Here is a 57671-nt window from a genome sequence, read left to right as displayed (position 1 = left end):
TATCAGGTACGCTCCCTGCTCTATGATCTAAATCCGGCACCTGCGTATGGAAAAGGTAACTGGAATGCTCTAAAAGATGAAGTAGAGGATTCCGCTGATCTCATCTTTTTCCATCCACCCTACCATAATATGATCCAGTATTCCGGAAATATCTGGGGAACCCCTCACCCGGACGACCTATCCCGCTGTGAAAACTATTCGGATTTTCTTGAAAAACTAAATCACTGTATCCGGAAATTTTTCCTGGCACTTCGGAAAGGTGGGAGGCTTGCCATACTGGTAGGCGATATGCGGCTCCATGGTAAGTTCTATAGTATGCAGAATGATTTAATGCGGATGGGTAATTTTGAATCCTTTCTGGTAAAGGGCCAGTTTAATTGTGTTTCTGACAATCGGACGTACAAAAAGCCTTTCATTCCCATTGTGACAGAATATGCTCTGTTGCTGAAAAAAACAGATTCTTTCATTATCCCCTTCAGCATCCGGCAAGAAGGTGTGTTTTCTGTACAAAATACAGATATTCTTGCACTGACTTGGCATCATCTAATCCGGATGACAATGGAGAGTATTGGAGGAAGAGGGGCTTTAAAAGACCTGTACGATTTATTAAAGGAACACCCAAAAGCGAAAAAGAATCCGCATTATCAGGAACGTATCCGTGCCACCTTATATGAACACCCAGACGAATATATACCTGTATCGAAAGGATATTTTCGTTTGAGTTACCCTGTTACATAAAAACGAGCCATGAAAAACAGATTTTCTATGACGCTACAAAAGGAGTGTGAACACTATGACAAATCGAAAGCACCATGTGAAAGATAAACAAATAACGACACTCTCAGGATGGTTTCATTCTTCGCTACGGGTTGGGGAACGTGCTATTATTTCTGGAGTCAATGGTTTCTCTATTCTGACATCTCCTATCCTAACGATTTTGGAAGTATCAAATGACAGTATCGTTTTCGAAACAGAAAATACCATTTACCATTTGGTTCATACACCAGAGACCGTATCGGAAGTGATGTGTGCTTGAATAACATATATGAATTGGGAAGCAGGCTTTGTGAATTGCTTTCAACTTTGAAGAAAAACCGAGAATACGTTCCACTTGAAATTTTACAAACACAGTATCGGATTCCTTATGAAAGCCTAAAAAAGCAAATTGGTGATACAGCAACAGCTTTTGTAAAAGAAATTACATTATCAAAGCTTATGATAAATCCAGATGTATCTCTGGAAGAGCAGATTTCTGTTATCCAACAGGCAATTACAACATCCGGGATGCTCAAAGAAATGAGCTATACCTTATCAAAACTGTATGATGTGGAACTACTGCACAGGCAGGCATTAAAATTAAGGACATATATTGAAGATGCTCTATATCCATATATTGCCCTTCAGGATTGCCTTGTCGTTGATATGGAACGTATAGAGGATACGCCAATTATCTACAATACAATTACCCAAAAGGTTTATGAGAATGGGCAATGGAGTAAACAGGATTTGGATCTGCATGGGAAACTATTAATCTATGTAAAATCTAGTCCTCCTATGCCTGCAGCAACAGAACAAATAAACAATGGATTCTAAATTCAAAAATTTTTATGTCAAGAAGGGAAACTTTTATGGGTTTCCCTTCTTATGAAAATAATTTCAGTTGTTCATATTCTGCTGTCCGATTCAACAGTATGGGCTTCTTAGCAAGAATAAATTCTACCGCTGCATCCTCCATAATCCAATCTTCCAGTTCTTGTCGTTCCAAAAGCAATGGCATCCGTTCATGCACTGGTGCTACGGAAGCATTTGCCTGCGTAGTCAGAATTACAAAACGATTTTGACCATTATAGATTTGATAACACCCTGCCATAAATAATGTGGCATCCTGCTTTGGACTTTGAAAAGTATATTTTTCTTTGTTTTTACTCCATTCGTAAAAGTGATGGGCAGGAATCACACATCTTCGATGCAGCACACTGTCCCGAAAGGTCTTCTTGTCCAGTATCGCCTCTGCCCTTGCATTGATAAGCAGTCCCTTTCCCTGGAACCCCGGAAAGCCCCACTGCATCTGCCTCGCAGCCACTTCCTTACACTCCTTTGTAAGAATGACTGCAGATTCAGACGGGTGGATGTCCTGTCCATGCTCTATCTTTAAACGCTGGTCCAGTTTCCTTACAATCTTTTCAATTTCCCGTGAAGTTTCATCATCCACATAATATCTTCCGCACATTTTCTGTCCTCCTTTTTCCTATTTTACTTCATCCCTGGTATCTTATACAACCAGTTTCCATGCACAATCCTCCGGACAAAAGAGAAGCACAAAATTGATTTGTTTTCCCAAAAGTACCGCCTGACATCTATACTTCCAGTTCAAAATTCCCGCATACCACTGCTTTTCTACAGTCAGAACCTGGATATGATTGATTTGAATAATCTCTTCATCCTCCCCTTTTACCTTCAGCATCAATGGCAGAGATTTTCCGGTAGCTGTGAACCAGCACTGGACTGCCACCTCATGATAGGTTCCGGATAAAGGCTCCTGCTCTGTATGCTCTGTATTTATTCCGATTCCAAATGCCACCTTTCCTTCCCCCTTCCCGCTATTCTGTCTTTAATTTCTCATAGTCCACAGAACGTTTTTCCCGTGAAATGCCACCACTCATGTGATCAATACACCCACCTAAAAAAGCCGCACGTATTACCGAATCATTCCCATACCGTTTTCTGATCTGATCTATCGTTTCATCCATTTTTTCCAGTTTCTCATAATCATTCGTATCAAACAGATTTAGTTGTCTCATATTCACCTGATCCTTGATGCGGCTGGTATGGATTCCCAGATGCCGGATGGGTGTCCCATCCCAGAGCTGGTCAAATAACTGGCAAGCACACTGATGAATCTCTATCGTAATATTGGTTGCATTCTGAAGCGTCATCTGGTGACTGGCATAACTGAGATCATAATTCTTGATCCCTACTGCAATCACTTCTGCCCTGACTCCTGCTCCACGAAGTCTGCTTCCTACTGTCTCTGCCAAAGCCAACAGCACCAATTTTGCTGTAGATGCATCTGTCACATCAAAAGGAATCGTTGTAGAATTGCCGTATCCCTTATTAGCAGGCGGGGCCGACTGGACTACAGACACATCAATCCCATTTGCAACCCCCCAGACAACTTCCCCATGTTTCTTCAAATGTTGTTTTAAGTAACTCGGATCACTCTTTGCCAAATCTCCTATGGTCCGAATTCCCAACTTGAAAAGTGTCTTTGTTGTTGCCCGTCCTACAAAAAACAAGTCGCTTACCGGCAATGGCCACATCTTTTTCTGTAACTCAGACTTCCATAGTGTGTGCACTCTGTCGGGCTTCTGAAAATCACTTGCCATCTTAGCTAACAGTTTATTCTCTGAAATACCGATATTCACTGTAAATCCAAGCCGTTCCTTAATCTGTCTCCGCATCTTCTCCGCCGCTTCCACTGGTGTCCCCCAAAGCAATTCCGTTCCAGTCATATCTACAAACGCCTCATCTATCGAGTATTGTTCCACTGTGGGAGAATACTCTTGCAAAATTCCCATAAAAGCTTTGGAACACCTCTCATACAATCCATAATTCGGAGGCACTAAGATAAGATTTGGACATTTCTGTTTTGCTTCCAAGATTGATTCACCTGTCTGTATCCGATATTTCTTTGCTGGAATGGATTTTGCCAAAATGATTCCATGACGCATCGCCATATCCCCACCTACCGCTGACACCTGTTCTCTTAAATCGCCTTTCCATCCCAAATGATGCAGCCGATATACCGCTTCCCAGGACAAAAAGGCAGAATTTACATCTATATGAAAAATCACTTTTTCCAAACTCACGTTCCCCTCCTTTATATCTCATTATATAGAACATACGTTCTGAAATCAAGAGATAATATTTTCCATATTCAAGCCATATTCATGCATCCTCTATATATAGTAATTTTCTTCTCATGATAAACAATATATAGTGCTTTTATATTGACACATACTACATATAGTGTTACACTTACTATGTAATTATTATTTGTGTCATCCGGAAAGGATATACGCACGCAGTTTAGGTTTGTAAAAGTGTCAGAAGTATACCACGCTACCAGCAGGGACTTCTGGCTTTTTTATTTTGCAGGAAACTGCACGCATTAGAGAATGAACATCCGTGTCATTCTCTTTTTTTATGCCTGAACGCAAAGAAAGGAGGAAGAAAAACCGGAACAAATAAAAATTACAACTATACCATAGAAAAGGAGACAAGAATAAAATGAACCACTCTAATGAATTATCAAACGTGGAAAAAATCAAACAACTGGTGGACTATCTGAATTTACAGCGTAACGCTTATTATAATGAGAACAGTCCGAATATCAGTGATGCGGAATATGACCGAATCTTCGATGAATTAGTGGAATTAGAAAAGCAGACAGGCTTTGTCTTATCCAATTCACCGACACAAACCGTAGGTTATACTCCCATCAGTGAACTTCCCAAAGTAAAGCATCCGGTCCCTTTGCTCTCTTTAGATAAGACAAAGCAGGTACAGGACTTGATAAGTTTTGCCGGTAAGCAGCCAGTTCTGTTTATGCTGAAGTTGGACGGATTAACGACTAAATTAGTCTACGAAAATGGAACACTTGTAGAGGCTTCCACGCGTGGAGATGGGGAGATCGGAGAAATTATCACCCACAACATACCTGCATACGTGGATGTTCCTCTTTCAATCCCTTATCAGGAAAGACTGGTAATTGTAGGCGAATCCTTTATTCCTACCAATGACTTTGAACGTTTAAAAGAAACATTGCGGGATGGAAAAGGAGAACCTTATAAAAACGGACGTAACCTGGCCGCCGGCTCTGTACGAAGTCTTGATCCGGCAAATTGTGCGGGGCGCTGCCTGCACTTTATGCCATTTAATGTCCTAGAAGGTCTAGACGATTCTTCCTTTCCATTTCCAGACAGCAGAGCTATGAAGGTTTCCAGTCTATTTGACTATGGCTTTCAGCCTTGTCCTTATATTGCTACTGACCAGCCCTTGAACACGGCTCTTATAAATCAGTATATTGAAAAACTGACTGCACTAGCAGATAACAAACATCTGCCTATTGACGGAATTGTAATGATTTTCGACAGTCTGGACTATTCCCAAAAATGCGGGCGTACCGGACATCATTATAAAGATGGACTGGCTTTTAAGTTTGAAGATGAAACTTACGAAACCACTCTTCGCAATATAGAATGGACACCCACCCGTTTCGGAGAAATTGCACCTGTGGGAGTTTTTGACTCTGTGGAAATTGACGGATGCTCTGTTTCCAGAGCAACCCTTCACAATCTGACCTTTATCAAAGAATTAGAATTGGTGCCAGGTTGTAGAATTTCTGTATCGAAACGTAATATGATCATTCCTCATATTGAAGAAAATCTGGAACGTGGTCATTACGTAGATGCAGTTCCCCCAGTATGTCCATGCTGTGGTTCTCAGACTCGTATCTATCAAAGAAAAGGAAATGATGGGCGTCTCATTGAAACAGTGCATTGTGACAATCCCAACTGTGATAGCCAGATCCGAAAACGCTTTACACATTTCGTTGGAAAAAAAGCAATGAACATCGAGGGACTCTCCGAAACTACCTTGGAAAAATTCCTGACTTTGGGTTATCTCCAGACATTTCCGGATATTTACCATCTAAATGAACATCAGGAAGAAATCTTACAGTTGGAAGGTTTCGGTAAAAAATCCTTTGAAAGATTATGGAATTCCATTACTTCCAGCCGTAATACTACCTTTGTCCGATTCCTGGTTTCCATGGATATTCCTATGGTCGGACGAACCAAAAGCAGGATTTTGGATACAGTATTCCACGGCAGTCTGCAGGAATTTTTTGACGCTGCCTCTGGTGACTATGATTTCACCCAGTTAGATGACTTTGGTGATACTCTGAATCAGAATATCCATGACTGGTTCTCTGATGAAAACAATCTAATTCTCTGGCACGAACTCCAAAAAGAACTTATATTTGAAGAAAGAAAGGAAATGAACACTATGATGAAAGAAAATGTATTTACAGGATGTACTATCGTTGCAACAGGAAAACTTGCTCATTTTACAAGGGATGAAATCAACTCCAAGATCATTGAGCTTGGAGCAAAAGCCGGCAGTTCTGTCACAAAAAAGACAGATTATCTGATTTGTGGGGAAAAAGCCGGAAGTAAATTGACAAAAGCTCAGGCTCTCGGTATTAAGATATTGTCTGAAGATGAGTTTCTTGAGATGATTGCGTAAGGAGAACTCTATGAGTATCATTACATCCGTTTTTCATATCTATGGATTTCTTATTACAGAAGAGGCTGCTAATCTTATCCTTCGATATACAGAGAAAGTTTTTCCTGATTTATACAAAGAGTTCTCTGATCCAGAACCACTCTTAGCCTTTCAGGAATATCTTTGTGAGAAACTTGATGGCTGTCGTTATGGCACTGCCGAGTCTATGACGGTATGGAGGATCAAAGATCGGGAAGAACTGGACTTAAATCCAGGAGAAGAATTTTATATCATTGAACTTAAAAATTCTTCCCACTTATTTTCACAGACGTATTCTTCTTATACGGAAGTTATCCAAGAAATTCAAGAAACGTTTGGTGAATTACTTCCTCCGGATTTTCCATTAGATGATTTTCTTGTGGAAATCATGGGTGAAGTCTGGGGATAGTGAAATGGGGTGACGCCCCATTTCAAACATCTTTTGCAACTTTACATTTATAATTATTTTACCGTTGGAAAGCACCTTCTTTTTTGATATAATGAAAGCAAATGGAGGGATAACGTATTATGAGTATTCAATCAGATATAGAGATGCTATCAATTGAAGCACTGGAATATTATGCTAAAAAGCACCAACTATCGGAAGACGATGCCTTTAATATTTTCTACAAACATCAAGTATTTGAAAAAATACTGGTACAACACGAAACGTTGCACCAATTAGATATTCATGATACTTTTCAATACGTAGAAGATATTATAGAAGAAGATACGCCCACGCTTGTTCTTTTCCATGGCTCCAATATTGCATTTGATAAAATCGATTTGAACAAATCACATAACCGTCGTGATTTTGGTCGTGGATTTTATTGCACAGTTCTCGAACAGCAGGCAAATGAATGGGCGAACCGCCTGTACTTGCGTACTCATACTGGCGGCAAATATGTGTATCGGTATATCTTCCAACAATCCGAGGAACTAAAAATCAAACATTTTGCCACCTTGGACAAGGAATGGTTGGAGTTTGTCAAACTCAACCGTACTGTCGGCGATATCCAGCATCACTATGATGTTGTAATTGGACCTGTTGCGGATGATAATACCATGGAAACTGTACAACTTTATTTGTCCGATATCTTGAGCGTGGATGAAGCGGTTACAAGGCTTCGGTATAATAAGGTTAATAATCAGGTTTCCTTTCACACCCCACTTGCTCTTGAACATCTGATATTGGAATCTCGAAAGGATGTGTAAAACATGGAAGGTAAATATTTTTTTAACGGGAAAGATATTTCAATGAATCTGTATATTCAGATCCGGGATGTTGTCGATATTATTATGGAAAAGAGCCATCTTTCCTTTCCGGATGCCATGGGCAAATTTTATCACTCAAAAACTTACAAAGCCCTGCAAAATACAGAAAATACTCTTTGGGCGGAATCTGCTGGCTATATTGCAGACCGCTATTACGAAGAACAAGAAGAAGCACAAATAAGCAAATGACAAACGAAAAAATATGTTTAAGAAGGAACTGCTTGCCATAAGCGGTTCCTTTTTTGTATAAGAAAGAAGGGATTACATGTTTATTAATACCTATTCGAATCATTACCAGCAAACAATTGACCACTTTCATGGAGCATACGCTTTTCTTAGTAACTTCTATCCTTCCCGGATATATTACCGGGGCTACTGGTATGCAAATAATGAGGCTGCTTTCCAGGCACAAAAGACCCTTTCACCTAAAGAACAGCTTCAATTTACCAAATTAAGGAATCCAAAAGATGCCAAAAAACTGGGAAGAGAAGTACAGCTCCGTTCAGACTGGGAACGTGTAAAGCTTATGTACATGTATGAAATTTGTATGTGCAAATTCATGCAGAATCCTACCCTATGTAAAGCATTACTTGCTACTGGGAATTGTCACCTTGTTGAAGGAAACAACTGGGGAGATTATTTTTGGGGTTCTGTAAATGGTCATGGCGAAAATCATTTAGGTGAAATTCTTATGGACATACGTGCAAAGCTTCAATTTGAACGTTAAAATAATCATTTACCCATTTTGCACTGTATGAACTGCAAATATTTTGCTATAATGAAAGATAGATTTTAAAGAAAGGATTTGTGCTTATGTATCTGAAGCGTTTTGTCTATGACCGCCTTCTGGATTGGAAAAATGAAGGAGGGCATAGTACCCTGGAAGTCGGCGGAGCCCGTCAGGTTGGAAAAACCTACCTGATACAAAAATTCGCTGACGAAAACTACAAACACAAAATTTATATTAACCTGTTTGAATTAAGCGGCAGACAGTTTATGGAATGTTATAAACAGGCAACAGCTTGGACACCCGGAACAAAACGGCAGGAGCATCCTCTCCATGATGCCTTCCAGTTGTATGAACCGGACTTTATTGATTCTGAAGATACCGTCATTATTATTGACGAAATCCAGGAATCTTCCGAGATTTATAACCGTATCCGGGAGTTTACTCGTCATTTTAAAGCCCATTTTATCATCACAGGAAGCTATCTTGGGCGGATTTATGATCCAGAATTTCGTTATTCCAGCGGAGATGTCACAAAGCTTACTATCTACACACTTTCTTTTGAGGAATTTTTGATGGCCTATGACCAAATCCTGTATGAAGATTATAAAAAAATACCTTTTGTTCCTTCTAGGTCAGAGGTCTATGATCGCTTAAAGGAAACCTATGAGCTGTACTGCCAGATTGGTGGCTATCCCAAAGTGGTCGAAAACTATCTGGAGAACCGGAACATCGTAAAAGCTCAAGGCGAACTCGTAAAAATCATTGATACCTTCACCAATGAATCCATTCGCTATTTTACGGATATTTTGGATACCAAAGTGTTTACCCATATTTTCTTTTCCATCTGCCGTATTTTAAATCGTGAAAAGAAAGGATTTTCAGAAGACAGCATTAGCGAAGAATTGCAAAAACTGGTAACCAAAGACTACTCCAGCAATATTTCAAAGGCTACCTGCAACCGTGCTATTAGCTGGCTGTACTTTTCCGGAATCATTGGATTCTGTGCAAAAATAACAGAAATGGATATTCTGGATTTTAAGTCCGCAAGCCGCTGCTATTTCATGGATATGGGACTGGCAAACTATTATCTGACACGTACCGGAACCGATTCCCGTGTACTTGCAGGCACATTAAATGAAAATTATGTCTATATCAATCTGAAGAAACGCCAGGATTTTCCACAGGAAATTTCCTTTGAAACCCCTGCTTTTGCTACTTACCGTGGCGGAGAAATTGATTTTGTGGCACAAAGCCTATCTTCTTCCACCCGATATTTGATAGAAGTCAAAGCTGGAAAAGGTACTGCTTCCACTGCCCAGAAAGCCCTGGCACAAGGAAAAGCAGATAAGCTTCTTTATTTAAAAGGAGCAACCAAAGGTGGTATAGACGGTAAAACAGAAACACTGCCTATTTATTTACTGGAACAATACAAATTTAATTAAGTTTATGTTTACGAAGAGACTACTTTCCAAGTGGTCTCTTTTTTATTTAGGAGGACAATAATATGAATTCAATAAAAGAATTAAAAGAACAATTAGGATATGAAGAAATCGGTCTCGATGATATATTTGTATTTCATTGTACTCAATGCGGAAAATGTTGCATCCACCGGGAGGATATTCTCTTGTCCCCGAAAGATTTATTTCATATAGCGAAGAAATTAAAAATCACACCAGAAGTTGCCTTGGCACAATATTGTGAAACTTATCTTGGACGTAATTCTCATATCCCTGTAGTACGCTTAAAACCACAAGGAAGTGTCAAACGCTGCCCGTTATTAAAAAATCAAAAATGTTTGGTACACGATGTAAAACCCGCAGTCTGTTCTATGTTTCCGATTGGCCGGTACCTTGCCCTTCCCTCCGATGGTATTTTTCCGGAAAATCCGGAAGAATTGTCTGTTGGATACGTCTTTAATGATCCGGAGTGTGGAGATAGATCAGAAACACATACCGTTCGGGAATGGTTTCATAAATTTAACATTCCACTAAAAGATGACTATTTCTTTGCATGGACGAAAACGAAAGCAACACTTAGCAAACATCTACGCTTTCTAGAAGGACGTCTATCTGAAAAGACCATGGTTTCAATATGGAATGCTACATTGATAACTCTGTACCTAAACTATGAGGTTACAGAAGATTTTCAAACACAATTTCAGAAAAACTCAGATATGCTCCTATCCTTAATTGAAAAACTGAGAACTGCTGACGCTCCTATGCCTAAGAAAATATAAACATATAGAAATACTTCGAGCCGTCCAAATTTGACGGCTCTTTTCATGTCATTATGACACTCTTTACATTTCTACTGTTTCTTCATACAACAATTTATTCAACACATATTTTCGACCAGCTTATTGTAGCATTTTCTTGAAGCTCAAATTCATATTTTCGTATATCACCTTTCTTTCTTAATTCTTTCAATTAAGCTATTTCTTTCCATTTTATGTAAGAATATATTAGGGATTATCACACACAAAAAAGACATAATACATATAATACATAAAAGTCCTTCAAATGGATATTGAAAAACAAAATATTCTATGTTTTGTTTTAAAATATAAACTACTATTCCCATAACTATACTTCCTATAATCAATAATAGCCCAAGAACACCTCCTACGTATATTATCCCCTCATATATAAGCATTTTCCTAAGCATACCTTGTGTCATGCCGATACTCCGCATAATGGAAAACTCACGCTGCCTAATAATTATATTTGTAGATGTAGTACTGAAATAATTTAGCAGTCCCATAAATATTAAAATGCCACTAATAGTATACATGATTATCTGACTTGTTCTAATATACAAAGACTGTTTTGCAATTTCATCACTATTACACTTTATCACATACAAAAGTTGATTTTCGTTGCCTGTAGTAGATTGAAACTTGAGATTTGCCTCTTGAACCCATGCTTTTAATTTCTGTTTACAAATAGCCTCTTTATTTGCTTTTACATTAATCTGTACTTCCAAGTTTCTAACTGTTAAAACATCCTTTAATTTGCTGAAAGTTTTATCTGAAACAATCAGATAAACTTTATCATTTCCTCTCCATGATAAATCCAAAGTTGGACAATCTGACTGTGAAATGTTTATATATCCACAATTTCTAAGTTTAACTGCGGACATTTCCTGCATTGCTGTTCCAACGGGCACCAAATCATACAGTTCTATTATTTTTCCAATACATTCCGTTTCTATATCTTCGTATGTTTGTGGTATTAAATTTTCATGTAATATTAACACGCCACCTTTCTCGTTAAATGTTTTTTGATCAACTGGTATATTATTCTCCTCTACATATTTCACTAACTTTTTCATACTTTTATCGTCTAATGTTTGCATTACAGGTAATGAATCATGCTCTACAATTTTTAAGCTATCTGTTTCTGCTGCATTTTTTATAATAGGCAGAAAACCTTGTACTATTTTCAGATTCTCAGTATAAGAAGTAAGCGTATTTTTGATATCCACGATATTATCATCTGTTATTAATTCCACCTCATCTTTTCCATTTTCCACTAAATACGTTACAGTATCCATTGGCACTTCAATAGTAAAATCTGGATTCTTCTGTAATCTATTCATTTGATTTGTCCCCTTGGTGACCACAATCCCTAATAGCCCTATTTCACAACCAAATGCCAAAAATATTATAATGAACATAAATTTTTTCTTATAACGTAATATGTTACGAAAAGCCATTCCAAAAATAATTCCAGTTCTTTTTATAATGAACATTTTCCCAAACTGATAATCTGATTGTTGTTCTCCCACTACTTCCTCATATTTTGCAGCCTCTATAGGAGTAATCATAGTCAATTTATATACTGCCAAAAGAGTTGCCCCAAATAGAGTTATAGCAACTAAAACAAGGACCACGATATATGCACTTAAATTAAATAATTTTAATTGACTATTTGCTTTATACTCCCCTAAATAAAGATTTTTAACCACATTGTTTAAAACACAATATTGTAGAACTATGCTGATTATTACACCACATAAGCAACTTTTCAAATAAATATCCCCTATTTGCATACATACTAATTTTTTTATCTGTCTATTAGTTGCACCTATTGTACGCAATAATCCATACTGTTTAATATCACTTCCCAGTGATATATATACAACATTATAAATCACTAAAAACAAACAAAAAAACACAGCCAAGACAAACATATACGCAAGCAAATAATTTCCAACCGTCCCTTCAATTGCTCTGTATTCTGCAGAATCATAGCTTATAATTCTTTGCTTATCATTGAGATTAATATCATTTTTTAATCTATTCTCTACTTGTCTTCCGCTTAGTCCCCAATCTTTTACATCAACCCATAATCGACATGGATATTGTGAAATACCAGCCTGTTTTATTCTATTCTTGCAAATATATGCGATTGAACTATCGGATAATTCATTATTATAACTATCATAATATCCAGATAAAACAAATTCTTGTTTACCTGTCATTTTTGTCGTGAAAATATCATTCCAATAAAAGTCTAACGTAATCTTCATTCCTATTTTGGGACTGCTAATCCCCAAATAGTCCAAAGTTTTTTTTGACATCATTATTTCATCAGTTTGTTCCGGATAATTGCCATAGAAATGTACAAAAGTAGGCTTTACCATATCTTCGTAAGCTGTTTCATCTAAAACAACACATTTGCTATATGAATACCTACCATTCATCAACCTTCCGCTCTCTTTTTCCTCTCCTACACTATTCACATAGGAAAGATCTTGTAGCTGTCGTTTTATTGTATCTGTTCCTTCTTCAATAAATGTTGAAATTGTTTTTCCATCTTGATATTGATTTTTCAACTTATCCGCTTGAAATTTTCCATGTATTAAAGAAATGATAACTAATGATACTACTACAACGCTCACTACGATACATTGTAAAATAATATTTCTTTCCCTGTTTTTTTTCTTATAAGCTCTTATCAGAGTATTTAGAGATTTTCTTACTCTACCATTATTCATTAGTAACCTCTCCTTTATTGCATATCTTTATAACTTATAAAATCAGTCAAGATTCCAATATTTATCTAGTGGTTGAGTATCGCTTTCCAAAAAGTCTATAATTTCTTTATCATCAAAATAAAAGTTTATCACTTTATGATTTTCAAACTCTACCAACGTAGGTACTCCCCCCAGCACAAATTTCTTTTCGGATAACTCCTCTTTTTTTATATTTGGATGAGTAGAAATAGCATACACTTTACCAGCTTCTTTTCCCTCATGTAGTGCTGCATAATTCTCATTTGCCCAAATGATTTTATAGTGGATTGGAGGATATTTTTCTTTTATCAAATTCTCATCTAATCCATCGTAAAATACAATTTTTCTGGTACTGTCTTTTTCTCCAATTTCGACATCGTATTTCTTTTCATGGGAATCCCAATCATAATTCCTAGTTCCTTTACATGCTTCTGCATCAATCTCATAAACCGCATTCTCTTTTTTAAATTGTTTTATATCATCCTCTATATTATCGCAATATGGACACTCTTTTCTATTGAAATATACATAAAAATGTCCTTCCTTTTCAAACAAGTCTTCTATAGAAGTAGAATATGCTATAGTTTCTTCTTTTACTTTTGGAAATAAAATGATTGCAGCTCCCACGCATATTATGAAAAATATACTGCACGCTATAGAAATTATAATATTTTTCTTTTTCATCTATTTCTCCTCCTCACCATATAATTGACGATACAATTTGCATTGTTCCTTTAATTGTTTGTCTGTCCCACGTGCTACTATATTACCTTTTTGAAGTACATAAATACAATCACTATCTGCAATGACATTTATTCTATGTGAAATTAAAATAAGTGTTATATCCCGAATTCCCTTAATATAATTCAAGATTTCCCTTTCACTTATAGAATCCATATTACTGGTAGCCTCATCTAAAATTAAAATTTTAGGATGACGTAATATGGCTCTAGTTAGTGACAATTTCTGTCTTTGCCCCTTCGAAAGGTTCTTTCCGCGCTCTTCAAGGACACTATCATACGCTCTTTCCATTTTACTTACAAATTGATGCACACCCATCTTACGTGAAATCTCAATCATTTCCTCATCTGATATCTCTTCATTACCCATTTTTAAATTTTCTCTAACACTTGCAGTAAACAGAAAATCTTCTTGTGATACATATACAACTGCTTTTCGAATTTCTTGAACCTCGAAATTTTGAAGTTCTGCACCATCAACATATATATGTCCTTTATCTGGAGAATAAAATTCCATAAACAATTTTGCTAAAGATGTTTTCCCAGATCCTGTTTCCCCAATAATAGCTACATTATCGCCTTTTCTTATTTTAATATTAATATTGTTCAGTATATTTTTCCCAGAAACAAAATGAAAATCAACATCTTTCAGTTCTATTTCTTCATCAAATTCAAATGGCTCTATACCTTCCTTTGTTTTCTCTACTTTAATACGTAACACACTTTCTAGACGTTCCATAGCAACATGGGCAGAATGGTATAATGGCTGTAAATTTACAATATCTTTAACCGGCGTTAATAAATATCCAATTAGAATATTATACGTAACTAATTCCCCTATAGATAAATTATTACCAATGATTTCAAGTGCTCCAATGCACAGTACAATAATCTCCCCCATACCACCTATTAAAACTTTTATAGCTGACTGTAAGTTTTCTGTACTTCCTAAGTTAAGAATCGTATCTTGCCATCTTTCTATTTTCTTTTTCCCATTATTGAAAATTGTCTTATTATACGTATACGCTTTAACCGTCAAAATCCCCTCAATAGAATCAATCAAATGTGAAGTCACACGTGCCTCTCTTGACATTTCCTCCGAATTTAAGACACTATAATATTTCCTAAATCCCACCATAACCAGAGTATATAAAAAGCACATCACAACTACCACAGCAAAGATTTTAATATTCAATACACACAAAATGATACTTACCGCAATTATAAACAACGCATCAATTGGTAAAACCAATATGCTGCTTACCAGTGCTTCTTGAACTCTAATAACATCCTGAAATCGTGAAATAAACTCACCATTTTTACGTTTTTCAATAGACATCACCTGCAAGTCCAATAAATGTTTATAATATTTCAGACTAAGTTCTAAGTTAAAAGATTTTGAAATATCCAATGATAACTTTGCTCTTCCCCAGTCTACAATAGTCTTAATCAATAGCATTAAAATAACCATTAGTGTCATAAATATTAGACTATAAATCAATCTATTGGGAATAACTGTGTCTATCAACGTCCCAAAATAGAAAGATGAAACAATTGATATTGCCATTGATATTGCTGAAAATAATATAATATATATAGTTCTTTTCCATTCCTTCTTTACTAATTCTATAAATTTATTCTCTGCAATCCGCATGCCTTCCTTTTTTTTATAAAATTCTTCCGTTGTCTGAAATAAGATAATAACTCCAGTCCAAAAATATGGCGAATCTTCTCCATATTCCGAATTAAAAAATTTTTTTCTGTCTACCTCTATAATACCGACAGCTGGATCTGCAATAACTACGCTATTCTTTTTTATTTTATAAATTATAATGAAATGTGCCAATCCATCTTCTTGATATACATGAGCCACACACGGCACTTCCAGCTCTTTTTCTTTAAAGTCTATGTTTTTTTTATATGCTGATGCAAATAATCCCAGTTTTTCAGAAATCCTACATACATCCCAAACACTCGTTCCTTCTTTGCTGGTTTCTAAAGCTTCACTTATCTCCAGTATAGGTATCTTTTTTCCATAATACCACGCTATACTTGCTAAACAAGCTGCAGCACAATCCATAGAATCATATTGTTTTATACATCTGTATTTCATACTGTCATCCATCCCCCTAATAAATAAAGAGGCGATGCAAGCTCGCCCCTTTGTTTTCTGCTTTAATATTTAATCTGCTGCTATTTTAGTATCCACAAACTTCATAGCAAAACTGAATGTATCTGCTTGCTTTATCTTTCTGTCCAGAATTCATTAGATTTTTAATTGTGGCTACCATATCATCAGCATTTGCTGGGCAACAGAAAAAATATCCATAATCAGAATTGCATTTTCCTCCTGTTACCATTTCCATTTCTTTTTTTGTCATTTTTTCCATTCCGTTCATATTCGCTTCCTCCTTAAAAATATATTTGATACTTAATTATTACTCCATAAAATAAAATTTTTCTACATTTTTTGCGTAGATTGCACTTTTTTATGTCTAGTTGGAATTTGATTAAATATTTGAGCTTTTTTACTATACTGGTATCACTTTTGGCACCTGAATTCCTATTGTAATCCCCATTTCCAATTTCCTTCTGTAATACCGGAAACTATGAAAAGAAAATTCTCCTGTTCCCCAAAATCGTCTAATTCTATGGATATAATATTCTTTTGACTTTGTAAATATCATCTTTTGCTTCCTATATAATAGATGTATAATTCGTAAAGAACACTTTGAAATTTGGGGATAATTTCCATTTACTTTCCTATATATATTTCCTGTTTTTCCTTCTGGCAAAACTACATTTCTTCCATGTATGCAGGACCATTCTATATATGGAATGTCTATACTTCTTATCCCTGTTTCCATTGCAATTCGCAAAAATAAGGCAGTTTCAAAATCCTTTTTATATAGAAATTCGTCTGCTATCATTTTATAATGATCAACAAAATAAATTGCTCCTATCTTTCTTTCCAGTTCCAACAGCGAAACATCATCCAACCATTCCAATTTTCCTCTGTATTTTTCAATAAATATCATTCCATGTTCAGTTTCTAAAGATTGCCTCAAATCACGGATAGCCTCTGTCCAATATTTTCTTTGTTCAGGTAACAAGAAGCATACCATTTTCTGTAAAAACTTTCCTTCGCTATCTGGATGCCACTGTATTAAACGCTTTAGTTCTTCATAGGCTTGATTTACTTTATATTCCATTGTACTATTTCTCATCTTCAGATTCTCCTTCGTATTGCTCTAAAATCTTTGAAGCCCTCTCCACAAACATCCTGTCTGCCCCTGAAATCTCATATTCTTTCCAAAGTGTCTTATGTATCTGTTCCTCTGTTAAATCCCTACACTTTTCCTGCAGCATACGGACAAATGGATATATCATAGTCGCATGAATATTTTTCCCGGACCGTACCATATCTCCTTCCATTTGATATGCTTCCTGTAAGCATTCCAGTATAATGCGAACATCCGTAACACTTTCTCTCATTGTGCTTCCCCTCATCAGGCTTATCCTCCTATTTACATACGTACTCTCAGTCCATCTAATCTCGACACGTTCAGTCCAACCAGATACCAGTCATCTCCCATTTCAATTCGGACCGGAATCCAAATATCTTTCACCTTTACATCGAAACATTCCCCGCAATGTAGTCCTCCATAAAAAGATTCCAAATCAAAACGTATATCATACCTCCCTGTTTCAGTATCATAAAACAATGTTCCTTCTCTGTGTTCACTCATAACATCTGCCTCCTTAAATTTTTCTTTTACTTAGTAATTACCTCATCTCTATACAGATTGAAGAAATTCCGGAAAAATTTCATAAAAGTTTTTCCGATACCGATAATAGGTAGAAGAAGTTAACCCCAACTCCCGCTGCAGTTGTGTCGGTGTTACCTTCTTTTGTACCACCCTCATAAATTCCTGGTTAAACTTTTCCTGTTCTATAGCCCGTGGTCTTCCTACTTCATCCCATTCACCCCGAAGCCTTTTTGCCTCCATACCTTCCTTTTGTCGCTTCTCCTTTTTCTCCATCTCTGCCTGTGCCATGGATGCATAGAGTTCAATCATCATATTATTGATTGTTTCTATCATCATCTTTGCCAGATTATTTTCCATCTGAGACAGGTCAAACAACGTGGTAGGAAGTTCCAATACCATTACCCGAACCCCTTTTTCTTCTAAAAAACGTAGCTGCTTTAAAATCTCCTGCTTGTTCCTGCCAAGTCTGTCCAGCTCTGTAATAATCAGGGTATCCCCTACCCGTAAAACATCTTCCACAAGAACGGTATAACGTGGTCTGTCAAAATTTTTACCGGTTATCTTATCTGTAAAAATACTTTCCAGTTTAATTTTCTGATTTTCACAGAACCTCTTTATTTCTATAATACCTCGGTCCAAGTGTTGTTCCTTAGTACTGATTCTGTGATACCCATAATATGCCATACGTATCCCCCTTTATACATTCCCAAAAAGTCTTAAAATATTTTGGCATATCTCAAAACTTTCTTATATACTTTTTATATATAAAAAAATAGCCTATTACATCTCCCATCAAAAAGCATACTTTTTGGTAGGTGACTTTCACTACTTCTGTACGCAAGATGGCATAAAAAAGCAACAAAAAAAGACAGAGGTTTTAAAAAATTTCCTCTGTCTTCAGATCAACTATTCTGGAAAGATGTCCATCTTTTTTCCTTCAAACTTATATCCTACACCTCTCACTGTTTTAATATAGCGGCACTGCTTTAGCTCCGGTTCAATTTTCTTTCTCATACTGGATACCAGACAGTACACAATATTATCAATGCTTTCCGGCAATTCCTCGTTATAAAGAATCTCAAAAATTTTTTCTTTGGTAAATATCACACCTGGTCTCCCTGACAAAAGCATAAACAATTCATACTCTGCTTTCGTTAAGACGATCTCCGTCTGTCCTCTATAAATCTTATGATAATCCGGATAAATCCTAAAATCGGAATTTTCTTCATCCTCTCCCCGGATGTTTTTTATATTTTCCACTACATATTCTTTGTATCCCAATACAGTTGAAATAGTTACTTTCCCCAAGCTACACTTCCCTTCTGTTTTCTCTTATTTAGAAATCTCATCACACAGATTCCTTTTAAAAATGATTCTCTATTCTCCATTCATCGATAAGCTGTACAACCTGCGTTAAATTGGTATACCAGATATAATGTCCTCCATTTACAATATATAACTGGTGATTACCAGATTCTAAATCCAATTGATTTCTATGAGCAGTCTCCCATGCCGGAACATTTTGTACATTCTCTGAAGAAATCATGGTTAATACAGGAAGTGCCGATGGGAATTTTTTATTCTTTATAGAGAGTAATGATTGATCCATCCCGTTCACTTCATTTCTAATCGTATCGTTGCTGCTTAAAGAATATGCCTGAATGTATTCCTCCCTATCACTCTCCGTATAAGTGTACCCGGAAACCTGTGGTAATGCTGCCCCATATTTATCTGGATCTGTTTTCAGTGCCATCTGGAATTCTTCCAAAGAAGAAAAAGAATTCTTGATTTTCTGAAATTCATCAATTCCCTGCAGCATATATTTCTTTTCCATTTCCATAGCCTCTGCCAGTTCTTCATCATATACCGTATTATCAACAGCAATGAAACCTTTTACTTTTTCGGGATAATTCTGTACAAAGTTGAGTCCATATACTCCAGAAATCGAATGTACCAGCAATACACACTGCTTAATTCCCATGGTGTCCAGTGCAGCATTCAATTCACTATTGATATTATCTACAGTTCGATCCATTGCTGCAACATCACTAAGCCCATATCCAAACGGCTCTACAATCACTATGTTAAAACTCTCATCTAAAGATTGTGCCAGAGGTTTGAAGTAGATATGCGGTGATGGAACTCCCAGAGCCGGCATCATCACCAATGTGGTTTTTCCTTCATCTGCAAATGTTTCTCCACTTGCATCCAATTTTCCATACAAAGCAAGATGCATATTATTTCCTTTCACTGTGATATATTTACTCGCATATCCAACTTGTGTTGCTCCCATAGCATATACCATATTAGAATTTCCTACCAGAAATGTAAACAGCATCGCAATCGTCACAATTCTTGAGATTCGCTTTTTGTATCTTCCCATACGTTTCCTCCTAATAAATTATTTCAAATATTTTTTCAGTTCTTCTACCTTATCTAATCTTTCCCATGGAAGGTTGAGATCGTTTCTTCCAAAATGTCCATAGGCTGCCGTCTGTTTATAGATCGGACGGCGGAGATCCAACATCTGAATGATTCCTGCTGGTCGCAGATCGAATTCTCTTCTTATCATCTCTACCAGACTCTCATCTGAAATTTTCCCACTTCCAAAGGTGTCTACCATAATAGAGGTCGGATGAGCCACCCCAATTGCGTAAGACAACTGAATTTCACATTTATTTGCCAGACCTGCAGCCACAATATTCTTCGCAACATAACGAGCAGCATAAGATGCAGAACGATCTACTTTCGTACAGTCTTTTCCAGAAAAAGCTCCGCCGCCATGCCGTGCCATACCACCATAGGTATCTACAATAATCTTGCGTCCTGTTACACCACTATCGCCGTGAGGACCGCCTATGACAAAACGCCCTGTTGGATTGATGAAAAATTTTGTATTCTCATCTACCAGTTCTGTTGGAATAATCGGTTCCAATACATATTTTTTTATATCAGCGTGGATCTGCTCCTGTGTCACATCTGGATCATGCTGTGTTGACAGAACCACTGCATCCAGCCGGTGCGGAATACCTGCTTCATCATATTCTACAGTAACCTGACTCTTACCGTCCGGTCTTAAATAATTCAACAAACCATCTTTACGGACCTGAGTAAGCTGCCGAGTCAATTTGTGTGCCAGTGAAATTGGATATGGCATAAATTCATTCGTTTCGTCACATGCGTAACCAAACATCATACCCTGATCCCCAGCACCAATTGCATCAAGCTCTTCTTCTGACATTTTGTGTTCTTTTGCTTCCAATGCCTTATTCACGCCCAAAGCAATATCTGCTGACTGCTCATCAATTGCCGTTAAAACAGCACAGGTATGTGCATCAAATCCATAATCTCCATTGTCATAACCAATTTCTTTGATTGTTTCTCTTACCACCTGCTGCATATCTATATACGCATTGGTCGTGATTTCTCCCATCACTAATACCATACCCGTTGTAATTGCAGTCTCACAGGCCACTCTGCTCATCGGATCCTTCTCCATAAGAGCATCCAATATGGCGTCTGATATGGCATCACACATTTTGTCCGGATGCCCTTCTGTTACTGATTCTGAGGTAAATAATCTTTTCTCCATAGTAAATTCTCCTTTGTATCAATATTTCATATTTGTCAATAACATAAAATATCTTTACTATGATTACTATATTTTTTGTCTACATTGTACTTTTTTCTGTCCGGTTGGTTTTGCCTTCAAATCAAATAACTTTTCTATTCTTCTACGAAATAACATATCCGTCTGATTAATTCTGGAATATTAACAGGACTGGTTATATAATCGCTTACACCTTCATGGCGATATTGATATTCTAAAGATAAATCTTTATTATCAGTGAATATAAAAAACGGCAACTCTCTGAATATTGGCTCCTTCGTGTTTTGATATATTCCAGCAAGCTTTTTCATAGAATGAAAAAAATCCATAGCAATTCCATCTTGTAAAAACAAATCACACAGAATCAATTCAATATCTTGATATTCTAATAGTTTATCCTCTGCTTCCCATATAGTTTCTACCATAATCATATATATCCCTTTTTTAAGAAGCTCTGTTTGTATAATAGACGTGATTTCCGAATTCTTTTTTACAAGAAGTATCTTATGAAAAGTAGCTCCCTCTCCATTGGATTCTTTATAAGCATATTCCAATAATGTTTCCTTCACTAAATCGAATTGTAATTTATTCATACATATCTTAGCTCCCTTTTCCAATGCTTCTTTCTCATAATATTTTTTGTCATAGCATGTAAAGAAAAGGAATGGAATTTTGTATGTTTTCTCCCTCAAGTATTCTAGCAGCTCCATTCCACTCCCATCTGACAATTTCAAATCCGAGCCTATAATGAGTATTTGTTCCTTTTCTATAAGCTCTTTTCCTTGTGATACTGTAAATGCAACTAATACATGATATCCTTTTCGCTGTAGAAAGTTTTTTATATGCCAAATGTAATTACTATCGTCCTCTATTAACAATATCTTTTTCATTTCTTATCTCCATTAAAAAATAATAGCAATGAGAAGTTACCTCTATTTTATTTGTATCTAAGGCACCATACCAATTTCATCATAAACCACTTTAAGCAAGTACGGTATATCTAATGTATATTTTGATTTTTTCTTTGCCTATTTTAATCTTATATATTTTTAGCATACATCATTCTCCCCATAAAAAAAGCAGTGTCATCCACTGCCTTTTCTCCATCACTTAATCTGTTATTTCCACAAATGAGTATCTTTCTTCTTTCTTTTGCACAATTGCAGAACCCGTTTGTTCTTGTATCGTTTTTAACAATTCTTCTACATATTTTTGAGCTTCATGCACTTCAATATTCATGGCGTATGCAATTTCTCTAATTGAAAAACTCAACTCTGAATCGCTCATCAACAGTTGTAAAATCTCCCATTGCATATCAGTAATTACAATTTCTGCACCATCATAAATCATCCTTTTCTTGTCAAATTCAATATCCCATTTTCCGAAATGAATTCTTTCTTCTTCTAATATATTTTGCATATCTAATCGCATAACTACAAAAGACACTTCCGGCCAACATTTCTTTAATAATTCCTCTGCTTTTTTTCTTTCCTCACAATTCTTAAAGTATAATAATTCTCCCATCCTCTATCTCCTCATATCATTTATCATTATACTTTAAGTTTACATCCGAATTATTGCAGAAATCTTATTAAATTATTCCTTTAGCCTTTTTTCTACGATACTATCTTCATTGTATTTGTGTAACTGACCGCCCAATAAACGCTTTCCTATAATAATCCAAGTATCTCTATTGTACTGATCCATATCCCTATACAATTCCATAATTTCTCTTTTATTATCCTGCTCTCTCTGCTGTTCCTCTTCATTTTTTCTCAATATATAATCAACTGGGACCTTAAAGAATTTGGATAATGCAAGCAACATATCACCAGAAATATTCTCGTCTACATTTTCATACTTACTAATTGTCTGCTGACTGACTCCTATTTCTTCCCCTAATCTCGTCTGAGTCAGGCCTAATTTTTTTCTTAATTCAGATATTCGATTCACAAGCGTACACCTCCCGATACACTCATTTTACACTTAAATACACCTGTGTTTTACTTCTTTTAAGAGTATTACTACTATGTATCGCGGTATATCGTAGTATTACTATCATCATTTCCTTACATCTATACCGAAAAAAAGTCAATCTATACAAACAATATTACAATTTCTTTTCTTTTAAATATACTAGTGCTTATAGGGGAGGAGAAATGCTTATGAAAAAACTATTATTGATTGGCAACCCGTCCGTCTTGGGGAAAAATCTGGAGAATATCTTAAAGCAAAATTATGATACCGATTTTATTTCCACCGTACCAAAACAAATCGGCAGCATACCATTTAACTCTTATAATGCTTTGCTCTTGGATTTCACACTTTTACATAACTACAGTCTTACCATAAGTAAAACTGCAAAACAATGCTATCCAAACATCATTGTTCTGTTTTTATGCCCTACCAATATTCCAGAACAAATTATTTTGGATTTGTATGAATCCGGTGCTGATGACCATTTATATATTTCTCTTTCATCACCAGCACTTTTGCTGAAAAAATTGGATATCTTATTTACCAACTATCATCTAGCCACAAAGTATGAAGACAGCCACATAACTTTAAATTTTGACTCCTTGACCGCAGTGATTGAAGGTACTGCTACTTCTTTTACTCCATTGGAATTTAAACTACTCAAACTGCTTTCTTTAAATCCAAACACCGTTTTAACCAGACAATATCTTTTATATTCTCTATGGGATCGAAATGGAAATTACGTAGAAGAAACTTCTCTGAATAGTATGATCTGCCGTATACGGCATAGAATTGATACCGAAAATCATCATTATATTAAGACAATATATGGAATTGGATATATGTGGACTTTTCCATCTTAAAATAAATTGGGGATGTGAAAAAACTCGATTGAGTTTTTTCGCATCCCTCTTTTTGCTTTTGTTGTGTATAAATTGCTAGAATCCTACGCTGAAAAGGCACACTCCCCCTACCCCATAGAGATTCTCTTTTTGAATCTATGCGGCAGTTCTATTTCTCATCTTTTTGTTCTGATATTTGTATAGATTATGTCCTATTGCCACAAGTAAAACTTCTAGTTTAACCGAATTAATACCTCTTCGGACAATTCTCTTGTACCAACGGTCATTTTTCATGATTCCGAAAGTGCCTTCTGCTTGTATCGAACGGTTCATTCGTAACAGCGCACCATGAATACTTTCTAAGTTTTCGATTACTTCCTGATGCATTGCAGTGAGTTCCTGATTGATCCGAACAGTTCGATTTTTAGCTGTTTTCTTACATTTCTCTGCATATGGACATCCACTGCAATCTTCACATTCATACAGTTCTTCCTTGCGTCCGTATTGATTTCCCCTCACACTTCTTCTGTATAAAAGATGAAATGCTTTATCGTTAGGACATCTCATGACACCTTGTTCATCAATTCTAAAATTAACTGCACGAAAGGGATCTTCATGATACTTTCGTTCCTTGGTTTCCTTTTTAAACATTGGAAACTTCATATACTTTTCCATTCCGTTCTGTTCGCAAAAAATATAGTTGTTATATGATCCGTAGCCAGCATCTGCCACAGGATACTTGGGATAGAAGCCATACGTTTGTTTGAAGTGCTTCATCAAAGGAATGAAACAGTCCATATCGGAACGATAATGGTTCACGTCAACAACTGCGATATATTCATCTGCTACACCAATCTGTACATTGTATGCCGGCAGAAGCTGATCATTGCCCATGTAATCCGTTTTAATGCGCATAAAGGTAGCTGATTTATCTGTTTTAGAATAGCTGTTACGATCAGGACCGCAAATGTCAATTCTTTCTATATATTCCTGAAGTTTCTGACAGAAACCAGTCAAATGTTCATAATGACGCTGCTCTTTGGATTTTCTCTTTCCGCTTCCGTAAACAAAGGTACTGATATCTAGATCCCATAAAAGCTTTAGCTGATCAATGATTTCATTCAGATAATCTGGTACATACTCAGAATTCGTTGAAATCTGTACTCCACTCCATGCGATTTCTTTGTTGATTTCCTCAATCTCCCCAGTGATTTTTTCATAAAGCTTGTAACGGAACTTTTCGGTAGCCTTCTTCCAAACCCAGGTATATTTGTTGGCGTTTGCTTCAAACTTGGAACCATCGATGTAGATATGTTGCAAATCCACATGCTCCTCGTTGAAGATCGCTTGATTGATATCGTTAAAAATGTTTTCAATCTTATCCTGAAGGACTTCGTTGATGAAATATCCAAAGGTTCGGTATGATGGAGTCTGGTGATCCATGAGATACATGAATCTGATATTGACTTTGCAGTTATCTTCCAGTTCTCTCAGGGAGCAGTAGCTGCTGATCATAAATCCGAAAAGTACTGTTTTTAACATGTTGACCGGATTATATCTGAGCCGTCCAGTTGTGTACTCCGGAATATCTGTCAGATACTTATTTAAATCGATTCCTCCCATCAATCTGTCAAATGTTAAAACAGGATCCAGCATATCCAAACAATCTGAAAGAAACAGTGGTAAATATCCTTGTTTTGGATTATTATAATTTATAGTTGAAATTTTCATCGCAAGTTAATTTTAACATAAAAGAGGACCTTTCGTTCATTTTGAACGAAAGGTCCTCTTTTTCCGTAGAGACTGTTATTTCACAGCCCCTGTTAACATTTCGACATTACTGTACACAAGTAAGCAAACAATCCATTGTCATAATGCAGTCATGCATGCATCTATATCTCGTATTTCCACAGTCTACAGTATACACATTAATTTCCTCCACAGTCAGTTCTGCTGGATTCGTTCTTTTTTCTTCCATTCATAACACCTCTCGTACTTTTATACATATAATACTTGTTCCTAATCATTTTCGTCACATATCTTGCTTATTTTATTATTTTTCCTAGTTGGATACCACTTTCTTATTTTTCATCTTTTCTTCTAAAATTAAGGAGACTATTGACTATGCACGGAATAGTCTCCTTATCTTCACTATTAACTATGTTATGCCATATTTTATCTTGCCGTAGTATTTAAGGTGATTTCTATTCTCACCTACAACATTAATACTCTTCTGAAATCCATGGTGAATTAATTGGACAATCATTCATACAATGAACCTTAATATCACCACAATCCTTGATATATACATTTACTTCTTCAGTTGTAAGTTCTTTTGTTTTACGTTCTTCCATGGTTATACCTCCCTAACAAATTTAATTTTACTCCAAACTCTGCGACTGTAAAAATTTTTAATGATCTTCAGTCATCCACGGCGTTGAAAACGGACAATCAGTAACACATTTTAACTGTACTTTTCCGCATCCATAGTCTATGTCACCGTAAACATTAACTTCTTCTTCAGACAAGTTATTTACATTGTTTTCTGTCATAAATAAGCCTCCTCTCTAGGCAAAACATAATTAATAACTACATTGAACGCAAATTTCTTTGCTATCCTTTGTTTGTCTATCGTATCGCACTTATATATTTATTTCCATATTTCTTGTATAAATCGCACTTTTTATTTACTAATTGGACATTGCCTTTCAATATCCCTTATTCTTCTACTACCACCTGTTCAATTAATGTTTTTTAGATTATGTATCCTGAATATTAAAATTCCAATAAATATCCGAGGTGGCTTTAATTTCAACAGAAAAACAGACTGAATTATCACAACGCTCAGACATTTCAAAAATTTCTTTGAGAAATGGCGAAAAAAAGCGGGGTAGCACACGCCGCCCCGCCGATCCTATCTCATTCCATCGTCCTGATTTGCTCAACAAGAGATTGCTTTTTCAAATTTCCAATTGTGTAAGAAATCAAGATAAACTGCACCACCAATAGAATAGCCAAATATATCAATACGATTAGCCACGGAAATGAATAATAAAAGTATGGATTCATCGTTTTCACAACTACCTGTACGGACAGAAAACCCAGTCCAATTCCCAAAACCAATGTTACAAGCGTAGCAAAAACTGAATAAATCACCCCCTCATAACACAGCATTTTGATAAGTTGCTTTTTACTCAAACCAATCGCTTGTAACATTCCAATTTCCTGTCTCCGGGACAGGAAATTGGTGATTGTCGTATTGACAAGGTTGATTAAAGAAAAGCACACAACAATAACAGCCACTATCAACAACACCCCAAAAGAAAGTTGTTGAAGTCCACTATAATAAGTGATACTTTCTTTTATGGTTTCCATAACCAAATCGCTATTTCTGTCTATCAGTTGATTTAATGCAGCTTCAACCATATCGAATTTTTCCGTGTCCGTAATTACGGAAATAGTACCTGTACAATCTATCCCGGTCGCTTCATTCATAAGCTGCTCTGGAAGCGTAAAGCATTTTGAAAAGCCAGAATACGAATATTCTTTCACAATGCCCATGACTGTATAGGTTTTTGTACGAATTTGGCCAGATTCGGTTTTATAGTTCACTTCGACGGTATCACCCAATGCAGCCTCAATATCATAGAGATCGGCACGCTCTTGAAGCAAGACAATTCCATTGCCTGCCACCAGTTCATCATAATCAATCGTGCCTGCAATTCGTTCTTTCTCCAAATTCTGCTGCTCATCCCGACAAAAGCCCTGAATCCAATTTCCAGAATTACCATTTACACGATATTCTGCGTCCGTGTAATACCAGCGTTTGATTCCCGTAACGCCGTCAATAGATTCTACTGCATTTACAAAATCGGCATTTAGAAAATTCTTTTGCTGTAATCCAGACAAAGAAATATCGGCGGTGTCCCACGATTGATTTGCGTTGAGCTGGATGTTAAATTCACCGACAGGGAAAGCCCTGCCTCGTGCTTCTGCAACGCCATCATAGGAAGCTAACATTGTCGAAATCAATACAACCAATACTCCGCCGAGTGAGAGAGAAAATATTGTTAAAGTAGACTTTGCCTTTTGTCTGGACAGATTCATTTTAGCAAGTGAAGCAGGCGTTATTTTACGGTGCAGCACGGAACTTTCTTTCATTTTCCCCTGATAATTGGAATATCGCAATGCTTCCAGCGGAGATACTGCCGCAGCTTTTTTTACAGGAGTATGAATAGCAATCATCACAATAATAAATGCAAAAAGACCAACCCCCACCGTCACACATAAAGTAGTCAGCCAGTACCAACCGGCAGGAACCAGAAAGTACCCAATCACATTTCCAATAACCAGACCAATCGGGATAGCAATGGCAGCAAGTAATTTTCCCTCGCGGTAAACCATCTTTTTAATCTGTCGTTTTGTTGTTCCGATTGTGCGAAGCTGTCCATAGTTACGGATACTGCTTGCTACTGAAATATAAAAAATCGAATAGATCACAATGCCGGAACCAATGAAAGTTATAAAACCAATCAAGAAATAGAACAGCATATCACTTCCACTATTTTCGTCCTTTAAGTTGAAATAAGTAGAACGGACAATCACATTATCATCGGAAATTTTTAATTGCTGTGCCAGAGTGTTTGCATAGTTGGCGGCTTCTTCCTCGCTCATATTTTGAGCACCATTCAGCCCAATGTAATAATCAATCATGCCCTCGTCGCCATACTGTTGTCTTATTAATTCTTTCGATATAATAGCTGTATAGCGCCCAATATCGCCAGTTTTCACATCTAAGATTCCCGTCAATTTGAAATCATGGGTAGTGCCGTCAGAAAAGGGGATTTGAATTGTCTGTCCCAATTCATTTGAATAGCCCAAACTATCCAAAAAGGATTCCTGTACTACAATTTCATCCTCCGAAGCTGGTAAATCTCCCGAATAGGGCATACTTTGGGATGTTAGCATATCCGCATTTGCATAAGTAAAATTCACGGTTGAATGGTTTACCTGTTCAGAAAATGCGTTAAAAAATTCCCCAACCCACGCAATTTCTTCTTGCTTGTATAGTTCCTGTCCCTGTTGTTCAGAAATCGCATGATACATAATCTGTGCTGTTTTTTGGTTGCGGTTCTGCGTTTCCTGCATAACCCCAAAACCATAGAGAACAATAGCAGATAGCAATGCGCTTGCAAGTGCAATCGTCAAAACAATAAAGATATTTCTTTTTCGATTCGCCGATATACTTCGATTTGATATGCGCTTTACTATGGTGCTGCTATCATTCTTAAAAGGCCCTGTCATAACCTGTCACCTCCTTATTGCACAATCCTGCCGTCCTCAATGTGGATAATCCGATCTGCAAGGCGGGCAATGTCGTTGTTGTGGGTAATCATGACTACGGTCTGGTGGAACTCCGAACTTGTACGCTTGATTAACTCTAGCACCTCAGCACTGGTCTTGCTGTCAAGGTTGCCAGTCGGCTCATCGGCCAGCACAATAGCCGGTTTGCTAATCAGAGCACGTGCAATCGCCACACGCTGTTGCTGTCCGCCGGAAAGATTGTTCGGCATATTTTTCAGTTTATCTTCCAGCCCCAGCAGATGAACGATTTCGTCCAAAAACTTCTGATCCACCGTGTCCCCGTCCAGTTCCACTGGCAGGACAATATTCTCATACACATTCAGGATGGGAACGAGGTTATAGTTCTGGAAGATAAAGCCGATATTGCGGCGGCGGAAGATGGTAAGCTGTTCATCGTTCATTTTCGACAGCTCTTTGTCCCGAACAATCACGGTTCCGCTGGTTGGAGTGTCCAGCCCCCCCATCATGTGAAGCAGGGTGGACTTACCAGATCCAGAAGTTCCTACCACCGCTACAAACTCTCCCTCTTCTACTGAAAAATCGACCCCATCCAATGCACGGGTAACATTTGGTTCTTGACCGTAATATTTTTTTAATTTAATTGTCTCTAAAATCTTCATTCCATTTATATCCTTTCCTTCAAATAATATGTATTTTCATAATTTGTCTTTTAATTAAAGCCTTCTAATTTTTCAATCAGAAGGCTTTAGTTTCACTAATTTCCCATATAATAATCAAGATTCAATACTTAACCAAGCACTTCCGTCTATACAATCCTGTAGGCAAAATTCTTGTATCTTACCACATTCAGCAGTGTAAACATTAACTTCCTCTTCCTTTAGTTCATATCTTTCTTCCATAATGTTCACCTCCCACACATTGTTATATTTTCTTTCAGAATATTATTTTTAATAATTGTTTTCCATATTTTATGTTTATTTTGCACTTTTTTTACCTATGTGGATTTTACTCTTTTTTTTCTTGATTTATAATCTCTTTTACTTGTTCTAAATATTGTTTATAATGTTCCAATTGTTTTCTTTTATCTTCTTTGGCGTTGTAATAGAATAATACATATTTCAACATTGATTTTATAAAAATACAACGATAATCATATGGTTCATCAGAAGCTAAACACCTACCACCACATATATATCTATAGTCGCATTCTCTACAGATTTCCTTATAAGTTACACAAAATGTCTTCTTTATCTCTTCTGTATTCATCATTTCTTCCAACCTGACCAAAATCTTCTGAGGAGTATCTTTGATAATATTTCCCATTTTGAATTGGCATTTTTCCATACACTGGCACATATAAATATCCCCTTCAGGGTAAATTGCCATAACTTTTCCATATCCTCCACAAGAATCTCTTACCTGAATTCTCTGGTGGAAACCTCTAGCAATCTTTTTGTTCTCATACCCCTTCCCAAGCATATAATTTAATATTTTCAGATTCATATCGATACGTTCCGTATCTGTCAGTATTTCAGAATTATCCTTTGCCCGTCCTACCGGGGAAACAATATTGAAAAGAACATCTGTATCATATTTCGCAGCAATGTCAATCAATTTATACATATCAGCTTCATTCGTTTTTTCGTAAATGAAACTAAGCACTACCTTAATCCCTGCCTGCTGGCACATCTCTATGTGTTCAACTAACTGTTTCTCCTTTTCAGGTGTTCCGAACATGTGCATTGTACTAAAATCTATTTCATCTATATACCCTTTCAACTGTTCTGTTAATTCCAGAGTAAGGGCAAGACCATTACTCTGCAACGTGATTGGACAAGACAATCCATTTCTTAATGCTTTTGCAATTTCCACAATCTGAACTTTAATCAATGGTTCTCCACCTGTAATAATCATTTTATGTGGTTTGTTTTCCTGAAAGAATGGAATCACCTTATTCTGTATATCCTCTAGCTTAAATTCATTTTCTGGATGCAATTTGTCGTTTGCACTGATTGCACAAAATTCACAATTCATATTACATTTTCTAGTTACCATCAAATATACAGTATTGATTTTCTCATGATTATTTTCTATTTTTTTTATAAATTCAGTTTGCTGCTTCCATACAGGATATAGCTTTTCCTGGAACTCTGGTTTATCCAAATTATCTGCAAATCTTTTACTTACCCCCAGGCAGACTTTTCCTATCGGATCAATTAAAGCCACTTTTTCTCCTTCTGTAATCTTAATAAAATCATTCATTTTATTTTCCATGGCGAATATATCTCCTTTCATATTCTTCTTTCATATTATTTAGTTGCTTTTCGGATAAGTTTTCTTTTATCAAATTATACATCCATTTTGTCACTTTGCAGTTGACCTCTATTGGTCTATATACATCCTTATTAACTTCATAATTAGAAGTCTGGCATCCTCTTGTTTTACAATGATTTATGTATTCACATCCTTCACACATCGAATCGACCTTATCATTCAAATAAACAATTTCTCTAATTCTTGGTACATCTAATCCTGCCTTTACTGTACCAATTTTAAATTCTGGTAACTCGCTACAAGTATAAATCCCCCCATCGGTCGTTACATAACAAGTTGCCAACCCTGCTTTACAAGCATAAAACATACACGGAAATAAGTACGATTTTACATGCTGTTCCCATAAATTCCAAAAAAGCATTTGTCTAGTTTGAATAATATAATTCTTATATAAATAAAATACCTGTTCCAATTGTTCTTTCAAACCATGCAAGTCATTTTCATTCCACATGCAATAATGGTCAATTCCTGATTCTAGTTTTCTTATACCTAAGTCAAGCAAGAATTGGAAACTCTCTGCATAATATTGATAGTTATTACTTGTTACGACACTGGCTATAGAAATCTGATTTCCTGTAGCCTGTTCATATTTTCTCAATAATGGAAGGTTCTTCATAATTTTTTCAAAACTTCCATTTCCTGCATAATCTCTCCTATTCAAATTCTGGACATACTCAGGACCATCTAAACTCACTTTCACCTCAAATGTATTTTCCACAAAAAAGTCAATTATCTCATCTGTAACCAACGTTCCATTTATCGTAGTACTGAACTTGCATATTAAGTTTGTTTCCTGGCATTTTTTCTTCGTATAACCTACCGCATCTTTCATCAGATTAAATGCCATAAGAGGTTCCCCTCCAATAAAATAAACCATAAGGGTCCGATCATACTGCTTATTTGCTTCATGGACCGCAATATCGATTGCCTTTTGAGCCGTTTCTAAACTCATGTATGTATTTTTCTTTTCGCCCAGATAGCAGTAAGTACAATTCAAATTGCACTTATTTATTATCTCTAATGACAGTGTATACATTTTCTCGCCTCCTAAACTGTAAATTGGTCCAGATTTCTATTTGTTTTCTTCTGGAAATCCAATCTTTCCACCATATTAAATAAGGGATATCGCAAAACAATTTCTGTCTTCGGATGTTCCATGGCATATATCCTGATTCTATCTTTATACTCACATATTTCCTGATAATTGTTGTGATCAATAAATAGCACCGGATACTGCTCTGCTGTTTTTATATTTCTCAATTTTTCCATTCCACTTTCAAAAGTATCGCATCTCTCTGTTCTCGTAACTTCCCGTATGAAACGCTGCTCTAAAGGTTCTTCTATACGGTTCGTTAGAAAATAGCACTGTTTTTGCTTCAATGTATGATATGGATAATATCCATTTAAAGTGCTATGAACAAACTGTAAAATTGCCTGTTCATATTCATCCTCATAATTGCTTAGATACCCTGTTATTACAGCACACCCAAAGCTATTGCCCTGATAAAATTTAGGGATGCCCACATGATAAAGAGAAAAAAATTTAGAGGAAAAAATCACATCCGTTCCTGTACCATCATATTGGAGAACCTGTAAAGGATTCTCTATATCCAGGCATCTTACTCCCATTACAAAAGGGAAGGAAGCCGGATAGGTTGCTTCTACTTGCTGATTAGAGTATGCTGCCACAATCAAAATCCCCTTTTCTGTAGCTGCTCTACATACTTCCTCTATTTCTTTGTGATATTTGTACTCATCTCCTATACTCATATTAATTATGTCTACCTGTTCCTCTATCAGTAATTCAATACCTTCTATCATATCCAGAACCGTACTCTTTTTGTTCTTCCTTACAATAGGTACCAAAATAATTTCAGCTTCTGGGTTTTCCTTTAAAATAAAAGAACAGACATATTCCGCATGGGTAAATCCAAAGGCATCTTTAGTGTATTCCTGGTCTTTCCATTTGCAGTCTATTTTTACAATTTTCTTATCCTGAAAAAAAGGATTATCAAAGGATCCATTGGAATCCAACACACCTATCCTCACTTTTTACTCACCTACCTTATATGTAACTTCTCCAAATCCACAATAATATCTGCTTCTCGCAATTCTTCCAGATTGTGCGTAGAAAAAATAATAATTTTATCCCCTGATAGCTCATGTAATAATTGATAAAAACGTCCTCTTCGTTTTTCATCGATATTTGCAGTGGCTTCATCAAAAATCAGAATTTGTGAATTTTTCAAAATATTCCTCATAATATCCAAACGTCGCATTTGTCCCTCTGAGAAATTGCATGGTTCTAACTTTATCTCGGTATCCCATACCATTTCTAAAGTATGGATTTCATCATACAAATCCAAGCACTTTGCCACTGTATCCATTTCTTCCTCCGAAACAATATGTAGTAATCCCATATTCCGTCTTACCGTATCATTGAAGAACTGTGTACGCTGCATAACATATCCTGTATTTTTCCAATAGCTGTTAATATCTAATTCCTGCAAATCTGTGTTATTCACAACTACTTTTCCTTCTGTCGGTTGATACACACCTGTTATAATTTTGAACAGAGTGCTTTTGCCTTGTCCACTTTTTCCATGAACTCCGTAAAGAGTGCCTTTTTCGAACTTCAAATTGAGCCGGTCAAATACCTTCTTATTCGACTCTGTATAAGAAAAGCTCATCTCTTCTAAGGAAATGTTGTTAACTGTTGTTACTTTCTCTCCATCTCCTTGTTTCTGATCCGGATACTGAAGCAAACCATTGATATCCTTTAAGGAAACTACGGCTGTATGATACTCGTTAGCAAACTGTGCGATTCCAATAATAGGATTCATAATAATTGTCTGGTAATTCATCAAGGCCATAATGGTACCTATGGTCATATTTCCTTTAAATACTTCTTGTGCACCGACTACCCAAATTATGACTGTTCCCATAAACTGAATTACAAGTATCGTAGATGTATTCAATATGTACAACAAATTCTGACTGTTCGTCTCTTTTTTATATTTCTGATTTTTCTCAAAATACAGATCATGTACATATTGCCCACATTGAAAGAGTCTTGTAATAAACCAATTATCATAGGTGTTTGTCAGAACACTGGTAATACTGTTATATCCTTCCAGAACTTGACCACTGGTTTCCTGTATCAATTTCCCCAGGATTCTACTAATAAAAGGAACGCTGACAAGTAAGATAATATTGGATACGGCAATTCCCTTATGGATAGAAAACATATATGGAGGAACAACCACCAGGATAACCATATTGGAAACCAATGTGATAATACTTGTAATTCCACATTGTTTCACTGCTGAAACATCTTTATCTACTTTCAGCAAAATGTCACTTAGCTTTATCTTCTCAAAAAAATTCACGCTTACTGTTGATAATTTATCTTCTACCTTTTGTCGCATATCTGCAGCTATCTCCTCCGATATGACAGCCACAACATAACGCTGTACATAATTCATAAGGTAGTTCAGTAGCAACATTCCCAAGAACACAGCTAGAAGGAACATAAACGCAGATAAACTGGTACTATGCGGATTCCCCAAATCATCTATCACTTTTCCCTGCAGCTCCGGACGCACCAAAGAAACCCCCGCTGTTAACACAATTATCGCTATCGTTAAAATATAGGAAGGTAGTAGCTTTTTCCTAAAAGCATACTCTTTTAAAAATCCAAGGTATGGGCGACTTTGTTTACCTTTCATCACCTAACCTCTTGGCAATCTTCTCTCCGAACTCACTGAATTTTAAATCTTCCTCCTGGATATAGTCTATATACACTCCTAATTTTTCTCTAACTATTTCAATCGGCTGCTGTAAATAATATTCAAGAATCTGCACCATTGCCTTATAAAAGATATGTTCAAAAATACACTCTGCATCCGATGGTACATTAATCTTCCCTGTATTGATAAAATTCATATATCCGCATTTCATACCATGACAAAAATCTCGGATTGTGCATCCCTTGCACTTCGGATCGGTTTTATCAAAGTTCGACATTGCTATTAATTTTGCCTTTCTTATATCAACACCTTCCTTGATATTGCCTATACAATATTTTTCATTACTTGTAAGAAATCCGCATGGGTATATCTGACCGTTCGGAAAGATCTTGAAATTTCCAATTCCAGCATCGCACATGCCAAAGCAGTTTCCAAAGTTACACAACATATTAAACATTTTTCCATCAAATTGATCTATAGTAAAAACTCTGCCCGCTGCTGCCTCAGCCAAATAGTATTGCAAAATTTGTCCCACCTGTTTTTCAAATTCTGCCTTCAGTTCATCAGATATTTTTAAATATACATCCATAATCATACAGATGTTATCCAAGCCATGCTCATGCAGGTAACAGATGTTTTCGAACATATACGGAATGGTATTTTCTGTGACCGTCATTCTTACAGAAAAATTCAATCCACTATCCTTTACCTTCATGATATTCTCAAAAATTTTGTCATAGCAAGAAACTTCATCTTTCGCAACTCTGTTCAAATCATGGGTTTCCTTATTCCCATCAAAACTAAGGCGTACTGTAAAACGATTTTCTTTCATAAATGCAATGAACCGATCATCCATCAGGGAACAATTGGTAGTAATATAATACTTTACTTCCCTTTCCGGATAATTATCTTTGATATAGGCTACTGCCTGGTAAATTAACTCTTTCTTCAGCAAAGGCTCACCGCCCAAAAAATCAATCAAGACTTTCCCTCTATCCCCATAATTCATCATAAACTCCAAAGAGTCCACAAGTGTTTTTTCATTCAACTGATAATGGTTATGGTAGTCTTCATAACAATACTGGCATTTAAAATTACAATCTGTTGTCATATATAATGTGAAATTATACATATCTGTCTACTCCTTTCTTAAATATACTAAAAACAATTTTAATCAAATTCTCCTATTTCGCCATATATTTTGATTATTTTGCGTATTTTAGTGTCTAAATGGCATAAAAACAGGTCTTGATATTCTTAATACCAAGACCTGAAAAATCTTATTAATAGATTCCTACCTCTTTACCAAATTTATACATATATTGGGTTACCGTCTGTATGGCATGCTGAACAGATCGCCTGCCTGCACTATCATAGGTACTTTCATTTTGAGCATTCGCCGCAAGCCCTTTCGCATGCTTTGCTGCTGAATACATCAAGTCTCCCGTTGATGTATTTAATGCAGTTGTATATACGGAAGAATTAAACGAATTCCCTGCTATTGTGTAAGATTTACGGTTTTTATCTACATATTTTTCAAAAGCAGAATGATTGCTGTTTACTGCTGTTAGGTTCGATGCATGGTGTGGTTCATTTAAGTCTGACACATAATGTGTGCCTTTTCCTAAATTTGACATAGCCAATTGTACGTCCCCTGCACGATACGCATTTACTGCTTCCTGAAAATATGACTCTGCTCTTGTCCTAGCTGTCGGGGATGTTTGCCCCAACCAGTTTTTTCCAGAATCAGGATCATAAAAGTGTCCGGCAAAAGTTCCTGCATCCGTTTCATTTCCGAGTTTATCCGGCCAGTCAGTTGCTTCCATAAGAATAGATGAATTCAATTCGCCATTAAATGCACTATTGCCCTGATCATTACTCAGAATTTTAAGTGCATTTGCGACTATATACTGATGTGTGTGATCTACTCCACCGGACGAAAATCTTTCATCTGGATTTGCGCCATGCTCAATCGGAACCCCTTCTCCATAGAGGTCATCAGAACCATTTGCAATATCCTGCACTTTCGTTGGAAGTTCCGGCTGTTCCGCTGCCATAACTGGTATAGTTCCCAATAAGACCCCCACTGATACCATGGCAATAAATAGTTTCATTTTTTTTCGCATACTCATGCCTCCTCTTCTTTTTTTCTTTATTTTATATCCTACTTCAAGAAAAAACATAAAATTTGTTTAGTTTGTATTTTTTATGCCTTATCTGGACTAAAAAAATGGCACTTATTTTCCATAAGCACCATCTTTTCCACTATATTTCTATCGGAATAATCACAGAAACAGAAAACATATCATCTAAAACATTAAATGATACTTCTCCCCCATAATCCTTCACGACACTTTTAATATTTTTAACACCAAAACCGTGATTTTTCTTATCTTCTTTTGATGTTTCCATTGTTGTATTGTATCGCAAATAACATACTTGTGATTCTCTTAGGCTATTTTCGCATAAAATTGACAAGAAACCTTTTACTTTTTTAGCCTTTAGTTGTACCAAACACTCTACCGTAGGATTTTCTTCTTTCATTAACCGGCATTCTCTTAATGCATTATCTATTGTATTAGAAATTATGACGCATAAATCCTCGTTCCTTACCTGCTTAAACTCTGTAAAATCGACAAACGCCTTAAATTCAATTCCCTTTTCGATGGCCTCTAATCGTTTCGTATGAAGTAGATTATCAATAAATGTATTCCCTGATTTATAGTAGCTTTGATACTTATTTAGCTTACGCTCAATACCATTAATGTACTCTATTTTTTGATCTGGCTCTACATTTTCTTTCAAGCCTTCCAAATGGTTTTTTATATCATGAGAAAGTCTACGGATATTTTCCATATCTTTCGATTGCCTCATATAATAATCATACTGTAGACTCATCTCGCTTATTTGAAGTTTCTTTTCATTCTCGATTTTTTTTACATTTAAGTAGTTCTCCAAAATTACTATATTACAGACAGTTCCTAAAAGCATAACGATAGGTAATATTAATATCGTAATAACCGACCATACATTACCGATAATTACCTCTTTATCGTTATATAGGTTATCGATACATACCGCCATAACTATAATGTTAAGAAATAGCGGGATAAGAATTGTAATCACATTAATGCTTGATAGGAACGGTGGAATTCTTTCTATAATTCTTTTTAATGCCAAACTTCCGGCAATAATAACACCTTCCGCAATTACCATCATACCCACTTGGTAGATTCCTGGCAATTCAGCTAATATCCTATCTCCACTATATGGATACAGAAAAATGCAGCTTAATAATTGCCCTAATAACGAAATGGATAAGTAAATGCAACCTATCAAAATACAATACTTCATATTACGCTGAAATAAAAAATGTCCTATAAACATAGCAATTATCACTATGGTAATATAATTATAAGCAATATGTATGGATACTCCATTTTCCATTACTCGCACCAAAAATATACTTCCAATACACAAAACATAGGAATACCAATTTTTCTTTCTGTAACTTTGACTGTTTTTTCTATCAATTAACAAATATGTAATCAACAAAATATTAATTATTGAAAAAATATTCTTTATAATACTCTGTCCATACACACTACACACTTCCTCCCCGTTCTGCCATTTTTTTCATTAGGTTTTGTTTTCTGGATCGTGTAATATAAATCTTATCTCCGGAATAAAGCGTGACGGTAAGATCATGTAATGATTCAATACAGTCAACATTTACAATGATACCATTATGACAGCGTACAAAATAGTATTTTTCCAAACGTTCTTCCAAATCTCTCATTTTAAAATATCCATCTTCCTGATTCCCGTTTCTTAAATGAAATAACACTTTTCGTTTTACCGTTTCAATGTATTCTATATCCGAAAGAAATAATTTAAAGTATCCTTTCTCATTTTTTACTGCTATGTATTTTTGTTCGTATGAATCCAGTTTTCTTAACGCTCTGTTCATTTCACAATTGATCTGTACCTGTGTAATCGGTTTTGTGATAAAATTCTGCACATCATATTTATATCCTACCCCCAAAAATTCATTGTGGGATGACACAAAAAGGATAATTGATTTTTCATCATGTCTGCGGATGATATCTACCAGTTCCATACCATCCATCGCAGGCATCTCTATATCCAAAAAGAAAATTTGGAATTCTTCTTTTAAAGATTCCATTAACTGCAATGGCTTTGTATATTTTTTTATTACAAAATCCTTACCGTTCTTCTCCGCATAAATTTTCAGCATTTTTTCAACTGTATCTACAAAATATTTTTCATCATCACATATCGCTATTTTTATCACTTATATCACCTATCTGCTTCTTCAGCATATTTTCCATCTGTGCTTCATTTAGTCTTCTTCCCATCAATAATAAAGTAGTTTTGTTTATCTCGTCTAACTTCTGAAAAACATCCCATAATTCTTCAATTTGACTCTTACACAAATCACTATTATCTCCATGTACTAAAATATCTATGGGAGTGTTAAATATGCTTGCCAGTTTCACCAGTAAACTACAGGGAATATTTTCAATATCTGCCTTTTCGATTCTGCTGATTGTCTGTTGACTTGTACCTAGTTTTTCACTTAACTCCTTCTGAGAAATCCCCAGTTCCTTTCTCTTTCTCCTGATTATATTCATTTCCACCACCACACCAATAGAATAAAACACTCACCGCATATCACTTTAGATGTTAGTATTTATAATAAAAATAACGTATTTTTACCAATATTTCAAGTTTTATTTTTTAAAATTACAACTCTTTAGCATACGCCTCCCAAAGACTTTTCTTTTTCTGTTCAAAATAGCACATATCAGGATTATGTCCACCTATTGATCCACTATATGCCAAACTATTCATAATACAGTTTTTGCTTTGACACTCCCTATAGAGATTACATTTTGAACACATTGTACCTTCTTCCTCTAATTTCCTCAACCTTTTGATGCGATCCATAGACAATCCATTTTCAACATCGCCAATGCACCCACTAGATTCTAAATTTGCTGCACAACCAAAGATTCTTCCATCCACCTTCACATATATTTGAATGAGTCCCACACCGCAAAATCCTGATTTCCCGTTATTCTCTCCGTATTTCTTCAAATCTAAAACCAGTCCCCAAAGAAATGCTTTCCCTACTTTTTGTCTTTTTATATAATAACATAATACTTTTTCCCATTCATCTGCCAAAACATCCAATTGATCAGTTGTCCATCTATGCACAACATCAATGGAAGAGTCCACTATTTTAAAATTTAGATTTTCAACTAAATGACAAACGGAGTGAAAAGTTTCCCCATAATTATTCTGTGTAACAACATGTGCTGCTTGGATATACTGCTTTGTCTGATTCTCATATTCTTTGAAATACATACAGTTGTCAATAATATTCGCATAACTTCCACCCCCATCAACCCACTTCCGATTTCTATTATGGGTTTCCTCAGCCCCATCAATACTTACCTTTAAATGAATTTTATATCTAATCAGCCATGCTAAAATCTCATCGTTTAGAATAGTTCCATTTGTAGTAATAGAATATGTCACTAAAATGTTCCTTTTTAAAGCCTGTCCCTCTATATATTCCACCAACTGCTTTAAAAATGGAAAACTCAAGAGTGCCTCTCCACCCACAAAATCCACCCATAATCTTCGATCTCTATGCCTTTCTACGTTTAAAAAAGCAATTTCCAACCCTTTGTATGCTATCTGTTCTGACATCTTTTGGTTTGTCTTCCTTCCAAGATAACAATATGTACAGCGTAAATTGCATATTTGGTTTACTTCTAAAGTGATTGTGTACATCCTTTTCCTCCAAAAAAGAAACCGCACAGGCTATCATATCAGGATAGGCTATACGGTTCTTTGTCTTATTTAGCTTCATTAATGTATGCCCCTGGAAATGGCCATGGGCAATCAGTTAAACATCGTTGTGTCCTTTCAGAACATCCGGTATAACTTTCTATTTCTTCTTCTGTTAAATCCAGTTCTTTCAAGAACTCTTCTGTTGCTTCATTATTCACCATGTTTTTTCTCCTTTCTGTTTAGTATATGAAAACTATAATCCCTTTTTTTCCATACAACAATATTCTTTGTATAAATCAACATATTTTTGACATAGATTTTCAGTTTTCCCATTTTCCCACATATCTAGCTAACGCTCTCATGAACTCTTCCTTCTTATATTTACTTACTGGAATAGTCTTTAACTTCTGAGCTTTATCTTTGATTAACACACTATCTTGCTTAACCCCTTCAACATAGTCAAAATTGACCATATAACTATTATGACAGCGATAAAATTGCTTTGTGCTTAACCGCTTCTCTAGTTCATTCATTCTTTGACTACTTTGCACATCTCCATGAATTGTATGTAAAATCAATAGCTTGTTTTCTGTTTGTATATAGATTATATCGGAAAGCTGTAGCGTAATCAATCCATCGTGGCATTTCAAAAATAACTTTTCCTCTGCATTCAATAATTTCTTTTTATATATTTTGTTTAAGATATTCTCAACTTTTCTATACAGTAAAGGTTTTGATAAAAAATCTTCTGCCGCAACTTCAAAGCCTTTCCCTGCATTAGTGATTGTATAATAAGAAGTACAAAAAACGATTGAAACATCAGGATCACTCTTCCGAATCTCCTCTGCTGTTTCAAATCCATCCATTTCAGGCATAGACACATCCAAAAATATAACATCAAATTTTCGTTTCTGATAATTCAATAATAACTGACTGCCACTTCCATACGAAGTAATTTTGACTTCTACATGATTTTCATTTCCATATTTTTCGATATAACTCTCCATTTTTTTATTATAGTCAATAATATCATCACATAATGCTACTTTAATCAACTTATTCCCTGCCTTTCTCGTGTGCTAATAATCGCTGAATCAAAATATTGATGGTTAATTTATTTTCTTCACACAAATTTCTATATTGTTTTAATAATCTCCATTCTTCCTCTGTTATTTTTCCTATTTGTTCCGTACCATTTTCTTTGCAAACTATTCCGCATTCTTTTTGCTTCATCTCCATCGAAATGCCCTCCTTATTTTTTATTATATTAGGGGATTCTTGTTTATTCCGTCTAGTATTCTTGTTTCGATTGCGTTTTTTATTGCCTAATTGGTAACCATAATTATGTAATCCATTTACTAAAAATGGTAGAATATGCTAAAGAAGCGTAACGATTATAACGCTACGCTTCTCCCTATAAAACTATTCTACATCTCTAAAATACCGTATGCACTTCAGCAATTCTGCTGTCAATTCCTGATACAAATCTTCATCAAAGATCCCTTCTACCAAAGCATTTTTAATTAAAAGTGGCCGATACATTTCAAATATTTCCAGAATAGCATCTTCATCCCCTTGCCTTGCCCGGTATAACAATTCTTTAAAATTCATGATCTCTTTCCTCCCATTCTCTTGCGTATTTTCCGGATAGCCCAATAATATGCACCTTTACACCGTTCTTCAGGCATCTGATTCAAGATGCTCATTTCTTTAAATGTACGTTCCTCAAAGACATGCTGATAGATAAGCTTTCGTTCTTCCTCCTGCAAAGAAAACATGGCTTCCATAAGGTTTATGTCCGTCATCTCATTCCACTCTGGATAAATCCCCTTGGATTCATCCAGAAGTAACTGTTCCTTTTTCTCAAGTTCTAACCGTTCCTCCAAAGAAATGTCTATATCTGTGATTTCTTTATCCTCCAGATTCTCCTCCGCAAATAATATTTTCTGCTGCTTTTCCAGATACCGGAGCCTTCTCCCCTGGATAGATGCCAACAAATATGCCGTAAAATAGTTTCTTGTTTTAGAACCACTGTATTTTTTCTCTTCTTTCATCCTTTACCTCCGAAATTTGAAAATGAATTAGTTTCCAAATTTCTAAAGGCGGCGATCTGCAGCCAGGATAAAAAGATAGTTTCCTTCCATGATAAAAGAAAAAGCCGAACCAGTATTCAACTAATCCGACATTTCTTCTAAACCATGCAGGATACTGCACGGAATATCTAACACTTAACGCATATCCTGCATATAAATGGCTCTCTTCGTTTCCCCATAATAGAAGAATTTTTTTGATGAATCGCTACACGAATGCCTTTTCCTTGCTTGCAGCATGGGTGCTTTCCTCCTTTTACAGGTTCTAAAGCACCGCTTACTCACACTATATTGCGTTTTATCATGTGCTATAATGCGTTTCTCTTACTATCAATCTACGTTAAAATAAAACAATAAGTGAGGTGATGCGGATGCGGATGGATACCGTCAAGAAAAAATTAGGCTACACGGTAAGAAGCGAAAGAGAACGGCTTGGCCTGTCACAGTCCAGTCTGGCAGAACGGGCAGGAGTTTCCACACGAACAATCTCTGATATTGAAACCTGCAATGGAAATCCAGAACTTGCTACTTTGATTCCTCTTACCCAGTATTTGAGAATTTCTATTGATTCCGTTGTTCAGGAAGATGAAGCAGATACTACCACATATCAAATCATGAAAGAGCTGCAAACCTGTTCCGAAGATGATCGCCAGATTGCCCTTCGTACATTGCGTGAACTTCTTTCTGCATTAAAAGAAAAAGAGCATTCCGATTAACTTTTTCTAACAATATCTAACCTATGAGTATATGGATAGAATCTGTGAAAAACCTTTGTCCAATCTGTGCGTTTCCTGTGGACGATAAAAAATAAACAAAAAAAGAAGCATCTCATCGAGTGCTTCTTTTTTGTTTATGATCGATTACGGAATATGCTCATAGCATCTCTTACACTTTTTGCTACTTCCGGAGTAATGGTTTCAAGTGATTCCTGCTGCACAGCCATTACACTATTTGAATTACGATTCGGCTCCTCTGGCTTTATGGAATGCAGGTGCATTGCTTTTGCTACTTCTTGCTTTACCATCTCCTGCATTAGAACCTGAAGAGCTTCATTGCTTAAAACAGCCCCTTCCTCTTGTCGGACATCATCTATGTAAGATACCAATGCTGAAGCGATTAAATCTGCCTTATCCTTTACAGAGTTTAGGATTTCTGTTGCCCTCACATGTGAAGGCTTTGTTTTATCAAATCCAAGTGTGAATTTATAGGGATTCTTTTTCTCCACATTTATCACACTCCTCTACATAATCTGAAACAGTCTGTCATATCCTTTGGCATTGGCAGAAATATCCTCAATAAAGGTATATTTCCCCAGACGGTCCGATTGTTCCAGAAAATGGCTCAATAGCTTTGCACCGCCTCCAATAAATACCGTATATGCTGCTTTGGTATCTATGCCTCTTTCTCGAATACTGTTCAGCAGATCTTTTACAAAATCCTGCACCATACCTTCTGTCATACGGACTACAGCCTCTTCATAAAACTCTGTGTTTCCCTGAAGGATACTGTCAATATCACTTTCCTCTAACAAAATATCATATTCACTGTTAATCCCGGAAATAATCTTGTTATACATGGTAATCACGCCTTTTTCCATGGAATCACAGGCTTCCATATCTGGATTACCTTTCCGCATCAGCAGATAGTCAGTAGTAAATCCTCCTATATCAATTCCTACTACTTTGGGAATCTGCTGCAGCTTTTCAATCATAGTCATCATAGCCGCATAGTCCTGTGGAAATGCCATTACCTCTCCAATGGTGATATGATATGTCCTACCACAGTAATTGATATCATGGATTTTCCCTTGTCTTTTAAAATATGCTTCATACCGTTCACAAAGTTCTGCATAATGCTTGGGTGGCAGCCCAATCGGAAGATCCACCTGAATGACATCCTCTGGCTGAATTTGAGGGTTTTCCTCCAGCTCTTTTACGATTGCAAATAGAGTAAGGATAAAAAACCGATCATCATGCGTTTTATCTCTTTGATAAGGAATCCTATTTTCACTCAGCACATAATACTTTCCCTCATAGAACAGGAACTTTTCCCCTCTGGCAGGCTTTTTATCCTGAATGGTAAGCCCTGTCGTAAATACCCGGGAACAGGTTTTCATATTTCTATTGCCATGGTCTACCGCAATCCGAACTTTTTTTATCATAAAATCATCTCTCCTTTTTTTCTTTATACTTCTCTTGTACGCAGAGCTTCCGTACAAAGCAACTTTTTTTCAAAAAAATATCCTGTCTGCAGCATTTTGCTACAGACAGATGCTTTCTTCCTATATAATAATTTTTAACATTTATCTTTAAACCACCATATATTTCCAGTCCTCATTCGAATTATTTCTCTTTATAAAAAATTAATCTGTTCTGCCTTTTGAGGCAAAATCTTTTTAAACAGTTCCATATAGCGTTCGTATCCGGCTGAAATCACTGGACCACGAAGTGATGTTTCTGACCAAAGTAGCAGTTCTTCTTCCTCAGAATAATACGGAATATTACTAACTGTAAATTTCCCGCCAAAATAATGGGGTGTACTGACTTTCAAAAAATCCTGCATATCCTGCTTTGTCGATACCAGTGGCAAACCTTTCATTTTTCGCACAAAAAAAGCCTCTACCACATCGGGTAAGAAGCCTTTCTTTAAATAAGCATTTGCTCTGCCAAATATTTGGGTTAAACACTCCAGCCGTACTTCTCTTTCTTTTTCGCTGCAAGTTGTATCCAGCACAACCTCTGCCAATGCCTTTGCATACTCAAAATCTAACATCTGTTATTCCTCCATTTTTATTTTCTGTTTCAGTTTTCCATGTACTAAATAGCGATAATCCTTTCGGGTATTTACACAAGTTGATAAGGTCACTACCTGATCCTCCTTGGTAACTGTCATCCCTGTGTTATACTCAGCACTTCTTTGTAGTGTTTCCAGAAAAACTTCATAGTCCTCAGAAGTAGGAAAATCATAAGTATATGCTGGATGATCCGTCGGTGCTGCATAACAGGAAAAAATCTGATACTCATAAATATATCCTGGCACATACATATAAAAATAGGGATAGTTTCGATAAAGTGCCTGTGACTGATACTGATTCAGGGTTCCAAACATGCTCCCATCCTTCATATTATGCCCATAGATAATGGTATTTCTGTCTGATAAATCCTCCTGGTTTTGAAAGTCCATAAAAATACTGCCACTTTTATGATTTTCTCTCGTAATCAGGTGATGCAGATAATAGTCATTATCCCTCCCCTGGACTACCGGATAACTAATTTCCAAACCAGGAATCTCAATCCATGCAATGACATCTGGATTGATTTCTTCCAGCTTGTTAAAATCCACCTGTAGGAATCCCTGCTCTGCAACCTCCTCTGGTGTTTCCCCTGGAACCGCTTCTGGTGACAGGTCTTGATCCTCTATCTTTTGTGTAAACCCTTCCATCTGCTCATAGACTTTTTGACTTTCCTGATAATTCAAATAAATTTGCAGTATCCTTTCTCCTGCAAATAAAAAAACAGCAATGGCTACAAGCATAAATATACCGTAAATTTTCTTTCGTTTCATCGAATCCTCCTCTTCCATAAGACCGGACAGCTTGCCCGGTCCATATTTACCCCGTATTTTTCAATACATAGTAATAATCATCAATTCCTTTGATCTGCCCATTCCACTCACCATAAGAATCCATGTCCCAAACCATACGGCTCATGGAAATAGACAATCCACTACAGATTTCATACACCTTTCTACAAGCGTTCTGTAGAATCTGCCGTTTCTGCATCTTATGCGGACAATAAAAAGTGGCTGGTTTACGTTGACAAGCATCACATTTCTCAGAATCCCCATCACAATATACCTTCATTTTTTTATCCATATCATAAGCTTCATATAGGTGCTGCAGATGCCTGCTTTTCAGCGTTTCCAAAACTGGCTTTAAATTTCTGTACTGATTGATACCAGCAACGCAAATGAACGTATCTCCAGATAAATAGTGGGCTATCGTACCTTTTAATGCACCTTCTGTTAAATAGATCTGTTCTGCGTCCAGACTTCCTATGACATGTACCGGACTCCCTGATGATACTCCATTTTGGAATTTCACACTGGAAAGCCAGATATACTTCCGTCCCTCCATTACCTGATCCAACCGTATCTGAAATCCTTGTATTTTTCCTTCCATAGACCGAATCGGTATCAAAATCCCAGAATTTTTAGAAGTAAAATTAACTGTCCATTTCCCATCTTGATCTTCATAAAATCCCGGCACACCTTTTACCGTCTGTCCAGATTCCAACAGTTTTTGTACCATATTTTTAATTCCAAACAATGGTACACTACGATACCTCTGTATCTCGATCTGTTCTTTCGTCAGCCCTCTTTTTTTAAGATCTTCCTGATGTTTATCATTTAAGGTCAATAACGACAACATTTCTTGATATGTTCGGTCAATGACATCCGCATCCGCTAACTCGGCATTAAAAATTTCTACAGGCTCTTCTTTATGAACCACCTGATAATCCGTCCGGTATTCCCCCTTTCCCAGAGCTTCCCGGATCTGTCGGTTTGCCTCTGCACTGGAAACACCATGCAGTCTTCCGTATAATTCCAGCATTCCGCCGGAAGCATCACACCGATTACACCGGAACACATTTTTCTGAAGATTAACATTCATTTTCCCTTTTGTTTCTCCACAAAATGGACAATTCACATCCATTGACGAAGAATTTTTATGCCGTACTCTAAGTTGCAGTAAATGCACGACATCTGTGATATCGTAGCTAAAGCCTGACATATCATACACTCTATGGTTCCTCCTTTCTTCCACAGCCTTTATTGGCTGTGGAAAGAATGTTAAGCCGGCTATTTGCTATACCTTTGCAAGAATTACTTTGGCTGCCGCCGGTATGAAATGGTTCTGTCCATGATACTGTTCTGCGAACCATTGCAAGCTGGAAGGACTTTCTATTGCAACCTGTCCCATGGTCTTTCCACTAAATTTTCCCTGTCCTGTTACGGCTACTTGTATTGCCTGCTCATAACTCATCCTTTTCACCAGTTCTTCCACTGGCATATTGGGATCCAGAAATTGCGGCTTAGAAGGCATCTGCTGCATAACTGGTACAGATCCAGTTGCCGGACTCATTACCGGATTTGTCATCTGTCCTGTACCCGTTACCCCGCCAATCGTATTTCGATTGGCTTGTGCTTCTTGATAAAACTGTTCCATCATCTGCTGCCCCGGAGTTGCTTGAGGCGGAAATGATGGCATGGTTCCTGCTGACTGATTGGGAGTCTGCTGCATTCCTGGTGCAGGGGTTTGTGCTGGCATCGCAGTCTGCATCTGTGTTCCCTGATTTACAGGAATTCCTGCATCTACCTGCATTGGATCATTTCCTTCCCCTACATCAGCAAATTGCAGGCCATACCCCGCATCTGCCAAAGCTCGCCCAATTGCCGCTGTTTCTGCCATTTCAAGAAATTTATCCCCAAACTGTGTATCTGCTGTACGAAACTTCTGTGAAAAGGAATTTGCAATATAATTATCTTCCTGATCACACTTATCCAGATAAATTCTGGCTTCTACGACTGCCATATTTTCGGTAAAGTGAACAATCCGGCTGATAATCTTACCTGTGGGATTTACCAGACGGAACCACAGCTTCCGATATTTCACATCCAGATACCGTTGTTCCTCCTGCCCTTCATTAGAAATAACTCTGGCAAGTTCCAGAGGATAAAATCCTTCCACTTTATTCAGTTCTTCTACTGCTTTTGACTTGTTATATAATAATTCGCTCATTGCCTGCTCCTTTCTTTGGAACCGGCAGGACATCCCTTCATAAAGTAATAACCTGCCAATTCTCAACATTGAACTATTTTGCTATTTTTTTACACAGCCCGGTTGCAAATTGTTGCAGGGATCCGTCTGTTTTCCTGTCTCTGATACCGTTCACAATACTGTTGTATTTTTACTGCCAGCATCGTCTTTCTGGTTCCCGTATCATCTGTGTGGATTGCCTGACAAACGGCTTTCCATTCCCCAACAATATAAACACGCTGTTTTGCCCTGGTGATTCCCGTATAAAAGATGTTCCGCTTCAGCATGGGATAAAAAGCTTTTAACCACGGAATGATGACCACCTGGCACTCGCTTCCTTGGCTTTTGTGTATGGTTATGGCGTTTGCATGTTCAATCATTTCCACCTGCTCTGCCTCATACTTCACCCTGCGGCCATCTGTAAATACGATTTGAACCAGAGGGTTATTGTCCTCATCTTCAGCAATCTGTACCAATGTACCCAAATCTCCGTTACTGGCAAATTCTGTATTCTTGTTTTGAAGGATTCTGTCACCTTCCCGAAATATCTCACCGCCAAGATGAAGCTCCCTTTTTCCGGATACAGGGGGATTTACCTCGTCCTGCAGACTGCGGTTCAGTTCCAAGACACCGGCTGCACTTCTCACTTTATATGGAGAGAGTATCTGTACTTGCTCCATACCATACATCTGAATTTCCTTGAGATAGATATTTTTAACAATTTGTGCCGCCGCATCTGCTCCTGAACATTCGACCATCTGGAAATCATCCCCCCATTGCAGGTTTGTCTTTCCTTCATTGATAAGTTGAGCATTTATGGGGATGTTGCTGTCCTTCCCCTGGCGATATACCAGATTTAAAACAGTAACCGGTATTTTCCCGCACAAGATAAGCTGCCGGAACACATCTCCTGCTCCTACAGAAGGAAGCTGGTGGACATCTCCTATCAAAAGCACTCTGGCTCCTGCTTTTACCTTGTAAAAAAATTCATAGGCAAGGTGCATATCTACCATAGATACCTCATCCACATTAATAAAATCTGCGGACAATTCATCTATAAGTGCTTCATAATCACCATCACCAAAAAGCCCCAATGCCATGTGCATCGTAGTTGCCTCTCCACTTCCGGTACTCTCTGCCATTCGCCTTGCGGCACGTCCAGTCGGTGCCATCAGTTTTACTTCATTCCCGCATTTTTTCTGATAGATATACAAGATGATCTTCAAAACCGTTGTTTTTCCGGTTCCAGGTCCTCCAGTAATAATGCTGATCGGGTTTGCAAAAACCATACGTACTGCTTCTTTCTGCTGTTCGGATAATGTTATGTTTAAATCCTCCTGTGCTTCCTCCAGTTCCTTTTCAATCGTAAGAACTGGAATTCGCTCATGCAATTTTCTTGCAATCATAGAGGCTGTATCCTCTTCTTCCTGATGCTGTTGGGTAATGTAAACCCTATTCTCTTCTACCACGATACTGTCCTGCATGACCAGACGATATAACACTTTTAAAATCTCTGTTTCCGTCACCGGCTGAAGATTCAGTTCTTTATTCAGAACCTTCAATGCATCTTTTACCAAAATTTCCTGCTCCAGATATAAATGTCCGTTCTGCTTCATGGCTTCCCGCAGCACATAGCTGACGCATCCGGAAATACGCATAGGATCATTTGTTGCAGCACAGCACTGCCTTGCAATGGCATCCACAGTGAGAAAACCAAACCCTTTGACTGAGCAAAGTATATAAGGCTGCTTCCGAATGATTTCTACGGATTGATCCCGAAACTTCTGAAGAATCATATTTGCTTTTTTAGGCGTAACATGAAACGGTGATAAAAAAGTCATCAATTCCCGGAATACTTTGTTTTTTCCAAAAGAATCCACAATACGGTCCAGTTTTTTCTGAGATATCCCCTGAATCTTTAATAATTCCTGTGGATACTTTTCCATTACCTCCAAGGTATCCAGACCAAAACGATTGACAATCCGTTCTGCCGTTTTGGGACCAATTCCTTTTAAAGAACCACAAGAAAGGTATCCTAAGATACCTTCCCTTGTTCTAGGTACAACTTCCAAAAAAGTTTCTACCTTGTATTGTGTTCCATGGGAATTTGTCTCCCACTCGCCTTCCATCTCTATTTCGATTTCATCCGTAAGAGGCAGGTCATATCCTTTTGCAGTAAACGCAATGATTTTTTTGTCTGCCCAAAATTTATCTCTGGCAGAAAGAGGAACCTCATGATCCAGCGTGGAAAATAACGCAACCGTATATCCGTTTTCCTCATTTTGAAAAATCTTACGTATATATTTGCACCTCATCGTCTATGCTCCTCCAGTTCTCTACTTTCATCAATTCGCCTGATTTCATCTTGGAATCATACCAATAAACGTCTTTTCCTTTTTCAAATGCTGTCTGAATCTCTCTTCTCATTCCCTCGCTGATGCAGGAACCACAAATTATTAATACTTCACATAAATCCAGCATCAAAGCTCCAATCTGCATTGCAGTCTCACGCTCTTCTGGGATACGGTCATCCAACATTAACGGAAGATGTGCATGTGAAGCAAAAGTACGGCAATGATACAGCCTTTTCATCTGCATGAGATAGTATTTTGCCAGTTCCATATTATGCTGCATTCCCTCTGGATTCGGGGCAGACAGCGGAGAACAAATATATGCCTTTTTTCCTTGTAACATTATGCAACCTCCTTTTTAATCCGGAAAATCCTGCTTTCTGTAGTGCTTGTGTATTCTTCGTAGATATCCGGATGCTGATTTTTCAGTTTCTCCATATTTTCTTTTCCAATCTGGGTGCGTATCGTAGGATTATAAGTAATCCGGTAACGGAAACTCCCATCCTCGATCACTGCCTTACACCCTTGTCCAAGAAGCTCGACAAACGGTACGCTCAATGCACGTTGTTCCGCTTCAATCTCCTTTTTTCTCTTTTCCAATTGGGATTTTTCTTCAGATAATTTGAGATATTTTTCAAGACTGCGTGATTCCAAGCTAGATATGCTGATTTCAGGAATTGATTTGTCTGCGTAACCATTATATTTCCGGATACTAGCCAAAATGAGATCTGGCTTTCCGGAATACGGTGGTTCTATTTTCTTCTCCACATATTCCTCCCAGAAGTATTTCTCCTGGTCAATGAGTTCTTCTTCCTCCATTCTATCCCGTTCCAGACACCGATAAACAAATTCATTTTCATTGTTTCCATAAAGGCAGGCAATATATGCCTTATTCATATTCATGACTGCAAGATAATGACGAACCTGCAAAACATAGTTTTCAGGAATCCCATCATCTGCCCATTTGTCTTTTGCATTGTAATTACAGGTTTTACATTCCAAAATCCCAATGCTGCCATCTGGAAAACGGATAAAGTAATCCACATCCGCTAACATAAACGGATATAGCGGATGCCGGAACATTTTTCGTACAGGGAAAACTTCAAGTCCAGTCTTCTTGGCAAAAATCATGGCAACCAGATCTTCCAGTCGGTGTCCCACTTCTTTTGCTACCCAGTTTTCTTCCTCTTCTTCAATCACTGGCGTAATACCAATTTTATCGAAATACAAATCCCTGATTGTCGCAAATGGGGATACGCCCATGATTGCCGCTGCATCGCTTCCGCCAATACCAAGACGTCGATAATTCAGCCAATCTTCCCGGCTCAAATCTGCTGTATCTACCAGAACTTCCGGCTGATAATTTAATACTGTATTCATCTCATGTCCTCCTTATAATTTAATCGTTCCGTATACATCAAACGCTTTCCAGTCAAAAACCAGTGTTTTTGCAAGATCTTCTTCCAATTTTAAAATCCGTGGTGCAGAAAATCCTTCACAAGCAGCAAAGAAAGCAGCTTCGTGCATGGCAAAATAAAGATCATGAGCTGTACATGGCTCTTCCCCATATTGTCCCACAAAAAGATCTACCACTTCATTTCGGATTTTCTGATTGATTTTGAGTTCCTTCATAATCAGATGCAGACAGTTTACAGGATTTTGGATTTCTATATCCATCAAACCAACAATTCCTTTAACTGCTTCCTGATAACGGGAGAAAATTTTGTCCAGATTCTTCCGGAAATCCTGTAAGGCTGCCCCTCTATCATGTGACAGTTTAATAGGACTGCCCAGGTTAATGACACGGTTACTGGTTTGAGACAGCATCATGGGATACAGATTCACACCACTTACTGCTACATCAGAAGTAGTCAAGCGCAGTGCAGGAGCAAGGCTCTTATCCTCAATTCCATGATCCTCCAAAGCCTGGTGATAAGTATCCAAAAGTTCCTGATTTCCTCCTAAAGTCCATATAGCGGACACAATGGAATGGTCAAAACTTCCAGATCCCTCCAGATACGTACTTCCCTTAAAATGTGCTTTCAGATAATCACTTGTCATATTGAAGATTGTCTGCATATCCAGTACACAGTAATCATGATCATCACCGCCATGTACTGCAGATACTTTTCCATCTGCCACCTTGATTAAGGCATCTCCTTTCGCTACCTGAAGACAGTAGTTTACTACCTTTGCATAAGTAGCTTTCTCCAGTTTCTTTAATCCTGTTCCATTAATGCCGGCTCTTTTCAGAATTGTATGGATAGCACAGTCACGAACCGGATAAAAATCCTTGTTCACTTTTAATACCAACTGGGTATTCTTTTCTGTATCCTCTACTATTCCTTCCAGTTCTTTTTCACAGGCTTCTTCAATGGTTTCTGCCTCCTTTTCCAATGGAACCAGTTTTAGCATCCTGGTAGGCTTACGAATCCACTTGGACTGCTTTGCCCTCTCAGCCAGAAATTCCAGCATCTCCGTTGTACTTGCAAATGTAGTGCAAAACTCATCTGCATAAATCTTTGTTTCTTTCATGTGTGTACCACCTTTCTTAAATTTATTTATCCATAAACAGCCAAAGCTGATTGTGGCAATCCTGCCTTTCATTAGGGCATAAAAAAAGAATGAAAAGAGAAGTATTCCTTCGCTATCCATTCTCATATCCCTGATAATATTACCGAAAAAACAAAAGTGCCGCTATTGCCCCATAAGGACAGATAGTGACACTTTATACAATCATAAACAACTTATGCGGAATAAGCAGCCTTACTGCTCTCCTTGAGTCTTAGGATTTATACAAATCCAAAACTCCCCCTATGGGTGCGCATAAAATTAACTATAGCAGTATAGTAGCACATGATATAGTATATGTCAATCTTCATGCACAATATATTGTATGTTCTTAAATACTCTGCTTTGCATATATGACTTCAATTAAAATATTGAAATATCACGTATCCCACCTCTCTTTTTTCAAGTTTATAGAAAAATTTTTTATAAAAAGTACATAATCTGTTCAATCTGAAAAAATCTCAGTTAATTACTTAATGAAATTGTTAAGACAAAACCAAGTCTTACGCTATTGTACCTTGATAATTTTATACCTTATCAGGAAATGTATATAGGTGCTGCAGATAGTGTCGCATAAATGCACGCCTGCAGCTTGATGATTACATAGTAACACCTCATACGTGCATGAAACATGGCATAGGAAACGGTTTCCTGATATGTCTACTCTTTCATTAATCTAATTTATAGAGGTGATTATATTGAGTGAAACAGACAATCTCTTTAAAGCATACTCCGTTCAGGAGATAGCATCCATGCTCGGCATTGGAAAAACAAAAACCAGGGAACTTCTTGACAGTGGAATTCTTCCCGTTACAAAAGTTGGGCGGCAATATTTTACTTCACCAGCTTCTATTCAGGAGTTTCTCAAGAAAAACATAGGAAAGCAAATATTCTTTTAGGCCCTTTAGAAAGTTATTGTCAATCAGGCTTGGCTATATTAAAATAGACCTTATACCTGATTTGGCATGAATATCTCATTAAAGAAAGGGAACTATTCATGGCGAGAACAACGAAAGGTACACAACAAAAAAGAAGATCCAAAGGGGATGGATCACTATTTCCAAATAAGAGAGGAGGTTGGACTGCCCGATATAGAAAAAAAGGGCTACCGGACAAGGAGTTTAATGCTCCTACCAAAGGAGAAGCGAAAGCATTATTAGATGACTGGAAGATAAAAGTCGCAATACAAGACGCAATTACTTCAAACATCAAAGTACAGGACTATGCGAACAAATACTTATTCCGCAAAAGTCTCATGGTTGAAGCTGGCAAATTCAAACAAACCAGCCTGGATCGATTAGAAAAAACATACGAAAATCATTTAAAAGATACGGATGCTTTTAGCAAAACATTTTCTAATCTGACTGCTGATGATATTACAGCAACGATTAATGCTAAAAAGGAAATCCTGAGTTATTCATCATTAAAGAAAATTTACTTATTTTGGTCTGCAATGATTAAAACAGCAATTTCTCTCGGCGAACTGCCAAAAAACTTTTCTGATATTTTAAATCGGGTGATAATGCCGGAAGAATCCGTTCTTCCTGTAGAAACAAAGGAAATCTCAATCATCCCACCAGAACATGAGCAGATCATAAAAGAAATTGCAATGGAACCCAGTCCAAATAAAAATGAACGCTATTTGTATAGATATGGTCCTGCCATTGTATTCCTTTTAAACACAGGTTTACGTGGTGGTGAATTGCTTGCATTAGGTCAATCTTCTATCGTGCCCTTTTTAGGACGGCGTGGCATTAAAATCACACATACGCTTAGCAGGGTTAAAAACAGAGAGGCCGGTTCCAAAAAAAAGACTAAAATGATTTTGACTCCTCCAAAATACCCAAATAGTTTACGGACTATTCCATTAAACAAGGAAGCTGAATTTTCACTATCATGTATGATGGAGCTATACGATAAAAATCGGGTTTTTCCAGATTTGATATTATCTACGCAAAATGGTGTCAGCCCTACAATCCAAAATTTAGCCAATACGCTAAAGAAAATTTGTAAGCGTGCTGAGATTCCAGAATATAATCTTCATGCACTACGGCACACTTTTGCAACAAATCTGATCCGGCAGACTCACAATATGGGAGAAATAAAGGAAGCTGCTGAAATCATTGGCGATAACTATGAGGTCATCATGCGTACTTATGTTCATACAGACAGTGAACGTAAGGTAAGTTTAATTGATGCTATGATTGCATAAATCTTCCGCTTAACAGAGGAAATAGTTGTCTACAGTATGATGGCACAGGCTGTAACAACCAAAATTCTGCCACCTTATCGTCCACCTTACGAAACGATTTTACTTGATTTTATAAGGTTTTTAACGGTTTTTGGCGGACATATCTATAAATATTAAAGCATGAAAATTTGTATTTTAGAATTAATTTTTTAAAAAAGGGAATTGGATTATGGAAAAATGGACTTGTAGAAAAAATTGTGAACTTTTTCTTTCCTATAATTTTGCCACCTTATTTTTTTAGACAGAATTATAGGATTTTGAAAAAAGAAAAAGCCTCGAAAACCTTGATTTTCTGGGCTTTTTAAGAGGCGCAGACCGGATTTGAACCGGTGAATACTGGTGTTGCAGACCATTGCCTTACCACTTGGCTACTGCGCCGTATTTAGTTATTTTGCACAATTATTGGGTTTGTAGCTCCCCCTGTTGGACTCGAACCAACGACACTGCGGTTAACAGCCGCATGCTCTACCGACTGAGCTAAGGAGGAATATTTATCTTATTCGGCTCCCTAGTGTGTGGTGTTGCAGACCTTTGCCTTACCACTTGGCTATGGCGCCATATACTATATTATACTTACATATTTATAAAATATGCAAGTATTTTTAAATGACTCCTACGGGAATCGAACCCGTGTTACCGCCGTGAAAGGGCGATGTCTTAACCGCTTGACCAAGGAGCCAAATGTTATCTACACTATACCTTCAAAACCGCATACACAAAACCAAACCAATTCCAACTTACCGTTTCGCTTAGCTTCGACACCGTCCGCTTAGCAACCGGTCACTCCTAAATGCTCCGCATTTACTCGTGTCCTTTGCTTCGCAAATGACTTCGCCTCTTTCTAAGCTATTAGGTCAAGCCCTCGACCGATTAGTAGCAGTCAGCTCCATACATTGCTGCACTTCCACCTCTGCCCTATCTACCTCGTCGTCTTCAAGGGGTCTTACTTCTTTCGAATGGGATATCTCATCTTGAGGGGGGCTTCACGCTTAGATGCCTTCAGCGTTTATCCCTGCCGGGCTTGGCTACTCTGCCATGGCTTTGGCAAACCAACAGATACACCAGCGGCCCG

The 57671-nt window shown here is 36.9% G+C and carries 63 protein-coding genes, 3 tRNA genes and 1 rRNA gene (1 of these 67 running past the window's edge); 14 read left to right on the top strand and 53 right to left on the bottom strand.

All coding sequences use genetic code 11. The annotated features are described in order from the left end of the window. The 3 genes in view from WBS51_RS04060 to WBS51_RS04050 are tightly spaced (at most 55 nt apart) and all read left to right on the top strand, a layout consistent with a single transcriptional unit that may run on beyond the window. Positions 1-738 carry the 3' portion of a TRM11 family methyltransferase gene (locus WBS51_RS04060; protein ID WP_118064350.1) on the top strand. It extends 318 nt beyond the left edge of the window, so 738 of the gene's 1056 nt are visible here — the last part of the coding sequence; its start codon lies beyond the left edge, outside the window; its stop codon occupies positions 736-738. Positions 739-793: 55 nt separating this feature from the next. After that, a complete protein-coding gene (locus WBS51_RS04055) occupies positions 794-1036 on the top strand; it encodes a hypothetical protein (RefSeq protein ID WP_054337546.1) in 243 nt (80 codons plus the stop codon). Further along, positions 1033-1593: a hypothetical protein gene (locus tag WBS51_RS04050; RefSeq protein ID WP_054337545.1), complete on the top strand. Its 561-nt coding sequence runs from the start codon at positions 1033-1035 to the stop codon at positions 1591-1593. The genes WBS51_RS04055 and WBS51_RS04050 overlap by 4 nt, the downstream gene beginning before the upstream one ends. Before the next feature lie 49 nt (positions 1594-1642). Here WBS51_RS04050 and WBS51_RS04045 read toward each other — a convergent pair whose 3' ends face one another. The 3 genes from WBS51_RS04045 to WBS51_RS04035 are packed head-to-tail and all read right to left on the bottom strand — an operon-like array spanning position 1643 to position 3869. After that, positions 1643-2230 carry an SOS response-associated peptidase gene (locus WBS51_RS04045; protein WP_054337544.1) on the bottom strand — a complete coding sequence of 196 codons (588 nt, stop codon included), beginning with the start codon at positions 2228-2230 and terminating at the stop codon, positions 1643-1645. Positions 2231-2272: 42 nt separating this feature from the next. After that, on the bottom strand, positions 2273-2581 hold the full coding sequence (locus WBS51_RS04040; protein ID WP_054337543.1) for a hypothetical protein: 309 nt from the start codon (positions 2579-2581) through the stop codon (positions 2273-2275). 19 nt (positions 2582-2600) lie between these two features. After that, positions 2601-3869, bottom strand: a complete 1269-nt coding sequence (locus WBS51_RS04035; RefSeq protein ID WP_118064348.1) for a Y-family DNA polymerase — start codon at positions 3867-3869, stop codon at positions 2601-2603. A 421-nt stretch (positions 3870-4290) separates the two neighbouring features. Here WBS51_RS04035 and ligA point away from each other — a divergent pair, with 421 nt between their 5' ends. From ligA to WBS51_RS04000, 7 genes are all read left to right on the top strand, one after another. Beyond that, positions 4291-6309 (top strand): NAD-dependent DNA ligase LigA, encoded by a 2019-nt coding sequence (gene ligA / locus WBS51_RS04030; RefSeq protein ID WP_118064346.1) that lies wholly within the window; start codon positions 4291-4293, stop codon positions 6307-6309. Between the two features lie 10 nt (positions 6310-6319). After that, positions 6320-6736: a hypothetical protein gene (locus tag WBS51_RS04025; protein ID WP_118064344.1), complete on the top strand. Its 417-nt coding sequence runs from the start codon at positions 6320-6322 to the stop codon at positions 6734-6736. Between the two features lie 119 nt (positions 6737-6855). Beyond that, positions 6856-7542, top strand: a complete 687-nt coding sequence (locus WBS51_RS04020) for a DUF3990 domain-containing protein (RefSeq protein ID WP_118064342.1) — start codon at positions 6856-6858, stop codon at positions 7540-7542. Between the two features lie 3 nt (positions 7543-7545). Next, on the top strand, positions 7546-7791 hold the full coding sequence (locus WBS51_RS04015; protein WP_054350800.1) for a hypothetical protein: 246 nt from the start codon (positions 7546-7548) through the stop codon (positions 7789-7791). A 76-nt stretch (positions 7792-7867) separates the two neighbouring features. Then, complete coding sequence (locus WBS51_RS04010; RefSeq protein WP_117851406.1) at positions 7868-8329, top strand: NADAR family protein; 462 nt, start codon at positions 7868-7870, stop codon at positions 8327-8329. Between the two features lie 86 nt (positions 8330-8415). Further along, on the top strand, positions 8416-9774 hold the full coding sequence (locus WBS51_RS04005) for an ATP-binding protein (protein ID WP_117851403.1): 1359 nt from the start codon (positions 8416-8418) through the stop codon (positions 9772-9774). A 62-nt stretch (positions 9775-9836) separates the two neighbouring features. Then, on the top strand, positions 9837-10568 hold the full coding sequence (locus WBS51_RS04000) for a YkgJ family cysteine cluster protein (RefSeq protein ID WP_118064340.1): 732 nt from the start codon (positions 9837-9839) through the stop codon (positions 10566-10568). 164 nt (positions 10569-10732) lie between these two features. On the opposite strand, the gene WBS51_RS03995 is transcribed toward WBS51_RS04000, so the two are convergent. The 14 genes from WBS51_RS03995 to WBS51_RS03930 all read right to left on the bottom strand — a co-directional run bounded on the left by WBS51_RS03995 (position 10733) and on the right by WBS51_RS03930 (position 23421). Beyond that, positions 10733-13330, bottom strand: coding sequence for an ABC transporter permease (locus tag WBS51_RS03995; protein WP_117851398.1), 2598 nt, complete (start codon positions 13328-13330; stop codon positions 10733-10735). A 42-nt stretch (positions 13331-13372) separates the two neighbouring features. Continuing rightward, entirely contained in the window at positions 13373-14032 is a 660-nt protein-coding gene (locus tag WBS51_RS03990) for a hypothetical protein (RefSeq protein ID WP_117851396.1), read from the bottom strand. Further along, positions 14033-16201 carry a peptidase domain-containing ABC transporter gene (locus WBS51_RS03985; protein ID WP_173903474.1) on the bottom strand — a complete coding sequence of 723 codons (2169 nt, stop codon included), beginning with the start codon at positions 16199-16201 and terminating at the stop codon, positions 14033-14035. An 85-nt stretch (positions 16202-16286) separates the two neighbouring features. Beyond that, positions 16287-16487, bottom strand: coding sequence for a hypothetical protein (locus WBS51_RS03980; RefSeq protein WP_117851391.1), 201 nt, complete (start codon positions 16485-16487; stop codon positions 16287-16289). Between the two features lie 132 nt (positions 16488-16619). Further along, positions 16620-17315: a hypothetical protein gene (locus WBS51_RS03975; RefSeq protein WP_342694045.1), complete on the bottom strand. Its 696-nt coding sequence runs from the start codon at positions 17313-17315 to the stop codon at positions 16620-16622. Beyond that, positions 17305-17598, bottom strand: coding sequence for a hypothetical protein (locus tag WBS51_RS03970; protein ID WP_117942296.1), 294 nt, complete (start codon positions 17596-17598; stop codon positions 17305-17307). The genes WBS51_RS03975 and WBS51_RS03970 overlap by 11 nt, the downstream gene beginning before the upstream one ends. Positions 17599-17615: 17 nt before the next feature. Further along, entirely contained in the window at positions 17616-17837 is a 222-nt protein-coding gene (locus tag WBS51_RS03965) for a DUF5348 domain-containing protein (protein ID WP_025579070.1), read from the bottom strand. Between the two features lie 48 nt (positions 17838-17885). After that, positions 17886-18542 carry a recombinase family protein gene (locus WBS51_RS03960; RefSeq protein WP_005340281.1) on the bottom strand — a complete coding sequence of 219 codons (657 nt, stop codon included), beginning with the start codon at positions 18540-18542 and terminating at the stop codon, positions 17886-17888. Positions 18543-18764: 222 nt separating this feature from the next. Beyond that, on the bottom strand, positions 18765-19166 hold the full coding sequence (locus tag WBS51_RS03955; protein ID WP_025579072.1) for a winged helix-turn-helix domain-containing protein: 402 nt from the start codon (positions 19164-19166) through the stop codon (positions 18765-18767). Between the two features lie 55 nt (positions 19167-19221). Further along, positions 19222-20241 carry an alpha/beta fold hydrolase gene (locus WBS51_RS03950; protein ID WP_117942295.1) on the bottom strand — a complete coding sequence of 340 codons (1020 nt, stop codon included), beginning with the start codon at positions 20239-20241 and terminating at the stop codon, positions 19222-19224. Positions 20242-20259: 18 nt separating this feature from the next. Further along, positions 20260-21450: a methionine adenosyltransferase gene (metK, locus tag WBS51_RS03945; protein WP_117942294.1), complete on the bottom strand. Its 1191-nt coding sequence runs from the start codon at positions 21448-21450 to the stop codon at positions 20260-20262. Positions 21451-21584: 134 nt separating this feature from the next. Then, the gene (locus WBS51_RS03940) at positions 21585-22358 is read right to left on the bottom strand and encodes a response regulator (protein ID WP_118064336.1); all 774 of its coding nucleotides are present in this window, start codon (positions 22356-22358) and stop codon (positions 21585-21587) included. A 220-nt stretch (positions 22359-22578) separates the two neighbouring features. Then, the gene (locus WBS51_RS03935; RefSeq protein WP_117942292.1) at positions 22579-22992 is read right to left on the bottom strand and encodes a hypothetical protein; all 414 of its coding nucleotides are present in this window, start codon (positions 22990-22992) and stop codon (positions 22579-22581) included. A gap of 72 nt (positions 22993-23064) precedes the next feature. Further along, positions 23065-23421 carry a helix-turn-helix domain-containing protein gene (locus tag WBS51_RS03930; RefSeq protein ID WP_118064334.1) on the bottom strand — a complete coding sequence of 119 codons (357 nt, stop codon included), beginning with the start codon at positions 23419-23421 and terminating at the stop codon, positions 23065-23067. A gap of 212 nt (positions 23422-23633) precedes the next feature. On the opposite strand from WBS51_RS03930, the gene WBS51_RS03925 reads away from it, so the two are divergent. Further along, positions 23634-24308, top strand: a complete 675-nt coding sequence (locus WBS51_RS03925; protein ID WP_161209528.1) for a winged helix-turn-helix transcriptional regulator — start codon at positions 23634-23636, stop codon at positions 24306-24308. Positions 24309-24443: 135 nt separating this feature from the next. Here WBS51_RS03925 and WBS51_RS03920 read toward each other — a convergent pair whose 3' ends face one another. The 22 genes from WBS51_RS03920 to WBS51_RS03815 form a co-directional block, all read right to left on the bottom strand. Then, entirely contained in the window at positions 24444-26018 is a 1575-nt protein-coding gene (locus tag WBS51_RS03920) for an IS1182 family transposase (protein WP_117942289.1), read from the bottom strand. Positions 26019-26124: 106 nt separating this feature from the next. Then, positions 26125-26265, bottom strand: coding sequence for a hypothetical protein (locus WBS51_RS03915; RefSeq protein ID WP_173903473.1), 141 nt, complete (start codon positions 26263-26265; stop codon positions 26125-26127). Positions 26266-26509: 244 nt separating this feature from the next. Then, positions 26510-26641: a hypothetical protein gene (locus WBS51_RS03910; protein ID WP_255647044.1), complete on the bottom strand. Its 132-nt coding sequence runs from the start codon at positions 26639-26641 to the stop codon at positions 26510-26512. 57 nt (positions 26642-26698) lie between these two features. Further along, positions 26699-26839, bottom strand: coding sequence for a hypothetical protein (locus WBS51_RS03905; protein WP_171026670.1), 141 nt, complete (start codon positions 26837-26839; stop codon positions 26699-26701). A gap of 367 nt (positions 26840-27206) precedes the next feature. Continuing rightward, positions 27207-29591 (bottom strand): ABC transporter permease, encoded by a 2385-nt coding sequence (locus tag WBS51_RS03900; protein WP_117942288.1) that lies wholly within the window; start codon positions 29589-29591, stop codon positions 27207-27209. A gap of 14 nt (positions 29592-29605) precedes the next feature. Continuing rightward, a complete protein-coding gene (locus WBS51_RS03895; RefSeq protein ID WP_117942287.1) occupies positions 29606-30271 on the bottom strand; it encodes an ABC transporter ATP-binding protein in 666 nt (221 codons plus the stop codon). A 114-nt stretch (positions 30272-30385) separates the two neighbouring features. Beyond that, a complete protein-coding gene (locus WBS51_RS03890) occupies positions 30386-30511 on the bottom strand; it encodes a hypothetical protein (RefSeq protein WP_255647045.1) in 126 nt (41 codons plus the stop codon). Between the two features lie 106 nt (positions 30512-30617). Next, positions 30618-31886 carry a radical SAM/SPASM domain-containing protein gene (locus tag WBS51_RS03885; protein WP_227164643.1) on the bottom strand — a complete coding sequence of 423 codons (1269 nt, stop codon included), beginning with the start codon at positions 31884-31886 and terminating at the stop codon, positions 30618-30620. Next, a complete protein-coding gene (locus WBS51_RS03880) occupies positions 31876-32982 on the bottom strand; it encodes a radical SAM protein (protein WP_117942285.1) in 1107 nt (368 codons plus the stop codon). The genes WBS51_RS03885 and WBS51_RS03880 overlap by 11 nt, the downstream gene beginning before the upstream one ends. A gap of 11 nt (positions 32983-32993) precedes the next feature. Beyond that, positions 32994-33995, bottom strand: coding sequence for a S8 family serine peptidase (locus tag WBS51_RS03875; RefSeq protein WP_117942284.1), 1002 nt, complete (start codon positions 33993-33995; stop codon positions 32994-32996). Between the two features lie 11 nt (positions 33996-34006). Beyond that, positions 34007-35674 carry an ABC transporter ATP-binding protein gene (locus tag WBS51_RS03870; protein WP_117942283.1) on the bottom strand — a complete coding sequence of 556 codons (1668 nt, stop codon included), beginning with the start codon at positions 35672-35674 and terminating at the stop codon, positions 34007-34009. Continuing rightward, positions 35664-36806 carry a radical SAM/SPASM domain-containing protein gene (locus WBS51_RS03865; RefSeq protein ID WP_243105282.1) on the bottom strand — a complete coding sequence of 381 codons (1143 nt, stop codon included), beginning with the start codon at positions 36804-36806 and terminating at the stop codon, positions 35664-35666. The genes WBS51_RS03870 and WBS51_RS03865 overlap by 11 nt, the downstream gene beginning before the upstream one ends. Before the next feature lie 172 nt (positions 36807-36978). Continuing rightward, positions 36979-37821 (bottom strand): zinc dependent phospholipase C family protein, encoded by an 843-nt coding sequence (locus WBS51_RS03860; RefSeq protein WP_227190898.1) that lies wholly within the window; start codon positions 37819-37821, stop codon positions 36979-36981. A 139-nt stretch (positions 37822-37960) separates the two neighbouring features. Beyond that, the gene (locus tag WBS51_RS03855) at positions 37961-39298 is read right to left on the bottom strand and encodes a sensor histidine kinase (RefSeq protein ID WP_118064330.1); all 1338 of its coding nucleotides are present in this window, start codon (positions 39296-39298) and stop codon (positions 37961-37963) included. Position 39299: 1 nt separating this feature from the next. Next, positions 39300-40010, bottom strand: coding sequence for a LytR/AlgR family response regulator transcription factor (locus tag WBS51_RS03850; protein ID WP_117942280.1), 711 nt, complete (start codon positions 40008-40010; stop codon positions 39300-39302). After that, complete coding sequence (locus tag WBS51_RS03845; protein WP_342694044.1) at positions 39988-40350, bottom strand: helix-turn-helix domain-containing protein; 363 nt, start codon at positions 40348-40350, stop codon at positions 39988-39990. The genes WBS51_RS03850 and WBS51_RS03845 overlap by 23 nt, the downstream gene beginning before the upstream one ends. 112 nt (positions 40351-40462) lie before the next feature. Further along, entirely contained in the window at positions 40463-41518 is a 1056-nt protein-coding gene (locus tag WBS51_RS03840; protein ID WP_117942278.1) for a radical SAM protein, read from the bottom strand. A 65-nt stretch (positions 41519-41583) separates the two neighbouring features. Further along, positions 41584-41739, bottom strand: coding sequence for a pseudouridine synthase (locus tag WBS51_RS03835; RefSeq protein ID WP_117942277.1), 156 nt, complete (start codon positions 41737-41739; stop codon positions 41584-41586). Between the two features lie 99 nt (positions 41740-41838). Further along, positions 41839-42573, bottom strand: a complete 735-nt coding sequence (locus tag WBS51_RS03830; RefSeq protein WP_117942276.1) for a LytR/AlgR family response regulator transcription factor — start codon at positions 42571-42573, stop codon at positions 41839-41841. A gap of 1 nt (position 42574) precedes the next feature. Beyond that, positions 42575-42757, bottom strand: coding sequence for a hypothetical protein (locus WBS51_RS03825; protein ID WP_117942275.1), 183 nt, complete (start codon positions 42755-42757; stop codon positions 42575-42577). Positions 42758-42940: 183 nt separating this feature from the next. Then, entirely contained in the window at positions 42941-43129 is a 189-nt protein-coding gene (locus WBS51_RS03820; protein ID WP_025579110.1) for a helix-turn-helix domain-containing protein, read from the bottom strand. After that, complete coding sequence (locus WBS51_RS03815) at positions 43126-43572, bottom strand: sigma-70 family RNA polymerase sigma factor (RefSeq protein WP_005342245.1); 447 nt, start codon at positions 43570-43572, stop codon at positions 43126-43128. Before WBS51_RS03815 ends, WBS51_RS03820 begins: the two co-directional genes overlap by 4 nt. Positions 43573-43979: 407 nt before the next feature. Here WBS51_RS03815 and WBS51_RS03810 point away from each other — a divergent pair, with 407 nt between their 5' ends. After that, on the top strand, positions 43980-44324 hold the full coding sequence (locus tag WBS51_RS03810; protein WP_005342243.1) for a helix-turn-helix domain-containing protein: 345 nt from the start codon (positions 43980-43982) through the stop codon (positions 44322-44324). A 134-nt stretch (positions 44325-44458) separates the two neighbouring features. Here WBS51_RS03810 and WBS51_RS03805 read toward each other — a convergent pair whose 3' ends face one another. The 10 genes from WBS51_RS03805 to WBS51_RS03760 form a co-directional block, all read right to left on the bottom strand. Continuing rightward, positions 44459-44833, bottom strand: coding sequence for a stage III sporulation protein AF (locus WBS51_RS03805; RefSeq protein ID WP_171026669.1), 375 nt, complete (start codon positions 44831-44833; stop codon positions 44459-44461). Positions 44834-44848: 15 nt separating this feature from the next. Further along, entirely contained in the window at positions 44849-45769 is a 921-nt protein-coding gene (locus tag WBS51_RS03800) for a ParM/StbA family protein (RefSeq protein WP_055153598.1), read from the bottom strand. 191 nt (positions 45770-45960) lie between these two features. After that, the gene (locus tag WBS51_RS03795) at positions 45961-46380 is read right to left on the bottom strand and encodes a hypothetical protein (RefSeq protein WP_025579114.1); all 420 of its coding nucleotides are present in this window, start codon (positions 46378-46380) and stop codon (positions 45961-45963) included. Between the two features lie 3 nt (positions 46381-46383). Continuing rightward, on the bottom strand, positions 46384-47172 hold the full coding sequence (gene srtB / locus WBS51_RS03790; RefSeq protein WP_227190900.1) for a class B sortase: 789 nt from the start codon (positions 47170-47172) through the stop codon (positions 46384-46386). Between the two features lie 46 nt (positions 47173-47218). Continuing rightward, a complete protein-coding gene (locus WBS51_RS03785; protein ID WP_255647054.1) occupies positions 47219-48400 on the bottom strand; it encodes a CHC2 zinc finger domain-containing protein in 1182 nt (393 codons plus the stop codon). A 75-nt stretch (positions 48401-48475) separates the two neighbouring features. Next, the gene (locus WBS51_RS03780; protein ID WP_171026667.1) at positions 48476-49408 is read right to left on the bottom strand and encodes a hypothetical protein; all 933 of its coding nucleotides are present in this window, start codon (positions 49406-49408) and stop codon (positions 48476-48478) included. Positions 49409-49497: 89 nt separating this feature from the next. Continuing rightward, entirely contained in the window at positions 49498-51741 is a 2244-nt protein-coding gene (gene recD2, locus WBS51_RS03775) for an SF1B family DNA helicase RecD2 (RefSeq protein WP_117851338.1), read from the bottom strand. Then, positions 51719-52120 carry a DUF7768 domain-containing protein gene (locus WBS51_RS03770; RefSeq protein WP_117576790.1) on the bottom strand — a complete coding sequence of 134 codons (402 nt, stop codon included), beginning with the start codon at positions 52118-52120 and terminating at the stop codon, positions 51719-51721. The genes recD2 and WBS51_RS03770 overlap by 23 nt, the downstream gene beginning before the upstream one ends. Continuing rightward, positions 52120-53157: a YqaJ viral recombinase family nuclease gene (locus tag WBS51_RS03765; protein WP_117942268.1), complete on the bottom strand. Its 1038-nt coding sequence runs from the start codon at positions 53155-53157 to the stop codon at positions 52120-52122. The genes WBS51_RS03770 and WBS51_RS03765 overlap by 1 nt, the downstream gene beginning before the upstream one ends. 12 nt (positions 53158-53169) lie before the next feature. Then, entirely contained in the window at positions 53170-54312 is a 1143-nt protein-coding gene (locus WBS51_RS03760) for a transposase (protein ID WP_117942267.1), read from the bottom strand. Positions 54313-55046: 734 nt separating this feature from the next. Between WBS51_RS03760 and WBS51_RS03755 the strand changes: the two genes are divergently transcribed. Together WBS51_RS03755 and WBS51_RS03750 are read left to right on the top strand one after the other, a co-directional pair. Then, positions 55047-55247 carry a helix-turn-helix domain-containing protein gene (locus WBS51_RS03755; protein WP_243148421.1) on the top strand — a complete coding sequence of 67 codons (201 nt, stop codon included), beginning with the start codon at positions 55047-55049 and terminating at the stop codon, positions 55245-55247. 98 nt (positions 55248-55345) lie between these two features. Continuing rightward, a complete protein-coding gene (locus WBS51_RS03750; protein WP_059085258.1) occupies positions 55346-56560 on the top strand; it encodes a site-specific integrase in 1215 nt (404 codons plus the stop codon). A gap of 345 nt (positions 56561-56905) precedes the next feature. On the opposite strand, the gene WBS51_RS03745 is transcribed toward WBS51_RS03750, so the two are convergent. From WBS51_RS03745 to WBS51_RS03730, 4 genes are all read right to left on the bottom strand, one after another. Continuing rightward, a tRNA-Cys gene (locus WBS51_RS03745) sits at positions 56906-56977 on the bottom strand. 36 nt (positions 56978-57013) lie between these two features. Beyond that, positions 57014-57086 (bottom strand) — tRNA-Asn (locus WBS51_RS03740). A gap of 120 nt (positions 57087-57206) precedes the next feature. Beyond that, positions 57207-57278, bottom strand: a tRNA-Glu gene (locus WBS51_RS03735). A 171-nt stretch (positions 57279-57449) separates the two neighbouring features. Next, positions 57450-57671, bottom strand: a 23S ribosomal RNA gene (locus WBS51_RS03730); the annotation flags it as partial.

It is taken from the genome of Blautia acetica, from assembly GCF_038739805.1.
Lineage (GTDB): Bacteria > Bacillota > Clostridia > Lachnospirales > Lachnospiraceae > Blautia.
Note: the sequence above shows the minus strand (reverse complement) of the source record. Positions and strands in the feature narration are given on the sequence as shown.

What these genes read in the sequence shown, in the direction of transcription:
- WBS51_RS04055 (WP_054337546.1), top strand. Translation starts at nt 794, where the DNA reads ATGACAAATCGAAAGCACCATGTGAAAGATAAACAAATAACGACACTC.
- WBS51_RS04045 (WP_054337544.1), bottom strand. Translation starts at nt 2,230, where the DNA reads ATGTGCGGAAGATATTATGTGGATGATGAAACTTCACGGGAAATTGAA.
- ligA (WP_118064346.1), top strand. Translation starts at nt 4,291, where the DNA reads ATGAACCACTCTAATGAATTATCAAACGTGGAAAAAATCAAACAACTG.
- WBS51_RS04025 (WP_118064344.1), top strand. Translation starts at nt 6,320, where the DNA reads ATGAGTATCATTACATCCGTTTTTCATATCTATGGATTTCTTATTACA.
- WBS51_RS04020 (WP_118064342.1), top strand. Translation starts at nt 6,856, where the DNA reads ATGAGTATTCAATCAGATATAGAGATGCTATCAATTGAAGCACTGGAA.
- WBS51_RS04015 (WP_054350800.1), top strand. Translation starts at nt 7,546, where the DNA reads ATGGAAGGTAAATATTTTTTTAACGGGAAAGATATTTCAATGAATCTG.
- WBS51_RS04010 (WP_117851406.1), top strand. Translation starts at nt 7,868, where the DNA reads ATGTTTATTAATACCTATTCGAATCATTACCAGCAAACAATTGACCAC.
- WBS51_RS04005 (WP_117851403.1), top strand. Translation starts at nt 8,416, where the DNA reads ATGTATCTGAAGCGTTTTGTCTATGACCGCCTTCTGGATTGGAAAAAT.
- WBS51_RS04000 (WP_118064340.1), top strand. Translation starts at nt 9,837, where the DNA reads ATGAATTCAATAAAAGAATTAAAAGAACAATTAGGATATGAAGAAATC.
- WBS51_RS03995 (WP_117851398.1), bottom strand. Translation starts at nt 13,330, where the DNA reads ATGAATAATGGTAGAGTAAGAAAATCTCTAAATACTCTGATAAGAGCT.
- WBS51_RS03990 (WP_117851396.1), bottom strand. Translation starts at nt 14,032, where the DNA reads ATGAAAAAGAAAAATATTATAATTTCTATAGCGTGCAGTATATTTTTC.
- WBS51_RS03985 (WP_173903474.1), bottom strand. Translation starts at nt 16,201, where the DNA reads ATGAAATACAGATGTATAAAACAATATGATTCTATGGATTGTGCTGCA.
- WBS51_RS03980 (WP_117851391.1), bottom strand. Translation starts at nt 16,487, where the DNA reads ATGAACGGAATGGAAAAAATGACAAAAAAAGAAATGGAAATGGTAACA.
- WBS51_RS03975 (WP_342694045.1), bottom strand. Translation starts at nt 17,315, where the DNA reads ATGAGAAATAGTACAATGGAATATAAAGTAAATCAAGCCTATGAAGAA.
- WBS51_RS03970 (WP_117942296.1), bottom strand. Translation starts at nt 17,598, where the DNA reads ATGAGGGGAAGCACAATGAGAGAAAGTGTTACGGATGTTCGCATTATA.
- WBS51_RS03965 (WP_025579070.1), bottom strand. Translation starts at nt 17,837, where the DNA reads ATGAGTGAACACAGAGAAGGAACATTGTTTTATGATACTGAAACAGGG.
- WBS51_RS03960 (WP_005340281.1), bottom strand. Translation starts at nt 18,542, where the DNA reads ATGGCATATTATGGGTATCACAGAATCAGTACTAAGGAACAACACTTG.
- WBS51_RS03950 (WP_117942295.1), bottom strand. Translation starts at nt 20,241, where the DNA reads ATGGGAAGATACAAAAAGCGAATCTCAAGAATTGTGACGATTGCGATG.
- metK (WP_117942294.1), bottom strand. Translation starts at nt 21,450, where the DNA reads ATGGAGAAAAGATTATTTACCTCAGAATCAGTAACAGAAGGGCATCCG.
- WBS51_RS03940 (WP_118064336.1), bottom strand. Translation starts at nt 22,358, where the DNA reads ATGAAAAAGATATTGTTAATAGAGGACGATAGTAATTACATTTGGCAT.
- WBS51_RS03935 (WP_117942292.1), bottom strand. Translation starts at nt 22,992, where the DNA reads ATGGGAGAATTATTATACTTTAAGAATTGTGAGGAAAGAAAAAAAGCA.
- WBS51_RS03925 (WP_161209528.1), top strand. Translation starts at nt 23,634, where the DNA reads ATGAAAAAACTATTATTGATTGGCAACCCGTCCGTCTTGGGGAAAAAT.
- WBS51_RS03920 (WP_117942289.1), bottom strand. Translation starts at nt 26,018, where the DNA reads ATGAAAATTTCAACTATAAATTATAATAATCCAAAACAAGGATATTTA.
- WBS51_RS03915 (WP_173903473.1), bottom strand. Translation starts at nt 26,265, where the DNA reads ATGGAAGAAAAAAGAACGAATCCAGCAGAACTGACTGTGGAGGAAATT.
- WBS51_RS03910 (WP_255647044.1), bottom strand. Translation starts at nt 26,641, where the DNA reads ATGGAAGAACGTAAAACAAAAGAACTTACAACTGAAGAAGTAAATGTA.
- WBS51_RS03905 (WP_171026670.1), bottom strand. Translation starts at nt 26,839, where the DNA reads ATGACAGAAAACAATGTAAATAACTTGTCTGAAGAAGAAGTTAATGTT.
- WBS51_RS03900 (WP_117942288.1), bottom strand. Translation starts at nt 29,591, where the DNA reads ATGACAGGGCCTTTTAAGAATGATAGCAGCACCATAGTAAAGCGCATA.
- WBS51_RS03895 (WP_117942287.1), bottom strand. Translation starts at nt 30,271, where the DNA reads ATGAAGATTTTAGAGACAATTAAATTAAAAAAATATTACGGTCAAGAA.
- WBS51_RS03890 (WP_255647045.1), bottom strand. Translation starts at nt 30,511, where the DNA reads ATGGAAGAAAGATATGAACTAAAGGAAGAGGAAGTTAATGTTTACACT.
- WBS51_RS03885 (WP_227164643.1), bottom strand. Translation starts at nt 31,886, where the DNA reads ATGGAAAATAAAATGAATGATTTTATTAAGATTACAGAAGGAGAAAAA.
- WBS51_RS03880 (WP_117942285.1), bottom strand. Translation starts at nt 32,982, where the DNA reads ATGTATACACTGTCATTAGAGATAATAAATAAGTGCAATTTGAATTGT.
- WBS51_RS03870 (WP_117942283.1), bottom strand. Translation starts at nt 35,674, where the DNA reads ATGAAAGGTAAACAAAGTCGCCCATACCTTGGATTTTTAAAAGAGTAT.
- WBS51_RS03865 (WP_243105282.1), bottom strand. Translation starts at nt 36,806, where the DNA reads ATGACAACAGATTGTAATTTTAAATGCCAGTATTGTTATGAAGACTAC.
- WBS51_RS03860 (WP_227190898.1), bottom strand. Translation starts at nt 37,821, where the DNA reads ATGCGAAAAAAAATGAAACTATTTATTGCCATGGTATCAGTGGGGGTC.
- WBS51_RS03845 (WP_342694044.1), bottom strand. Translation starts at nt 40,350, where the DNA reads ATGAATATAATCAGGAGAAAGAGAAAGGAACTGGGGATTTCTCAGAAG.
- WBS51_RS03840 (WP_117942278.1), bottom strand. Translation starts at nt 41,518, where the DNA reads ATGTACACAATCACTTTAGAAGTAAACCAAATATGCAATTTACGCTGT.
- WBS51_RS03835 (WP_117942277.1), bottom strand. Translation starts at nt 41,739, where the DNA reads ATGGTGAATAATGAAGCAACAGAAGAGTTCTTGAAAGAACTGGATTTA.
- WBS51_RS03825 (WP_117942275.1), bottom strand. Translation starts at nt 42,757, where the DNA reads ATGGAGATGAAGCAAAAAGAATGCGGAATAGTTTGCAAAGAAAATGGT.
- WBS51_RS03820 (WP_025579110.1), bottom strand. Translation starts at nt 43,129, where the DNA reads ATGAATTTTAAAGAATTGTTATACCGGGCAAGGCAAGGGGATGAAGAT.
- WBS51_RS03815 (WP_005342245.1), bottom strand. Translation starts at nt 43,572, where the DNA reads ATGAAAGAAGAGAAAAAATACAGTGGTTCTAAAACAAGAAACTATTTT.
- WBS51_RS03810 (WP_005342243.1), top strand. Translation starts at nt 43,980, where the DNA reads ATGCGGATGGATACCGTCAAGAAAAAATTAGGCTACACGGTAAGAAGC.
- WBS51_RS03800 (WP_055153598.1), bottom strand. Translation starts at nt 45,769, where the DNA reads ATGATAAAAAAAGTTCGGATTGCGGTAGACCATGGCAATAGAAATATG.
- WBS51_RS03795 (WP_025579114.1), bottom strand. Translation starts at nt 46,380, where the DNA reads ATGTTAGATTTTGAGTATGCAAAGGCATTGGCAGAGGTTGTGCTGGAT.
- srtB (WP_227190900.1), bottom strand. Translation starts at nt 47,172, where the DNA reads ATGAAACGAAAGAAAATTTACGGTATATTTATGCTTGTAGCCATTGCT.
- WBS51_RS03785 (WP_255647054.1), bottom strand. Translation starts at nt 48,400, where the DNA reads ATGTCAGGCTTTAGCTACGATATCACAGATGTCGTGCATTTACTGCAA.
- WBS51_RS03780 (WP_171026667.1), bottom strand. Translation starts at nt 49,408, where the DNA reads ATGAGCGAATTATTATATAACAAGTCAAAAGCAGTAGAAGAACTGAAT.
- recD2 (WP_117851338.1), bottom strand. Translation starts at nt 51,741, where the DNA reads ATGAGGTGCAAATATATACGTAAGATTTTTCAAAATGAGGAAAACGGA.
- WBS51_RS03770 (WP_117576790.1), bottom strand. Translation starts at nt 52,120, where the DNA reads ATGTTACAAGGAAAAAAGGCATATATTTGTTCTCCGCTGTCTGCCCCG.
- WBS51_RS03765 (WP_117942268.1), bottom strand. Translation starts at nt 53,157, where the DNA reads ATGAATACAGTATTAAATTATCAGCCGGAAGTTCTGGTAGATACAGCA.
- WBS51_RS03760 (WP_117942267.1), bottom strand. Translation starts at nt 54,312, where the DNA reads ATGAAAGAAACAAAGATTTATGCAGATGAGTTTTGCACTACATTTGCA.
- WBS51_RS03750 (WP_059085258.1), top strand. Translation starts at nt 55,346, where the DNA reads ATGGCGAGAACAACGAAAGGTACACAACAAAAAAGAAGATCCAAAGGG.